Here is a 56678-nt window from a genome sequence, read left to right on the forward strand (position 1 = left end):
CTGGCGCGCGAAGGGGCTCGCCACAAGCCCCTTCGCGCGCCAGCGCGCTTCCCACAATTGTTTCCGCGAATGAACATTGGTTCATTCCGCTCGCGCTGAATGCACGTTCGGCAGGTCTTCGAAACGCGAAGCCCATCGCAAAAAAACCCCACGATTCAATCACCTCCCACCTGTTCCTCAGAAACGGCTGGAAATGGTGACGAAGGTGTCCTTTCTCCTTGATTCACAAGAAAAATTTCCTTGACAGTCTCAGGGGGCGAGACTATCGTGGGCCCCAGTGAGAAATCGTGGGATTTGGTGGGGCGGCCAGCAAACATGTTCCAAGGCGAGACAGCCATCACGGTCGACGACAAAGGTCGTCTGACGATCCCGACTTCGTATCGGGAGACGGTGGCCGACGCCTGCAAGAACCGTTTGGTCGTCACCTACAACCCCTTCGATACGGGCTGCCTCTGGATCTTTCCTTACGCGGAATGGGAACAGGTGCGCGACCAGGTCAATGCGCTGCCCAGCGTGAAGGCCGTCCACCGTGCGTTGCAGATGAAGCTGGTGGGTGCCGCGGCCATCGTCGAACCGGACGGCGCCGCCCGCATCCTCCTGCCGTCCAGTCAACGCGCGGCCGCCGGGATAGAGAAAAAAGCCGTCCTGCTGGGCATGGGCAACAAGTTCGAGCTTTGGAGCGAACAGGCCCACCTCGCGAAGATCCGCCAGACGATCGGCGAGGACGAGATAAGCGACGACATGGCGGACCTGCGGTTGTGACGACGAACTAATTCGAGGTTTTTAGTGGAACGGGAGCGGGATGTGGCGACGGCGGGGCGCGATGCGCACATCCCTGTGATGCTCGACGAAGTACTGGAGGGCCTCGCCTTGCGCGAGAACGGGCGTTACCTGGATGGGACTTTCGGCCGCGGCGGACATGCGCGGGCGATCCTTGCCCGTCTCTCGGCCGACGGCCGCCTGTTCCTCATGGACCGCGATCCCGCCGCCATCGCCGTCGCCGAGGCCGGCCTCGCCACCGATCCCCGTGTCTCGCTGCGCCACGACAACTTCGCCAGCATGGGTGAATGGGCCGCTCTCGAAGGCGGTCTCGACGGGATACTGCTCGACCTCGGCGTGTCCTCGCCGCAGCTGGACGACGCCAGCCGCGGCTTCAGCTTCATGGCCGACGCGCCGCTGGACATGCGCATGGACACCACGCGCGGCATCAGCGCCGCGGATTTCCTCGCCGACGCGGACGAGGCCGACATCGCCGATGTCCTGTGGACCTTCGGCGAGGAGCGCTTCAGCCGCCGCATCGCCAAGGCCATCGTCGAGCGCCGCGCCACCGCGCCGATCGTCCGCACGAGCGAGCTCGCCGAACTCGTCGCCCGCTGCGTCGGTCGTCGCGAGCCCGGCAAGAATCCCGCGACCCGCACCTTTCAGGCGCTGCGCATCCGCGTGAACGCCGAACTGGAGTCGGTCGAGCGTGGACTCGATGCCGCCCTTTCGTTACTCAAAGTCGGCGGCCGCCTGGCCGTCATCAGCTTCCACTCTCTGGAAGACCGCACGGTGAAGCAGTTCATCCGCGGGCACGAAGGCCGCGTGCAAGGCAGCCGCCGCGCACCGCCGGCCGAAGCGAAGGTCGCCCGCCTGAAGCCGGTCGGCAAAGCCATCTTCCCGTCCGATGCCGAAGTGGCGCGGAACCCGCGCTCGCGCTCGGCCGTGCTGCGCATCGCGGAGAAACTCGGATGAAGGCCTTCGGCGCGGTCTGCCTCACGATCCTGCTGCTGGCGGTCATCGCCAGCGCGATCGGCGTGGTGTGGACGCGCCACGAGAGTCGCGTGCTCTTCGTCGAGCTCTCGCGCCTGCAGACGCAGAAGGATGACCTCGGGGTGGAATACGGCCGCCTCGAACTGGAGCAGGCCACGTACGCCGAGCCGGCCCGCATCGACGCGGAAGCTCGCGGCAAGCTTGGCATGTTCACGCCGAAGCCGCAGGACATCCAGTTGGTGCGCCGATGAAGGCCCGTTACGGCAAGCCCGTCGTGCCCAGCCGCCGCCGCGGCCAGGGGCCGAGCCCGCGCAAGCGCATGACGGTCGTCGTCGCGCTGCTCTGCGTCGCGGCATCCGGCCTCGTCGTCCGCGCGTTCGACCTGCAGGTGGTGCGCAAGCAGTTCTACCAGGACCAGGGCGACGCACGCTTCCTGCGCGAAATGCCGATCGCCGTCTCGCGCGGCACGATTTTCGACCGAAACGGCGAACCCCTCGCGGTGTCGACACCCGTCGTGTCGATCTGGGCGAACCCACCCGAAGTACTCGAGAACGAGGATCGCATCCCGGAACTCGCCAAGGCGTTGCACGTCGATGCCGACGACCTCAAGCAGAAGATCGTGCAGCGCTCCGACAAGGAGTTCATGTACATCGCGCGCCAGATGCGGCCGGAAGACGCGCAGGCGATCATCGACCTGAAGATCCCCGGTATCGCCTCGCAGCGCGAATATCGCCGCTACTACCCGTCGGGCGCGGTGAACAGCCACATCCTCGGCTTCACCAATATCGACGATCACGGCCAGGAAGGCCTCGAGTTGTCCTTCGATTCGTGGCTGGCTGGCAAGCCGGGCGCGAAGCGCGTCATCCGCGATCGCATGGGGCATGTCGTCGAGGACGTGGAACTGGTTCGCGAGCCGCAGCCCGGCCGCGACATCACGTTGTCCATCGACCGCCGCATCCAGTACCTCGCGTATAGCGCGCTGAAGGACTCCCTGGAGAAGAACAAGGCCGACTCCGGCTCGATCGTGGTGATGGACGTCCACAGCGGCGAAGTGCTCGCCATGGCGAACCTGCCTTCCTTCAATCCGAACGCGGTGCGCGGCAGCACGCCGTCCGAGCGCCGCAATCGCGCGGTGACGGACGTGGTCGAGCCTGGCTCCACGATGAAGGCATTCACCATGGCCGCGGCACTGACCAGCGGGAAGTACACGCCCACGGCACCGCTGATCGAGACGGCGCCGGGCACCTGGATGATCGGCGGCCATCCTGTCCACGACACGCATAACTGGGGCACGCTTACGCCCACGGGCGTCATCACGAAGTCGTCCAACGTCGGCGCGGCGAAGATCGCGATGACGCTCGACACCGATTTCCTGTACGGCGTCTACAAGTCCTTCGGTCTCGGCAACAGCACGGGCAGCGGCTTTCCTGGCGAAGCGGCCGGCTACCTGCCGGTGGGCCGCACCTGGAAGCCGATCGAGAAATCGCGACTCGCGTACGGCTACAACCTCAACGTGACCCCGTTGCAGCTGGCCACCGCGTACTCGGCCATCGCCAACGGCGGCGCCTTCCGCGCGCCGAGCTTCATCAAGGGCGCGGACAACCCGCCGAACCAGATCGTCACGCCGGAAGTGGCCCACTCGCTCGTGGCGATGCTCGAGACGGTGCTGGCGCCGGGCGGCACGGGTTACGGTTTTGCTTCCGTCGCCAACTACAGCGTCGCCGGGAAGACCGGTACGTCGAAGAAGAACTCGGTGGGCGGCTATACCGCCCGCAACTACATCTCGCTGTTTGTCGGCATGATCCCCGCGAGCGCGCCGCGTCTCGTCACTGTCGTGGTGATCAACGACCCGAAGGGCGGCCACTACTACGGCGGTTCCGTCGCCGGTCCCGCCTTCGCCCAGGTCATGGAAGGTGCCGTGCGCCTCCTCGACATCGCCCCCGATAACGTGGGCCGCTGGTATGCGGGCGGCCCGAGCCAGGGCGGCCTGATCGGCACCAGCAATGCCCCGCCGCCCCAAGCGGACGAGAGCGCGGCGGAAGAGGTGGTCCCGTGACCATGCGCCTCGCCGACCTGCTCGACGGATTCGCCGATGCCTCCGGGGCCGGCGATCTCGTCGTTTCGGGACTGTCGCTCGACTCGCGGGAGGTCGCGAAGGGCGACGCCTTCGCCGCGTTGCAAGGCACGAAGGGTCACGGCATCGCATTCGCCGCCAAGGCGGTCGCGCAGGGTGCCGTCGCGATCCTCGCCGAACCCCCCTTCGACGCCGTCGACGTGGGCGTTCCCGTCGTCGCCGTGGAAGGCCTCCGCGAAAAGACCGGCCCGATCGCGGCACGCTACTACGGCGATCCGTCCGCGGCGCTCGATATCGTCGGCGTGACCGGCACGAACGGCAAGACCTCGACCGTGCAACTTATCGCACAGGCGCTGGCGTTCCTCGGCCGGAAGCCGGCCACGGTCGGCACGCTTGGCGCGGGCCTGCATGGCGCGATCGCGGAAGGCGAGCGGACCACGCCGGATGCCATCAGCATGCAGGCGCTGCTGGCGGAATTCCGCGATGCGGGCGCCACGCATGTCGCGATGGAAGTGTCCTCACACGCCCTCGAGCAAGGCCGGGTCAACGCCATCGCCTTCGACGTGGCGGTGTTCACCAACCTCACCCGCGACCACCTCGATTACCACGGGACGATGGAAGCGTACGGCGCGGCCAAGGCAAAGCTGTTCGCCTTCGATGGCCTGAATGCCGCCGTGGTCAACATCGACGACCCGTTCGGCGTGAAGCTGGCGAAGGGGCTTCCTGAAGGCGTGACGAAGCTGCGCACGTCGATGGCGGGCGATAGCACCGAGAAGGACGCCGAGGTTCGCGCGGACATCATCGTGACGTCGGCGAAGGGCCTGTCCTTCAACCTGATCACGCCGTGGGGCATGCGCACCGTGCGCAGCGGACTCCTCGGCCGCTTCAACGTGGCCAACCTGCTGGCGGTCGCGGCGACGCTCGGCGCGCTGGGCGAGCCATTCGATCGCATCCATGCGGCGCTCGAATCGCTGCAGCCGGTGAACGGGCGCATGAGCCGGCTCGGTGGCGATGGCCGCAAGCCGCTCGTGGTCGTCGATTATTCGCACACGCCGGATTCGTTGAAGCAGGCGCTGCTCGCGCTGCGCTCGCACACCAAGGGCCGCTTGATGTGCGTGTTCGGCGCCGGCGGCGACCGCGACCAGGGCAAGCGTCCGATCATGGCGGGTATCGCGGAGCGCCTCGCCGATGTCGTCATCGTCACCGACGACAACCCGCGCACGGAGGACGGTGACGCGATCGTCGCTCAGATCGTGGCGGGTTTCAGTCATCCCGAAACGGTGATGGTGGAGCGCGACCGCGCGCACGCCATCGCACTGGCGCTTGCCGACGCGAAGGCCGACGATGTCGTCCTCATCGCCGGCAAGGGTCATGAAACCTACCAGGAAGGTCCGGAGGGCAAGCGTCCCTTCGACGACCTCGCCGTCGCCCGCGAAGCGATGGAATCGAGCAAGAAAGGAGTCCGCGCATGATGCGCCTGTCCGCCGTCGCCCTCTGGACCCGCGGCCGCCTGCAAGGCGCCGACGCCGAGGTGACCGGCTTTTCCATCGATACCCGCACGCTGAAGCCCGGCGACCTGTTTGTCGCGCTGCCGGGTGAACGCGTGGACGCGCACGACTTTGTCGCGGCCGCCGCCGAGCGTGGCGCCGTGGCGGCGCTCGTGACGCGCCCCGTCGACGCACCGATTCCGCAGGTGATCGTCGACGACACGCAGTTGGCCCTCGGCGATCTCGCCAGCGCGGTGCGCGCGCAGCGCGACGTGCGCGTCATCGGCATCACCGGCTCCAACGGGAAGACCACGGTGAAGACGCTTACCGCGTCGATCCTTTCCCGGCACGGCCGCACCCACGTGAACGCCGGTAATTTCAACAACGAGATCGGCATGCCGCTGACCCTCCTGGCCATGCCGGAAGACACGCGCTATGCCGTGCTCGAGATGGGCGCCGGCAAGCCCGGTGACATCGATTACCTGGCCGCCATCGCGCGGCCCGATATCGGCCTCGTCAACTCCATCGCGCCCGCGCACCTTGAGCGCATGGGCACGATCGAAGGCGTCGCCGAAACCAAAGGCGCGCTCTACCGGTCCCTGCCGGCGGACGGCGTCGCCATCGTCAATGCCGACGACGAGCGCTTCGCCGGCTTCTTCGCGAACCTTGCCGGTTCGCGGCGGATCCTTCGCTACGCGCTGGACCATCGCGCGGACATCGGCGCCGACATCGTCGAGGAGCGCATCGACGGCACGCATTTCGTGCTGTCGACGCCGCACGGCGACGGCGACGTGCGCCTTCCGCTGCCCGGCCGTCACAACGTCGCGAACGCCTTGGCGGCCGCGGCGATCGCGACGGCGCTGGACGTGCCCGTCGACGTCATCGTCGACGGACTGGAGCAGGTCCCGCACGTGTCGGGCCGGCTCGACCTCGAGCCGATGCCGGGCGGCTGGATCCTGATCGACGACAGCTACAACGCGAATCCCGGTTCGGCCGCCGCGGCGATCGATACGCTCGCGCTGGCGCGCGGCGAGCGCTGGCTCGTGCTGGGCGACATGGCCGAGCTTGGTCCCGACGCGCTGAAGCTGCACGCCGGCATCGGGCGCCTGGCGCACCAGCGCGGCATCGAGCGCCTGCTCGCCACCGGCACGAAGAGTGCGGCGGCGGTGGAGGCTTTCGGGCCGGGAGCACAGCATTTCGCCACGCAGGAAGAGCTCATCGAAGCCGCCTGCGCGCAGGTCCACGAGGGGGTCACCTGCCTCGTGAAGGGGTCGCGTTCGTCCGGCATGGACCGGGTCGTGACCGCATTGAAGACGTACGCTGAAGGAGCATCCGATGCTGCTTGAACTGGCGGAATGGATGGCTCGGCACTTCACGTCGCTGCATCTGTTCCAGTACATCACCTTCCGCGCGATCATGGCCGCGCTCACCGCGCTGGCCGTGTCGCTGCTGCTCGGCCCCGTGCTGATCCGCAAGCTGGCCGCGCTGAAGGCTGGCCAGGTCGTGCGCAGCGATGGTCCGCAGACCCATCTCTCGAAGGCGGGCACGCCGACGATGGGCGGCCTGCTGATCCTCTTCGCCGTCGCCATCGCGACGCTGCTCTGGGCGGACCTCGGTAGCCGTTACGTCTGGGTCGTGCTGCTGGTCACGATGTTGTTCGGCGTCATCGGCTTCTACGACGACTATCGCAAGCTGGTGTTGAAGGACAGCCGCGGACTCGCCAGTCGCTGGAAATACTTCTGGCAATCGGTGTTCGGCCTGGGTGCGGCGGTGTTCCTCTACAAGACCCACCAGCTGCCGGCGGAAATCGCCCTGTATGTGCCGCTGTTCAAGCAGGTGGCGATCCCGCTGGGCCTGTTCTTCGTCGTGGTGGGCTATTTCATCATCGTCGGTTTTTCGAACGCGGTGAACCTTACCGACGGGCTGGACGGCCTCGCGATCATGCCGAGCGTGCTCGTCTCCGGCGCGCTGGGCATCTTCGCCTACCTCGCCGGCAACAAGGTGTTCTCGGAGTACCTCGGCATCCCCTCGATTCCCGGCGCGGGCGAACTGGCGATTTTCTGCAGCGCCCTTGCCGGCGCCGGGCTCGGCTTCCTCTGGTTCAACACCTATCCGGCGCAGGTCTTCATGGGCGACGTGGGTGCGCTGGCCATCGGCGCGGCACTCGGCTGCGTCGCGCTGATCGTGCGCCAGGAGATCGTGTTGCTGGTGATGGGCGGCGTGTTCGTGCTGGAGACGGCGTCGGTGATGCTCCAGGTCGGCAGCTTCAAGCTGCGCGGCAAGCGCATCTTCCGCATGGCGCCCATCCACCACCATTTTGAATTGAAGGGCTGGCCCGAGCCCCGCGTCATCGTGCGTTTCTGGATCATCAGCGTCGTGCTGGTGCTTATCGGTCTGGCTACCTTGAAGGTGCGCTGAGGAACATGTTCGGCATCGGCAACAAGCAAGCGAAACGCCGCCAGGGCCCGCGGGGGAGCTTCGACCTCCCGCTGCTCGTGGCCGCGCTCGCGCTCGCGGCGCTGGGCGTGGTGATGGTCACCTCCAGCTCGATCGCCGTGGCCGACGGTTCGCACCAGGGCGCGTTCTATTACCTGAAGCGACACCTCGTCTTCCTCGCGCTCGGCGCCTGCCTCGCGGGCGCGGCGATGCGTACGGAGCTGAAGACGCTGGAAAAGCACAGCTTCCTCCTGCTGCTCCTCGGCATCATCATGTTGCTCATGGTGTTCCTGCCGGTGTTCGGCATGCGTATCAACGGCGCGCGCCGCTGGGTGAACCTGCTGGTGACGAGCTTCCAGCCCGTGGAGGCCGTGAAGCTGATCCTCGTCGCCTACCTCTCGAGCTACCTCGTGCGCCATCGCGAGGGCGTGGAGTACGAACTCTTCGGCGTGGTGAAGCCGGTCGGCGTGGCGGGCCTCATCGTCCTTCTGCTGCTCGCCCAGCCGGACTTCGGTTCGGCGGCGCTGGTCGTGGCCACGACGGTCGGCATGGTCTGGCTGGCCGGCGCGCGTATGCGCAACCTGCTGCTGCTCGGTACGCCGCTGGTGCCCGCGCTGATCTACGCGGCCACCGCCGAGGACTACCGCATCAAGCGCCTCACTTCCTTCCTCGACCCATGGAAGGACCCGTTCAACGACGGCTTCCAGCTCACCCAGGCGCTCATCGCGGTGGGCCGGGGCGAGTGGACCGGCGTGGGCCTCGGCTCCAGTGTGCAGAAGCTGTTCTACCTGCCCGAAGCGCACACCGACTTCATCCTGGCGGTGCTGGCCGAGGAACTCGGCCTGGCGGGGATCGCGCTGGTGATCTTCCTCTACATCGTGCTGGTGGGCCGCGGCCTGTACATCGGTCTCAAGGGCGTGGAACTCGGTCATCGCTTCTCCGGTTACGTGGCCTACGGCATCTCCCTGATGATCGGCTTCCAGGCCATGGTGTCGATCGGCGTGAACCTGGGCGTGCTGCCCACGAAGGGCCTGACCTTGCCGCTGATCAGCTCCGGCGGTTCGTCGGTGCTGATGACCTGCGCGATGGTTGGCGTGCTCCTGCGCGCCACGTTCGAGATCAATCGCGCGGAAGACGCGCGGCAGACGGCGGTGCGACTGCCGGCGAACGCCGTGCCCGATTCCGCCGCGCCGGCCGGAGGCATGGCATGAGCGCGCCGGTGCTGATCATGGCTGGCGGCACGGGCGGCCACATCTTCCCCGGCCTCGCGGTGGCCGACGAGCTCCGCTCGCGCGGCGTGCCCGTCGCATGGCTCGGCGCGGAAGGCGGCATGGAGACGCGCGTCGTGCCGGCGCATGGCCTGGACCTGCACACGGTGGCCGTCGGTGGCCTCCGCGGCAAGGGCGTGAAGACGCGCCTGCTGGCCCCGTGGATGCTGGCCAGCGCACTGTTCGCTTCGCTCAAGCTGCTGCGCCGCTTGCGCCCGCGCTGCGTGCTCTCGATGGGTGGCTACGTCGCCGGGCCGGCCGGCGTGGCCGCGCGGCTTGCGGGCATTCCGCTGGTGGTGCATGAGCAGAACGCCGTCGCCGGCTTCACGAACCGCAAGCTTGCCTCGTTCGCGAAGAAGGTGCTCACCGGTTTTCCCAATGTGCTGCCCCAGGCGGAATGGGTGGGCAATCCGGTCCGTGCGCGCATCGCCGCGCTGCCCGCGCCGGCGGAGCGCTTCGCCGGCCGCGAAGGCCGCGCTCGCCTGCTCGTGCTCGGCGGTAGTCTCGGCGCGCGCACGCTCAACCTCGCCGTGCCCCGCGCGCTGTCGCGCATGGCCGCGTCCGGCGCGCTCCTGCCGGAAGTGGTGCACCAGACCGGCGAGCGCGGGCTGCAGGAGGCGCTCGATGCCTATACCGAAGCCGCCGTGGCGGCGAGCGTCGTTCCCTTCATCGAGGACATGGCCGGTGCCTACGAATGGGCCGACGTGGTCGTCTGCCGTGCCGGTGCGCTGACAGTGGCGGAACTCTGCGCCGCCGGGCTCGAGGCCCTGCTGGTGCCGTTCCCGCACGCGGTCGACGACCACCAGACGGCGAACGCCCGCGCGATGGTCGATGTCGGCGGTGCGCGCATCGTCGCCGACGCCCTGCTCGCAAAAAACGATTCCCCGGAACTGCTCGCGAAGATGCTCGACGACCTGTTGGGCGACCGCGCGCGGATCCTGTCCGCGGCCAATGCGTCCCGCACGCTGGCCAAGCCCGACGCCGCAGCAACGATTGCACGTCATTGCATGGAGGTTTCCGCATGACGCCCGGTCGTTTGCGTGCCCACGAAGATTTCATGACCTCGTTCCGCCGTGTCCATTTCATCGGCGTGGGCGGCGTCGGCATGAGCGGCATCGCCGAAGTGCTCTGCAACCTCGGATACAGCGTGTCGGGTTCCGACCGCGCCCCGTCGCCGACCACCGAGCGCCTGGCGAAGCTGGGCGTGGACGTCCACATCGGACACGAGGCGTCCAACGTCGACGGTGCCGACGTCATCGTTACCTCCAGCGCCATCCGTGCGGACAACCCCGAACTCGTGGCGGCACGCGCTGCGCGCATCCCGGTGGTGCCGCGCGCGGAAATGCTCGGCGAGCTGATGCGCTTCCGGCGCGGTATCGCCATCGCCGGGACGCATGGCAAGACCACGACGACCAGCCTCGTCGCCAGCGTGCTCGCGGAAGCCGATTACGACCCGACCTTCGTGATCGGTGGCCAGCTCACCGCCGCCGGTGCGAACGCGCGCCTCGGTACCGGCCAGTACCTGGTCGCGGAAGCGGACGAGTCCGACGGGTCCTTCCTGATGCTCTCGCCCGTGATCGCGGTGGTGACGAACATCGACGCGGACCACCTCGAGAATTACCACGGCGATTTCGCCCTGGTGAAGAAGGCCTTCGGCGACTTCCTGCACCGCCTGCCGTTCTACGGCCTGGCCGTGCTCTGCATCGACGACGAGGAAACGGCAAAGCTGGCGCAGGACACCTCGCGCCGCTTGCTCACCTACGGCATCGACCATCCCTCCGCCGACGTGACGGCGACAAACGTGCGCCAGGTCGGCTTCGAGATGCACTTCGACCTTCGCCTGCCCGGCATGGCCGAGGCGCTCCCAGTGACGCTCAATCTTCCGGGGCGGCACAACGTGCAGAACGCACTGGCCGCCGCCGCGGTGGGCTGGCAGCTGGGCGTGGATGCCGATGCCATCGCCCACGCGCTGGCGCGTTTCGAAGGCGTCGGTCGTCGCTTCCATCGTCGCGGCGAGATCGCCCTCGACAGCGGAAGCGTGCTGCTCGTCGACGATTACGGCCACCATCCGCGCGAACTGGCCGCGGTGTTCGCCGCCGCGCGCGGTGGCTGGCCGGAGCGCCGCCTCGTGGTCGCGTTCCAGCCGCACCGTTACAGCCGCACGCGCGACCTGCTCGACGACTTCGCCAACGTGCTCGCCGAGGTGGACGTGCTGGTGCTTACCGAGGTCTACCCGGCGGGCGAAGCGCCCATCGCTGGTGCCGACGGCAGGGCGCTGGCACGCGCCATTCGCGCACGCGGCAAGACCGATCCGGTGCTGGTCGACCATCCGCGCGACCTGCGCGACACGCTGTCCGCGCTGGCGCGCGACGGCGACCTGATCCTGCTGCTTGGCGCCGGAGACATCGGCGCCGCGGCGATCGAGCTGGCCAATGCCGGCAACCTGAGGACCCATAGGCAATGAGCCGTACCCGTTTCCCCCGCCTCGTGACGGACGCCGCCGACTTCGGCCGCGTCGCCGTCGTCATGGGCGGCCAGTCGACCGAGCGCGACGTGTCGCTCAACTCCGGTCGTGGCGTGCTCGAGGCACTGCGCGCCAGCGGCGTCGACGCGCATCCGATCGACGGCATTCCCGCGCTGCTCGACGCGGTGCGCGCGGGGCACTTCGCGCGCGTGTTCAACATCCTGCACGGCGCCGGTGGCGAGAATGGCGAGTTGCAGGGGGCGCTGCAGGCGCTGGGTGTGCCTTACACGGGATCGGGTGTGCTGGGTTCCGCGTTGTCCCTGGACAAGGTACGCGCCAAACAGGTGTGGCTCGCCCTCGGCCTCCCGACGCCGAAGTTCAAGGCGCTGCCGCGTGGCGCGGACGTGCACGCCGCGGCGCGCGAGATCGGTTTCCCCCTGATCGTGAAGCCGGCATGGGAAGGCTCCAGCGTGGGTATCACGCGCGTGTTCGACGAAGCTGGCCTCGACGCCGCCGTCGAGCTGGCGCGCCGCTATCCCGGTGACCTGCTCATGGAAACGCTGATCGAAGGCGACGGGAACGAGGGTGGCGAATTCACCGTCGGCGTCCTCGGCCGTGAACTGCTGCCCACGATCAAGATCGTGCCGAACGCCGCCTATTACGACTACAACGCGAAATACATCGCCGAGGACACGCAGTACATCGTCCCGGGCCTGGCGGGCGCCGCGGAAGACGACATGCGCGCGCTGGCGTTGCAGGCCTTCGATGCCGTGGACTGCTTCGGCTGGGGACGTGTCGACATCATGCGCGACCGCCACGGCAAGAACTGGCTGCTGGAAGTGAATACCGCGCCAGGCATGACCTCCCATTCGCTCGTGCCGAAAGCCGCCGCCGCGGCAGGGCTGGATTATCCCGCCCTGTGCTGGCGGATCCTCGAAACGTCGCTGCAGCGGGAGGGCGCGCAGGCATGAAGGGAGCCGCCGCCACGCGGATCGTCGCCTGGGGTATCGCCATCACCTTGGTGGTGCTGCCCGTGGTCGGCGTGATGCAGGGCTGGTTCGCCGCGGGCCGCTGGCCCGTGACGCAACTCAAGGTCGAGGCGGAGTTCGCGCACGTCAGTGCCGAGCAGATCCGCAGCGCCGTCCTGCCGCGTCTCGGTAAAGGCTTCTTCGCGACGGACCTCGAGGACGTGCGCCAGGCGATCGGTGCACTGCCCTGGGTGGAATCGGTGGAGGTGCGCAAGCGCTGGCCCGACACGCTGCTGCTGCGCATCTACGAGCGCCAGCCGTTCGCGCGCTGGAACGAAAACCGCCTGATCAGCCGCCAGGGCCTCGTGTTCGACGCGCCGGGTGCCGACCAGATGGGCGACCTGCCGCGCCTGAGCGGCCCGGATTCCCGGCTTGCCGAGGTCGTCAGTTTCTACGCGCAGGCGCGCAAGGCGTTCGAGGGCAGGGCGCAGCTGTCGATCGTCGGCGTCTCCCTGAGCGAGCGCGGCAGCTGGAGCGTCACCACGGACAGCGGCGCCGAGATCGTGATTGGCGACCGCGACCAGGCGGACCGCCGCCTCGCGCGCTTCCTCGACGTTTACCCGCAACTCGTTGCCGGTCGGCACGGCGGTTTCGCCTATGCCGACCTTCGTTACACCAACGGATTCGCCATCCGGTGGCCGGAACCGGAAACCACGGCCACACCCAAGGTCGGAAGCTGAGCTAACCATGAGAAACAAGAACGACAAACAGCTCGTCGTCGGCCTCGACATCGGCACCTCCAAGGTGGTCGCGATCGTCGGCGAGTACGAGCCCGGCGAACCGATCGAGGTCATCGGTATCGGCACCCACGTGTCCCGCGGCATGAAGCGCGGATCGGTCGTCGACATCGAGTCCACCGTGCATTCCATCCAGCGTGCGGTGGAAGAGGCCGAGCTGATGGCGGGCTGCGATATCCGTTCGGTGTACGCCTCGATCTCGGGGAGCCACCTGGAAACGCGCAACTCGCACGGTACCGCGGCGATCCGCGACCGCGAGGTCATGGCCGCCGACCTGGAGCAGGTGCTGGAAGCGGCGAGCGCGGTAGCGATCCCCGCCGACCGCAAGGTGCTCTACAAGGAGTCGCAGGAATACCGCATCGACGGCCAGGACGGCATACGCCATCCGGTCGGCATGAGCGGCGTGCGCCTGGAGGCCAGCGTGCACCTGGTGACGGGTGCGGCGAGTTCGGTGCAGAACATCTCCAAGTGCATCCAGCGCTGCGGCCTGTCGGTCGACGAGCTGGTGCCGGCGGCGGTCGCCAGCGCGAAGGCGGTGCTGACCGAGGACGAACTCGAGCTCGGCGTCTGCCTCGTCGACATCGGCGCAGGCACGACGGACATCGCCATCTACACGCAGGGCGCGATCCGCTACACCAAGTCGCTTCCGGTCGGCGGCGACCAGGTCACCAACGACATCGCCTACGGCGTGCATACGCCCACGGCGCATGCCGAGGAAATCAAGATCAAGTACGCCTGCGCCCTGGCCCAGCTCGCACACGCGGAAGAAACGATCCAGGTGCCTAGCGTCGGCGACCGTCCGCCGCGCCGCCTCGCCCGGCAGGCGCTCGCGCAGTCGGTGCAGGCGCGGTACGAGGAAATCTTCGAGATGGTGCAGGACGAACTGCGCCGCTCGGGTTACGAGAGCCTGGTCGCCGCGGGAATCGTGCTCACCGGCGGTGCGTCGCGTATGGAAGGCGCGCTGGAGCTGGCCGAGGAGATCTTCCACAAGATGGTCCGCATCGGCGTGCCGCAGCACGTGTCCGGCCTGGGCGACGTCGTTTCCAGCGAGTTGCATTCAACCGGCGTGGGCCTGCTCCTGCATGGCTCGCGGTCGAGCGGCAGCGCGCGCCATACCAGCTCCGCTGTCGGAAACGTCGGCAGCGTCGTGGAGAAGTTCCGAAGCTGGTTCACCAAGAATTTCTGATTCACCGGATAGCCGGTGCCCGAGGGAATGGGGGCGCCGGGGCAAGAGGAAGGCCCGCAACCCGCGACCGACAGGAGTCGGTCACGGGACATAAACCAATAAAACAAAAGTTCTGCGGAGGACGGGAAATGTTCGAACTGATCGAAAAACTGGCACCGAATGCGGTCATCAAGGTCATCGGCGTGGGCGGTGGCGGCGGCAACGCCGTGGCCCACATGGTGAATTCCAACATCGAGGGCGTCGAGTTCGTCGTCGCCAATACCGACGCACAGGCCATGAAGAGCTGCGCGTCGCGCACGCACCTCCAGCTCGGCGGCAACGTCACCAAGGGCTTGGGCGCGGGCGCGAATCCGGAAGTCGGCCGCCAGGCCGCGCTGGAAGACCGCGAGCGCATCGAGGAAATGCTCGAGGGTGCGGACATGGTCTTCATTACCGCCGGCATGGGCGGTGGCACCGGTACCGGCGCCGCGCCGGTCGTGGCGCAGCTGGCCAAGGAGAAGGGCATCCTCACGGTGGCGGTGGTGACCAAGCCGTTCCCGTTCGAGGGCCGTCGCCGCATGCAGGTGGCGCTCAAGGGCATCGAGGACCTGTCCCAGCACGTGGACTCGCTGATCACGGTGCCGAACGAGAAGCTGCTGTCGGTGCTCGGTCGCGAAGTCACGCTGCTGAACGCGTTCAAGGCGGCCAATGACGTGCTCCAGGGCGCCGTCCAGGGTATCGCCGACCTGATCACGGCCCCGGGCCTGATCAACGTCGACTTTGCCGACGTCCGCACCGTCATGAGCGAGATGGGCATGGCGATGATGGGCTCGGGCACGGCCCGCGGCGATGACCGCGCCCAGGCCGCCGCCGAGGCGGCGATCAACAACCCGCTGCTGGAGGACGTGAACCTCTCCGGTGCCTGCGGCATCCTGGTGAACGTCACCGCCGGTCCCAACCTGACCATGCGCGAGTTCGACGAGATCGGCCGCGTCATCCATGACTTCGCTTCGGAAGACGCGACCGTGGTGATCGGTACCTCGCTCGATCCGGACATGCAGGACGATGTCCGCGTGACCGTGGTGGCCACCGGCCTGAACCGCGGCGTGACCGCGAAGCAGCCGATCCGCCAGCCGGTCCAGCAGCATGTGGAGATGCGCCAGCGTCCGCGTCCGGTGGTGCTCCGCACGGGCACGGGTAACGAAGTCGTGGATTACGCGGCGGACGTCGCGCCGTCCGTGCGCTCCGAAGTGGCACAGCCGTCGCAGAAGAACGCCGAACCGGCGATCGACTACCTGGATATTCCGGCGTTCCTGCGCCGCCAGGCCGACTGACCGGCACTCACGCAAGGCACGTTAAGGAAAACGTGAGGACGTCCCGGCACGAGGCCGGGTCTGTCCGGAGTACCCGCCGCCGTCCCGTCCGGGCGGCGGGGCTCTTCGTCGTCTTCGGTGGAAAAAGCTGCAAGCGATATCAATTACTTGCAAGTGCTTGAACGGGCGAGGAATCAGTCGCAGGCCAAATGAGAATGGGTCGCGGCTGATGCTGAAGGAACAGTGAAGCCAATGCTGGACTGTACCGTTCGGTTTGTTTATTCCGAGGTTAAGACTGTGTTAGCATGTCCAACACTCAAGGCTGCTGCCACAAGGTTCTGCCCAACATGATCAAGCAGCGCACGCTCAAGAACATCATTCGCGCCACGGGCGTCGGTCTCCATACCGGCGACAAGGTGTACATGACGCTTCGTCCCGCGGCGCCGAATACGGGCATCGTATTCCGCCGTACCGATCTCAATCCGCCGGTCGAGCTTCGCTCGCGTCCGGAGAACGTCGGTGACACGCGTTTGTCCACCACGCTCATGAATGGCGATGTCCGCGTTTCGACGGTCGAGCACCTGCTCTCGGCGATGGCGGGCCTCGGTATCGACAATGCGTACGTCGACCTGTCGGCACCGGAAGTGCCGATCATGGACGGTAGCGCAGGCCCGTTCGTGTTCCTGATCCAGTCCGCTGGTATCGAGGAACAGGAAGCGGCAAAGCGCTTCATCCGCATCAAGAAGCCGGTCATCGTCCAGGACGGCGACAAGTGGGCCAAGCTCGAGCCGTTTGACGGCTTCAAGGTGGGCTTTTCGGTCGAGTTCGACCACCCCCTGTTCAACAAGCGCAATTCGCAGGCCGAGATGGATTTCTCGACGACGTCGTTCGTCAAGGAAGTCAGCCGCGCCCGCACCTTCGGCTTCATGCGTGACATCGAGATGCTGCGCGAGCGCAACCTCACGCTCGGCGGTTCGATGGACAACGCCGTCGTGCTCGACGACTACCGCGTGCTGAACGAGGACGGCCTCCGTTACGACAACGAGTTCGTCAAGCACAAGATCCTCGACGCCATCGGCGACATCTATATGCTGGGCCACAGCCTGATCGGCGCGTACTCGGCGCACAAGTCGGGTCACGAGCTCAACAACAAGCTGCTTCGCAGCCTCATGGCCGATGTCACGGCGTGGGAAGAGGTCAGCTTCAAGGACCCTGCGAAGGCTCCCATCTCGTACGCGCATCCGGCCCAAGCCGTCTAAGCGCCAGAGCCAGTATCAACAAAAAAGGCCGCGATCTTCGCGGCCTTTTTTGTTGTGGGAAGCGCCACAGACGCGCCCGTGAACCGGGTCACGTTCAGTGAATTTTATGTGCATTTTCGGTGTCTACGCGCTTCATGCGTGCTATAAAGTTCGCCACCTTCGTGGTCCGTGGGTGCTTACGGACCGTGACGGACGAGTGTAACGCTAGGATTATTCTGAATTTTCGGCCTGGGACGCCAGGTAAAGGAACAGATCCCGCAACGTGGGGTCGGAGAGTGACGTGGCGGCGGCTCGCAAGTGGCGAGCGGCCGAGGCGGAAAGCGGTTTGTGCCGGTCGGGGATGATTTCCTCGGGTGGCAGGGGGGCCACTTTCACGGCAACCGAATGGGCCTTTGCGCCGATGGCGCGGGCGGCCTCGAGGATCTGCGCCTGGTAAAGGCGCACCCGCGAGGCCCAGGCCGATGAGGGCGCAAGGAAGACGAGCCTGCCGTCGCGCAGGTCCGCGAAGCGGATCTGGTCACGCAACGGCGATGGCAGCGTCGCGCGCAGCTGGCGGTCCAGGCGGTCGAGTTCGCGGGCCCGTTGGGCCAGTGACGCGACGGGCCCGAACTCCCCGACGGACTTCAGTCCGTTGGTGGAACGGCGGGACGGGCTGGGCGGCGGTGGCATGGGCCGGCTTTAACTATTCGATGTGGAACGTATGCAGATCATACTCGTGTCTCGCGGCCAGAAAGGGCCGAAAACGCTCGACCTGACCTGTCGGCGCCTGCGCTGCAAGGCCTTGGCGATCGGTCTGGCCGGCATTGTCGGCATCGCTGGCCTCGGTGCCGGTGTCGCCCTGGCCGTGGCCGGCCCGAAAGCGAGCGCCCTCGGCGACATCGGGCATCTCAAGCAGCAGGTCGGCGACCAGGATGCCCGCGTGGCGGAGATCAAGCGGGACGCCCAGCGCGACCTCGACGCGCTGGCCGTCAAGCTCGGCCAGCTCCAGGCCCAGTCCGTGCGTCTCAATGCCCTCGGAGAACGGTTGACCCAGGTCGGCAAGCTCGACGACGGCGAATTCGACTTCGACGAGGAGCCTGGCCAGGGCGGGCCGGAACTCACCACCTCCGATGCGCCCACACCGGCCTACACGTTGCCCGCCTCCCTGGGCGAGAGCATCGAGCGACTGTCCGGCCAGTTCGACACCCAGCAGGCCCAGCTCGAGGCCTTGCGCGACATGCTGATGGATCGCAGCATCGAATCGAGCCTCCGGCCCACGGGCATGCCCGTGAACGGCTATATCTCCTCCTATTTCGGCGGCCGGCCCGACCCATTCAGCGGGCACGCCGCCCGTCATACCGGCATCGATATCGCCGCCCCGAAGGGCACGCCGGTCACGGCCGTGGCCGAGGGCATGGTCACCTTCGCGGGCCAACGATCGGGCTATGGCGATGTCGTGGAGATCGACCACGGCAACGGATACATGACCCGCTACGCCCATAACAGCGCCATCATCGCGCGCCCGGGGCAACGGGTCCGGGTGGGCGACGTCATCGCCAAGGCAGGGTCCACCGGGCGCTCGACGGGCTCCCACGTCCACTTCGAGGTCTGGTACCACAATCGCGTGGTGAATCCGCTGGCATTCGTCCGCAGCCACCGCTGACAGCGGTTCCCTTGAATCCGGCCCGGGCCGCCGCCACCCCGAGGAAAGCCGGGGACGCCCGTAGTATGATCGTCCCTTCGTGCCGACCGGCCATGCGCCGTGCGGCTTAGTCTTCGTTTCAGATCCGGATGATCGATGTTCAATCGTGCACTGACGAGTATTTTCGGCAGCCGTAACGAGCGTGTGCTGCGCGACCTTTCCAAGACGGTCAAGCGCATCAACGCCCTCGAGCCGGAATTCGAGAACCTTTCCGACGACGCCCTCCGTGGCAAGACCGACGAGTTCCGCCAGCGCCTCGCCGCGGGCGAAGCACTCGACAAGCTGTTGCCCGAGGCCTTCGCGATCGTTCGCGAGGCGGCCAAGCGCGTCCTCGGCATGCGTCACTACGACGTCCAGTTGATCGGCGGCATGGTGCTGCATTCCGGCCGCATCGCGGAAATGCGCACGGGTGAGGGCAAGACTCTCGTCGGCACGCTTCCGGTGTACCTCAATGCCCTGGAAGGCAAGGGCGTCCACGTCGTCACGGTGAACGACTACCTGGCCCGCCGCGACTCGGCGCAGATGGGCAAGTTGTACAACTTCCTCGGCCTGACGGTCGGCGTCGTGTACCCGGGCATGGACCACGCCGACAAGCGCAGCGCCTACCAGGCGGACATCACCTACGGTACGAATAACGAATTCGGTTTCGACTACCTGCGCGACAACATGGCGCTCAGCAAGGAGCAGCGCAACCAGCGCGGCCTCCACTACGCCATCGTGGACGAGGTCGACTCGATCCTGATCGACGAGGCGCGCACGCCGCTGATCATCTCCGGCCCCGCCGAGGATTCCCCGCAGCTCTACATCGCGGTGAACAAGGTCGTGCCGCACCTCACCCGCCAGGAAAAGGAAGACGGCCCGGGCGACTACTTCGTCGACGAAAAGCAGAAGCAGGTGCACATGTCCGAAGAGGGCATGGAGCACGCGGAGCAATTGCTGCGCGACGCGGGCGTCATCGAGCCCGATAGCGGCCTGTACGATTCCAAGAACCTCGCCGTCGTCCATCACATGAACGCGGCGCTGCGCGCCAACGCGATCTACCAGCGCGATGTCGACTACATCGTGCGCGACGGCGAAGTCATCATCGTCGACGAGTTCACCGGCCGTACGCTCGCCGGCCGTCGCTGGTCCGATGGCCTGCACCAGGCCGTCGAGGCGAAGGAAGGCGTGCCCATCCAGCGCGAGAACCAGACGCTCGCGACGGTCACGTTCCAGAACCTGTTCCGCATGTACAAGAAGCTGGCCGGCATGACCGGTACGGCCGACACGGAAGCGTACGAATTCCAGACCGTCTACGGCCTGGAAGTGGTCGTGATCCCGACGCACAAGCCGATGATCCGCGTGGACAACCCGGATTCGGTGTTCCTCGGCCCCGAGGCCAAGTACAAGGCCGTGATCGAGGACATCAAGGCCTGTCACGAGCGCGGGCAGCCGGTGCTGGTGGGTACCGCCTCGATCGACGTGTCGGAGCTCGTTTCCGGCCTGCTCAAGAAGGAGCGCATCCCGCACGAGGTGCTGAACGCGAAGCAGCACGAGCGCGAAGCGCACATCGTCGCCCAGGCCGGTGCGCCGGGCGCCGTGACGATCGCGACGAACATGGCCGGCCGCGGCACGGATATCGTGCTGGGTGGCAGCCTCGACGCCGCCCTGGCCGCATTGCCGGACGACGCGTCCGAGGCCCAGCGCCAGAAGGTGCGCGAGGAGTGGAAGCAGCGCCACGAGCAGGTACTTGCCGCGGGCGGCCTGCACATCATCGGTACCGAGCGCCACGAGTCCCGCCGCATCGACAACCAGCTGCGTGGCCGTTCGGGCCGCCAGGGCGACCCGGGTTCCTCGCGCTTCTACCTGTCGCTGCAAGACAACCTCATGCGCATCTTCGGCGGCGAGCGCATCGGCCGCTGGATGCAGATGTTCGGCATGAAGGAAGACGAGGCGCTGGAAGATCGCCTCATCACGCGCCAGATCGCAAAGGTGCAGCGCAAGGTCGAGCAGCACAACTTCGACATCCGCAAGAATCTGCTCGAGTTCGACGACGTCGCCAACGACCAGCGCAAGGTGATCTACGCGCAGCGCGACGAGTTGCTCGAGGCCGAAGACATCTCCGACATGATCGGCGACATCCGCCAGGACGTCGTGGAGGCACTGGTACGGAAGTTCGTTCCGGCCGACAGCATCGACGACCAGTGGGACATCGCCGGTCTCGATCGCGAACTGGCGAGCGAGCTGAACCTTCGACTCGACGTCGCGCATTGGCTGGAAGGCCAGCAGGACGCCGACTCCGAGAAGATCCTCGATCACGTGCGCGAGGCCGTCGATGCGCTGTTCGCGGAGAAGGAAGCCCAGATCGGGGCCGAGACGATGCGTTCGCTCGAGAAGCACGTGATGCTCTCGGTCGTGGACAACGCGTGGAAGGAACACCTCGCCAGCATGGATTACCTGCGCCAGGGCATCTACCTGCGCGGCTATGCGCAGAAGCAGCCGAAGCAGGAGTTCAAGCGCGAGTCGTTCGAACTGTTCGCCGAGATGCTCGACCGGATCAAGGGTGAGGTGGTGCAGATGCTCGCCCGCATCCGTATCCGCAGCGAGGACGAAGTCGCGGCGATGGAAGCGGAGCAGCAGCGCGTGGCCGAAGGGCAGCGCCTGCAGTTCCAGCATGCCGACGCCCAGGCGGCCAGCCAGGGCGAGGCTGGCGTCGAAACGGCGCAGGCCATGGCGCCGGTGTTCAACGAGGGGCCGAAGGTCGGACGCAACGACCCTTGCCCCTGCGGCTCGGGCAAGAAGTACAAGCACTGCCACGGCCAGTTGAGCTGATACGAGAAACCCGCCGAAAGGCGGGTTTCTTTCAGGAGGAGCCGGCGCCGGCGAACCCTCAGTCGCCGCCACCCTTCGGCTTCTGCCGATAAGGTTCCGCCTCGACCGTGATGTATGCCGGCTCGGGCACGTCCAGGCGTAGCGCCGTCAATTGGCCGCCCCAGACACAGCCGGTATCGATCGCGAAGACGCCGAGGCCGGCGAAGCGGCCCAGGGCCGACCAGTGGCCACAGACGATCTTCGTTTCGCGCCGGCGCATGCCGGGCACCTCGAACCAGGGATAGAGGCCGGGCTTCTGCGTGCCCGGAACGCCCTTTCCTTCGAAGTCGATGCGGCCGTTGACGTCGCAGTAGCGCATGCGCGTCAGTGTATTGATGGTCGCCCGGTGGCGCTCGACGCCCTGCAGGCGATTCGTCCAGCCCGGCGGGCGATTGCCGAAGAGGTTCTTGAGCAGCCGCTGGTGGCGCGGACCACCGAGTTCACGCTCCACTTCCAGCGCGGCGCGCTGCGCCTGGCGCAAGGTCCAGATGGGCGCGAGGCCGGCATGGACCATCGTCCACCCCAGCTCTTCGTCGTGGTGCAGGAGCTTCTGCATGCGCAGCCATTCGAGCAGCACGGGCGCGTCGTCGGCGAACAGCACCTCGCGAAGTTCCGGGTTCACCCTTGCCTGTGCGTCTTCGCGTCGCTGGCCGATCGCCAGCAGCGAGAGATCGTGGTTGCCTAGCGTGATGATCGTGTTGTCGCGCAGCGAATGGATGAGCCGCAGCGTGGCGAGGGACTCGCCGCCACGGTTAACCAGGTCACCGCAGAACCAGAGCTTGTCGGCGGCAGGATCGAAACGGAGCTTTTCCAGCAATCGCTGGAGTTCGGGATAGCAACCCTGGACGTCGCCGATCGCGTAGACGGCCATCAGTCCCGTTGCTCCAGAAGTGTTCCCTTTTGGCCGTTCCCGGCGTGCGCGCAGTCCATGGTTCCGATCCTAGTGGAGCGTGCGTGGTATCGAAAGCACGAAAGTGGGAATGGGCGCGTCGAAATGCGTGCCGTCGTCGGCCACCATGCGGTAGCTGCCTTCCATCGTGCCGACCGCCGTCTCGAGCACCGCGCCGGAGGTGTACTCGAACGAATCGCCCGGACGCATCCACGGCTGTTCGCCGACGACACCGTCGCCACGCACTTCCTCGACCTTGCCGTTCGCATCCGTGATGACCCAATGCCGCGTGAGCAACTGTGCGCCAGTCTGGCCGGCGTTGCGCAGCGTGATCGTGTAGGCGAACACGTAACGGTTATCCGTGGGATGCGATTGGTCGGGAACGAAGCGGGTTTCGACCTCCACGTCGATCGTGTAGGGGGATTTGGAGTTCATGCAGGGATTGTCGGGGACGGGGAGGGGGTGGGCAAGTATGGACCCGCCCAGGGCTCACATCGCATTCGCGATTTTCACGAAGTCCATCGGGGCAAGGGTTTCGGCGCGGGCGCGCGGGTCGATGCCCAACTCGCGTATGGCGGCTTCGTCGATCATGCCCTTCAGGGTGTTCGACAGGGTCTTGCGCCGCATGGCGAAGGCGGCCTTCACGACGGCGTGAATTTTTGCGGGATCGCCCTGCGGTAGCTGATCCAGTGGCAGCGGGACCAGCCGTACCACCGCGGAATCCACCTTCGGCGGCGGACGGAAGGCGCCGGGAGGCACCGTGAACAGCGGCGTCACCCGGCAGGCCAGCTGCAGCATGACGCTGAGGCGGCCGTAGACCTTGCTGCCAGGCTCGGCGGCCATCCGGTCCACGACTTCCTTCTGCAGCATGAAGTGCATGTCCTGGATGGCGGCCGCATGCGCCACGCAGTGGAACAGGATCGGACTGGAGATGTAGTAGGGCAGGTTGCCCGCAATGCGCAGTCGTTCAGCCCCGAGCTCCCTCGCCAGCGCGCTGAAATCCACCTTGAGCACGTCCGAATGAACGATGCGCAGGTCGCCGATCGGCGCGGCGCGTTCCTGCAGGCCGGGGATGAGATCGGTATCCAGCTCGATCGCGGTCATGGTCTTCGCGACGGCGAGGAGCGGCATCGTCATGGCGCCTTCTCCCGGACCGATCTCGACGACGGTGTCACCGTCCTTGGGAGCGATGGAGGAAACGATGCGCTCGATGTAGCGCTTCTCATGGAGGAAGTGCTGGCCGAAGCTTTTCTTGGGGCGTGCGTTCATGGCTGGGCGCGGTGCCGGACGAGGTCGATGGCCAGGCGCGTGGCCGCGAACAGGCTGGCGGGATCCGCCGTGCCGGCGCCAGCGCGGTCCAGCGCGGTGCCATGGTCCACCGAGGTGCGAATGAAGGGCAGGCCGAGGGTTACGTTTACCGTGCTGTCGAACGCTTCGCTCTTCAGCACCGGCAGGGCCTGGTCGTGGTACATCGCCAGAACGGCGTCGTAGTGAGCACGCATTGCCGGCACGAAGGCGGTATCGGCCGGCAACGGTCCGAGAAGGTTCATGCCCTCCCCGCGGAGTCGTTCCAGCAGCGGGACGATGGTGTCGATCTCCTCACGCCCCATATGTCCGCCTTCACCCGCGTGCGGGTTGAGTCCCAGCACCGCGATGCGGGGGTGGGAAATGGCGAAGAGCGACGTGAGGGCGGTTCCGACGATGCGCAGCGTGCGCTCGAGCAGCTCGGGCGTGATCGCCGCCGGCACGGCCGAGAGCGGAAGGTGCGTAGTGGCCAGCGTCACCCGCAGGCTGGCGCTGGCCAGCATCATCACGACCTCGGCGGAAGCGCGATCCGCGAAGAACTCGGTATGACCGCGGAAGGCGAAGCCGGCATCGTTGATGGTGGATTTCTGGACGGGCCCGGTGACCACGGCGTCGAATTCGCCGGCGAGGCAGCCGTCGGCCGCGATCGCGAGCATGTCGAGCACGTGGCGTGCGTTGCGTGGGTCGGGCGTGCCCGGTGTTTCGAGGGCGGCGAGCGGTACGTGGCGAACCCGGATGCGGCCGGCGGCGCGCGAAGCGACCCTCGTGCCATCGTCCTCGACGATATCCAGTTCCAGCCCGCAGGCAGACGCCGCACGATGCAGCAGATCGCGGTCGGTGACGGCGACGAGATCGACGGCGAAGTCGCTGGCAGCGAGGCGGGCGACCAGCTCGGGCCCTACCCCGGCAGGCTCACCGGCGGTGACGGCGAGCCGTGGCAGGGAGGTCGCGTTCATCGATTACGGCGTGGCCGAAGCCTGCTTGTCGTCCGGATCCTTCAGCTCCGGCACACGGATATCGACGAACGAGGTCGAGCGCAGCTCGCGCAGGTAATTCTCGTAGGCTTCGTCCGCCTTGCGGTTGCCGATGGCCTGACGGGCCTGGTCACGCTGCAACTGGTCGGTGAGGTCGCTCTGGCGCGAACCGAGGCGCTGCAGCACGATCCAGCCGGCGTCAGTCTGGATGGGATGCGAGACCTCGTTGTCCTTCAGCTGGTCGATCTGGGCGCCGATGGCCTGGCCCCAGGCGTCCTTCGCGAACCAGCCCATGTCGCCGCCGTTGTTCGCCGTGGTCGTGTCCTTGGACTCATCCTTGGCGAGCTTGGCGAAGTCTTCCTTCTTGTCGACGACGCGGGTGTAGAGGTCCTGCGCCTTCTTTTCGGCCTGCTCCGGGGTGACGATCTCGGACGGTTTGATGAGGATCTGGCGAGCGTGGTACTCGGTAACGATCTGCCGCCCAGGCTGACGGGTCTCCACCAGCTTCAGGATATGGAAACCGGTGGGGCCGCGCAGGGCAGGGGTCGTCTGGCCGGCCTTGAGCGTCGATACCGCGTCGGCGAAGGCCGGCGGCACTTCGTCGAGGCGGCGCCAGCCGAGATCGCCGCCATCCAGCGCGTCGGGCGCGTCGGAGAAGCGAATGGCCGCGGCGTTGAAGTCCATGCCGCCCTGGATCGCCTTGATGGCTTCCTCGGCCTTGGCCTGGGCCTGCGCGATGTCGCTGGCGCCACCGCCGGCAGGGGTGCTGATCTGGATGTGCGCGAGGTGGACTTCGCCGGCCTTGTAGGTGGGGCTGGCGAGCAGGTTGTTCACTTCGGCGTCCGTCACCGTCACCTGGTCGCGGACGATGCTCTCGTGCAGCTTCTGGGCGATGATCTGGTCGCCGAGCTGCTGGCGGAAGGCGGCGTAGCTGAAGCCGTCCTGCTCCACCGCCGCGCGCAGCTGGTCGAGGCTCATCTTGTTCTGCTGGGCCACGTTGCCCGCGGCCTGGTCGATGTCCTGGTCGGAGACGCGGATGCCCTGGTCGTTGGCACGCTGGACCTGCAGGCGCATAAGCACGAGACGGTCGAGCACCTGGCGGGCCAGGACGTCCTTCGGCGGAAGCTGGCCCGGATTCGATGCGTACTGGCGGACGATGGTGTTGATCGCCTCATCCAGTTCGCTCTGCAGGATGACGTCCTCTTCCACGACCGCCACGATGCGATCGAGCGAGCCATTGCCGACGCTCATGCCCTGGGCTGAGGGCTGGGCGGAGGGCATCAGCTGCGCGTGGGCGGGAGGCACGGCCACCAGGATGGAGGCGGCGAGCAGGGAGTAGGCGAGGATCTGCTTCATCGAGTACGGAACCCGGGGCGAACGCCCCACTATTGATAGCCAAGGATAGCACGGCGCAAGTAGGCGCCCGATTGCGGGTTGAGCGAGCCCAAGCCCTTGAATTCAACCTCGAACATGATCGCGTTGTCGGTCTTGCGCAGGTAGTCGTGCACGTAGTGCCGGCCCAGCACGCGGAAGGCGACGCAGCAGCTTTCGTACTCGACGCCCGCGGCAGCCTCCAGCGTCCGGTGCGAGAACGTGAACGTGCTGAAGGTGGAGCCGTTGTACGTGACCGGCAGGACGTCGCGCCGGGCGAAGACCCACCGCGCCAGGGCGCGCCAGCGCTCCGAGAGAGGAAAGACCACGGACGTGTCGAATTGTTCCATCACGTTCCGGCGATACCGGTACGAGAAGTTGAAGATGCCGTCGCCCTTGATCCGGCGCTGGATCTGGACCGTGGCGAGGTCCGTGTCCCGCCCCTGCTCGACCAGTTCGCCCTGGTCGTTCAGGTACGGACTCGGTTGCTTGTTCGGGTTCCACTGGTAGGAGCTGTTCAGGCGCCACCTGTCGTTGAGCTGGATGCCCAACTGGGCCACGTAATCCGAACGGCCGAAGTCGGTCGGGGCCACACCGGGCATCTGTACCTTCTGGTCGCTGAAGTACTTGATCTGGCCGATGCTCGCCGAGAGCCGCTCCACGCCACTGTCGTCCAGCAGCCGGGTCGTGAGCGCGGCCGTCAGGTTGTTGGCGTCCATCTGCCGGTCGGCGCCCGAGAAACGGTTGGTCGTGAACAGCTGCCAGAAATCGAACGACATCAGGTTGGTGTCGAAGGTCGGCAGGTTGTTCTGGTTCCGGTACGGGACGTACAGGTAATACAGGCGCGGCTCGAGCGTCTGCGTATAGCTGGTGCCGAAGAGGTTGGTCTGTCGATCGAAAATCAGGCCGGCGTCCAGGCTGCTGATCGGGACCGACCGCGACGGGCTCTGCTGGGTGTAATTGAAGTGCTGGTAGTCCGAATCGAGTCGGTAGTCCGTGTAGCGATATTCCACGCGTGGGCGGACGAACCATGACGCGCCGGAGAAGTCGGCTGCCAGGTAAGGAGCGAGATCAAGGCGGTTGCCGTCGACCTGGCCGGGAAAGGTACCGGAAACCGGTGCCCGGTCGACCTTGCGAAACGCAACCGCCTCGGTGTCCACGCCGACGTCGAGCCAATCGTTCAGCGGCGCCTCGAGGTTGAACAGGGCGCGCGGCCAGCGGCGATACGGCACGACGTAATTGGGGAGGCCAGCGTCCACGTTCTGGTAGTCGTCGGCACCGAGCGCGGCGCTCCAGTACTTGCCCGACTTCGTGACATAGGCGCTCGAAGAAAGGATGCCGATCGCCGACTGGTACAGGTCGTTGCTGAAATCGCGGAAGTACTGGTTATCCGATGCGCGATTGATGTTGGCGGCGAAATTGAAGCCGTCGCCCAGGTTCGTCGCGTTCGTGACATGGACGAAATAGCGCTGCTTCGAACCGTCCCGATCGCTGGTGCCGCTTTCGTCGTCGTCGGGACCCTTGTCGTTCGCCATGTACTGCACCTCGAAGGTTCCGTTCGAGCGCGGTAGCAGGTAGCGGAACTCGGCACCGAGCATGAAGCCGCGATCGCTGTAATACCCAGGCGTGATCGTCGCGTCGTAGTTTGGCGCGAGGTTCAGGTAATACGGCAGGTTGAGGTACATGCCCGAGCGGCTGTTGGAGCCGAAGGTCGGGTAGAGGAATCCACTCTTGCGCCTGTCGTCGAGCGGGAAGGTGAAGTAGGGCAGGTACATGAACGGCACGCCCTTGAAGCGCATGGTCGCGCTGCGTGCTTCGCCGACGCCGGTTTCCTTGTTGAGGTTCATCGTCTTCGCGCGGAACTCCCACATGCGGCTGCCGACATCGCAGGTGGAGTAGGTGGCGAGGGTGAAGCGGCCGTGCTGCGGGTCCATGACTTTCGCGTGGTCGGCGACGCCGTTGCCGCGCGATTGCAGGAGCTGGTAGCGAACGTTGTAAGCGTCGCCCTGGTTCGGTGTCGTCGTGCCGGTCATGCGATCGGCGGACACGAGCATGCCGGCTTCCTGGTACTTGACGTTGCCCTTCGCGTCGTAGGCCGTGGAATCGGAGTTATAGGTGACGTCCTGGGCCCTCAGGACCTGGTCGGCTCGCTCCATGCGCACACCGCCGGTCATGTGATAGACGTTCGGCTCGGGACTCTCCACCTTCACGCCGCCGACGTCGCCATCGTCGATGCCGGAATGGATGTCGGTCACCGCGGTCTCGCGCAGCGTGCTGTCCTTCGTGATCGATGGCTCGTAGAAATCGAGCATCGCGTTCGGACGGCAAAGCGCATAGCTCACCGGCCGCGGCGGGCAGATGAACGAACCAAGAGGGCAGGTCTCGGCGGCGACCGGGGCGGTGGGGGCGACGGCGCGGGTTTCGCCCTGGGTCGGCGCACTTTGCGCTTGTACCTCGAGGGCATAGCCCGACACGATGAAGGCGACCGCGGTCGCCAGCAGGCGGCGTTTAGGCAGGATGCTGATGCGTGACGTCACGGGCTCGGTCTTGTCCGGTCGAAAGGCCGCCAACTTAGCAGAATCGCCAACCCCATCGCACGATGGCACGTCGCCCATGAGCATGATCCCTTGGAGGGCGCGGCGTATATCGCCGCACCGGCCCGGCGAGCTTACACCGGAGGACGCGCGTTAATCCCTAGCCCCGTGGCCGGCGCTCGTGCTGCCAGAGCACCTCGCCGTGGCCGCTGCGGAGGGCCAGTACGCGGGCGATCACGAAGAGCAAATCTGAAAGCCGGTTCAGGTAGCGCTGGGTTTCCGGGCGTATCTCTTCGACCCGGCCGAGGGCGACGACCTCGCGCTCGGCGCGGCGGCAGATCGTGCGGGCGAGGTGGCAGGTCGCTGCCGCCATGCCGCCGCCGGGCAGGATGAAGTCTTTCAAGGCGGGAAGGTCGGCATTGAAGCCGTCCAGCACGCCTTCCAGGCGGTCGACATCCTTCGCCTGGATCATCGCCATGCCGGGGATGCAGAGCTCTCCACCCAGGTCGAACAGTTCGTGCTGGATCTGGACGAGCGCCTCGCGGATGTCCGGGTCCAGCCCGTCGGCCGCGATAACCATGCCGATGGTGCTGTTGAGTTCGTCCACGGTGCCGTAGGCCGCCACCCGCAGGGAGTCCTTGCCGGTGCGGGTGCCGTCGCCCAGGCCCGTGCTGCCGTCGTCGCCGGTGCGGGTATAGATCTTGGAGAGTCGATTTCCCATGCCATGGATTGTAGGGGCAGAGGGGTATGATTCGCGCATGAGCCAGAGCGAACCCATCCTCATCGTCGGCGGTGGCCTCGTCGGCGCCAGCCTCGCCATCGCACTCGACGCCGCTGGCCTGCCGGCCGTGCTTATCGAGGCGGCCGCACCCCGTGTCGACGAACAACCCAGTTACGACGAGCGCAACCTCGCCCTCGCCCGGGCAACGGTGAACGGGCTCGATGCCATCGGCGTCTGGGACTTTGCCAGGCACCGCGCCACGCCGATCCGCCATATCCACACCAGCCGTGCCGGCGATTTCGGCAGCGTCCGCATGGACGCCGCCGCGGAAGGGGTCGATGCCCTGGGTTGGACGCTACCGGCGCGCGAGCTGGGCGCGGCCCTGTTGCGACGGCTGGACAGTTGCCGGCAGTTGGTCCGGATGGCACCCGCACGCGTCGAGGGTATCGAACCGGCCGGGAACGGCTGGGCGGTGACCGTGGCGACCGGGACCGAGCGGCGGCGCCTGACGACACCGTTGCTGGTCGCCGCCGACGGAACGACGTCGGGCGTGCGTGCGCAGCTTGGCATTGGAGTACGTGAGCACGATTACGAACAAGCGCTCTTCGTCACCACGATGGTGCCGGAGCGCGATCCGCGCGGACGCGCCTGCGAGCGCTTCACCGACGAAGGTCCCGTGGCCGTCCTGCCGCTCGCGGAGCGCCGCGTCGGCGTCATCCTGACGGTGGCTGCAGAGCGGGCCGACGAGGTGGCGGCGATGGACGACGCAACCTATATCGCCCACGTCCAGCAGCGCTTTGGCTGGCGTCTGGGCCGCCTCAGCCGGCCCGGCAAGCGGGTGCCCTATCCGATCCGCCGGGTCGCCGCCGACGCGTTGACGGCCTCTCGCGCGGTGCTCGTCGGCAATGCCGCGCAGACCGTGCATCCGATTGGCGCCCAGGGATTCAACCTCGGGCTGCGCGATGCGCTCACCCTCGCGGAACTGGCCACGGCGGCGGCCGATCCCGGCGATCCGGCGATGCTGGCGGAGTACGTCCGCCGCCGCACCCCGGATCGCGAAGGGACGATGGCCATGAGCCACGGGCTCGTGCGCCTGGCGTGCCTGGACCAGCCCTTCATCGGGCCGCTCCGCTCGCTCGTCATGCTCGCGCTGGACCGCGTGCCTCCCCTGCGGCATGCCCTGAGCCGGCGTGGCATGGGCTTCCGTCCCCATGCACCGCTGGCTGTGCGGGAGAAGACGCCATGAACGAATCCTGGAACGACACTTCGCCTCGCCGTCGCGGCCATCTGCTCGATGTCGCCGTGGTCGGCGGCGGCATGGTCGGCGCGGCGGCCGCCCTGGCCCTCGGACGGGCCGGTTTTTCCGTCGCCCTGGTCGATGCGCGGGAGCCCGCGCCCTGGGCAGCGGCCGACGAGGTGGACCTGCGCGTGGTCGGACTCGCGCCGTCTTCCATCGCGCTGCTCGACCAGTTGGGTGCTTGGGAGGCCATCCGTTCCGCCCGCGCTTCCGGCTACGACAGGATCGTGGTGTGGGATGCGGAAAGCGGCGCGACGATTCGTTTCGACGCGGCCGACGAAGGTCGCGACGTGCTCGGCTACATCGTCGAGAATGCGCTCGTACAAGCCTCGCTGTGGCATGCGCTCGACGACGCGGGTGTGCGGCGCATCGTCCCCGCCGAAGTGACGTCGCTGTCACAGAGGGAGGACCGGGCCCAGCTCGAACTGGCGGACGGCCAGTCCGTCTCGGCCCGGCTCATCGTCGCCGCGGACGGCGCGGAATCGCCCCTGCGTGCCATGGTCGGCATCGGCACGCATGGTCGCGACTACGCACAGCGTGCCGTGGTCGCCCATGTCGAAACCGACCGACCGCACGAGCGCACGGCCTGGCAGCGATTCCTCCCGACCGGTCCGCTGGCGATGCTTCCCCTGGCCGATGGACGGAGTTCGGTCGTCTGGTCGCTGCCCGAGGCGGAAGCGCAGCGCGTCCTCGGGCTGGACGACGACGGTTTTCGCGAAGCGCTAGGTGTCGCCAGCGATTTTCGCCTCGGCCCGATCGGTGCCGTGACCCGGAGGGCCGCGTTTCCGTTGCGTCTGAAACTGGCCGACCGGTACGAAGCCGATCGCCTGGCCCTCCTCGGGGACGCCGCGCACGCGGTGCATCCCCTGGCGGGCCAGGGCGTCAACCTCGGGCTGCGCGATGTCGTGGAACTGCGCGATACGCTGGTGGACGCGCGCCATGCCGGCCGCGACATCGCCGCGACCCACGTGTTGCGCCGCTATGCCCGCCGCCGCCGAAGCGCGGACGGCCTCGATGCCTGGTCGTTCGACGCGCTGGCACGTATCTATGCGTGGCAGGCCCCGCCGCTCGTCGCGGCCCGTGGCGTCGGTGTCCGCGTGCTGGATGCGCTAGGTCCCCTGAAGCGAAAGATCGCGCGCCACGCCGCCGGTTTGTAATGCTCGTGTAGGAGCCGCTACAGCGGCGAGCCAAGTCCCCGTCCGCGTCATTGCTGCGCCGGCTTCTCACCGCTATAGCGGCTCCTACACGCAGTGCCTATGCTTGGCTCACTTTGCCCAGGAGCCACGCCCATGCGCCGTTCGCTGCTCGTCCTGTCCTTGCTCGTCCTCGGTCACGTAGGTGCCGCCTCGGCCGCGATGGTCGCGAAGCCGGTGCAGTGGACCGATAAGGGCGTTACGTACAAGAGCTTCCTCGTTTATGACGATGCCGTCACCGCGAAGCGGCCTGGCGTGCTGATGGTGCCGAACTGGTTCGGCGTGAACGACATGGCCGTGGCCAAGGCGAAGGAGATCGCCGGCAAGGACTACGTCATCCTGCTTACCGACATGTACGGCGGCGACAAGCGCCCGGCGAACGAGGGCGAGGCGGGTGCCGCGGTGAAGCCGCTCTACGCGGATCGCAAGGTCATGCGGGAGCGCGTCTCGCGCGCTTTCGCCGAGCTCAAGGCTCAGGCGAAGAACGCGCCAATCGATACCACGAAGCTTGCGGCCATCGGTTTTTGTTTCGGCGGGTCGGCCGTGCTCGATCTCGCGCGCGACGGCGCGAACCTTGCCGCGGTGGTGACGTTCCACGGTTTGCTCGCCACCGATGCAAAGCTCCCGTCGACCATCCACGCCAGCGTGCTCGCGCTGAACGGTGCCGACGACGAGAACGTGCCGCCGGAGCAGCGCGCGGCGTTCGAGGCGGAAATGCGCGGTGCGAAGGTGGATTGGGCGCTGGCGGATTTCGGCGGCGCGGTGCACTGCTTCACCGAGAAGGAAGCGACCGCGGCGTCTGGCAATTGCCGTTACGACGCGAAGGTCGCCCATCGCGCTTATGCCGCGATGCACGCGTGGCTCGCTGAAGCTTTCGCGAAATAACGGGCGTCAGAAGCGGCGTTCGACCGAGTAGTCGGCGAGCGCCGTGAGGGCATCGCGGAAGGGCGACGGCGCAACGTTCGCGAGGGCCTCGCGTGCCGCGGACGCGTGCGCAACGGCCTTCGCGTGCGTGCGCTCGAGCGCACCGGAGTCGCGGATGGCGGCGACGATGCGATCCAGCGAATCCAGCCCGCCATGTTCGATGGCGTGGCGCAGGGACTTCAGCTGTTCCGCATCCGCCGTCTGCATGGCGTAGATCAGCGGCAGGGTGGGCTTGCCTTCGGCGAGATCGTCGCCGATGTTCTTGCCAAGCGTTTCCGCGTCCGACACGTAGTCGAGCAGGTCGTCGGCGATCTGGAAGGCGTAGCCGAGTTCCATGCCGTAGCGGCGAAGCGCCACGATGTGGTCCTCAGGCAGTCCGCCGAGCACGCCACCCAGTTCGGTCGCGGCCGCGAACAGCACGGCGGTCTTGCGCTCGATCACGGCCAGGTAGGCCTGTTCGTCGACATCGGCATTGCCGATGTTGAGCAGTTGCAGCACCTCGCCCTCGGCGATCGTATTGGTCGTGTCGGCGAGGATGCGCATGATGCGCATGTCGTCCAGTTCCACCATCAGCTGGAACGAACGCGAATACAGGAAATCGCCCACCAGCACGCTGGCAGCGTTGCCCCAGAGGGCATTCGCCGTCTTGCGCCCGCGACGCATGTCGGACTCGTCCACCACGTCGTCGTGCAGGAGCGTCGAGGTGTGGATGAACTCGATGATCGCGGCGAGCTTGGCGTGCTCCTTGCCCTCGTAGCCCGCGGCGCGAGCGGCGAGCACATGGAGCATCGGCCTCAGCCGCTTCCCACCGCCGGCAATGATGTGGTCGGCGATGCGGTTGATGAGGACCACGTCCGACGAGAGGCGATGCCGGATGAGCGCATCGACATCTTTCATGTCGTCTGCCGCCAGTGCGCGAACGCCGGCGAAATCGAGGGGGGAGGGGCGGGCAGCGATGGAGGGCATGGACCAGGTCGTGTGCGACGTATCAGCGAACATTATACGGGCTGGACCTGGCGATGCAGTGTGTAGGTCGGATCCTGGGTCCCGTTCGGGGTTTCCCTGTACCGACGGCGCGGCGGTGCCCGTGAAGTATCTGTACACGCTCGTTTTTTCAGATTTTACGTATCGATCCATAAGGCGATGCGTGGCAAGACGGGTGTGCACGCCGCCGACCGGCGTGCTTTCAGTCCACCAAGGAAAGGCCATGCACAAGCTAATCATCGCGGCGACCGTTGCCGTTTCGGCCCTCGCCGCCGGTTCGTCCGCCTCCGCGGCCAATGACGGCATGATCGACATCACCGGCCGGATCACGTCCACGACGTGCCAGGTCGAAGGCCAGCAGCCCGGCGCCGGGACGGTCAGGAAGAACGTACCGCTGGACGCCATCAGCGCCGGCGCACTTGGCGCCGTGGGAGCCACGTATGGCGACCGAGGCTTCTCGATACGGATCGGCGGCAACCCTGAATGCGCCAACGACACGACGGTGAAAGTCCGCTTCGATCCCGCCAGCCCGGCCCTCGATCGCCTCAGCGGTCGGCTCAACCTCGACGCCGGTGCCGACGCGGCGAGCGGCGTGCAGATACAGATCGCCAACGACGACGGCACGCCGATCCAGCTCTATACCGAAGATTCCAAGAGCGTCGTCGTCGCGGACAACAAGGCGCAGATCGACCTCATCGCGCGTTATTACCGTTCGGCCGACGTGACGCCCGGAGCGGCGAATTCGCGCGTCGGCTTCCAGGTCGTCTACGAGTAAAGGCACGGCAAGACGCGCCGGTCGGCCATGGAGCCCGGCCGACCAGGGAAGACCCAGACAAAGGAATCGTCATGTTACGACTGCTATCGGCGATGCTCGCCCTCGTCCTGTTTGCGCAGGCTTTCGACACACAGGCCGCCGTCGTCATCGGAGGCACGCGGGTGGTATTTCCGGCCCAGTCGCGCGACGTGTCGTTGAAAGTGGAGAACAAAGGAGCCGAGCCGGCATTGGTCCAGGCATGGATCGACGACGGCGACGACACGTCCTCGCCGTCGACCGCGCGAGCTCCCTTCGCTATCACGCCGCCGGTTTTCCGGATCGATCCCGGCCACGCCCACACGCTGCGCATCGTGCACGTGGGCAACGAGGCGCCGAGGGATCGCGAGTCGCTTTACTGGCTGAACGTGCTCGAGATTCCTCCGAAGCCGGCAGACGCGGAAGGGAAGAACACCCTGCAGTTCGCGTTCCGTCATCGCCTCAAGCTCTTCCATCGTCCCAAAAATCTTCCTTCTCCTCCGGAACGCGCCCCCTCGGGCTTGCGCTGGTCCATGCAGCGCGCTGGCGGAGCGCTGCGGCTGCGCGTCGAGAACCCATCGCCTTATCACGTGTCCTTCAACGCCGTGGGGCTGTCGTCGGAGGGGAAGGAGCCTACGTCCCTTTCGCTCGGCGGAGGCATGGTCGGGCCGGGCGTGTCGCTTCATTTCCCCGTGCCGGTTGTGGGCGGAGGGGACGGCTGGAAAGTCCACTTCGTGACCATCAACGATTACGGCGCCGCGATTCCGGGCACCGCGGCGCTCGAACCGTGATCGGGGCGGGCACATGCCAACCGCAGGCACCGTATCCCGTCTCGCATGCCGCGCGCTCGGTGGCTGGCTCGTGATGGCCGGGCGCGTCCATGGGCAGGATGCCCCGGCGGTCGACTTCGATCCCGCCTTCTTCATGCCGGGCGACGCGGCGACGCTCGACATGTCGCGCTTTGCGCGGGGCAATCCGGTGTTGCCGGGCCATTACGACGTCGACGTATGGGTGAACGGCGAATGGCAGGCACGCAAGGCGGTGCGTTTCGCGGCATGGAAAGACCGCGGCGAGGCGATCCCGTGCATCGCCATGGACGAGCTCGTTGCCTACGGACTCGACCCGTCAGCTGCATCGGCCGTCAACGACGCGCCGTGCGAGCCCCTCGGCGGCCGCATCGCTTCGGCGACGACCCGCTTCGACGTGAGTGAGCAGCGTCTCGATATCGAGGTACCGCAAGCGGTCATGGCGAGGCGTCGTCCCGGCATCGTTCCACCGACCGACTGGGAGCACGGGGTGACGGCGGGTCTGCTTGGATGGCGCGTGGCCGCGCGTCATGCCGCTACGGCGCGGCAGCGTGACACCGCGTTCGTCGCCGGCGCCGACGCGGGAATCAATGCCGGTGCATGGCGGCTTCGACATGGCGGAACCTGGGCCGGCCAACGTTATAGCCGTCGTCATACGTACCTCGAGCGCCCCCTGGGCGCGTGGCGTTCGCGGCTTCGCATGGGTGAGTTTCCGCTCGCGGACGACATGTTCCCGCCTGTCCGCTTGCGTGGAGCGTCGATCGCGAGCGATGCGCGGATGGCGGCGGACGCGTTGGGTGGTTATGCGCCACGCGTGAGAGGCGTCGCTGCCAGCCATGCGACGGTGCGGATCACGCAGAACGGAATCCTGCTGCGCGAACTCGTCGTACCCCCCGGTCCGTTCGAGGTCGACGATCTGTATGCCGCCGGTCGCGGCGGCGACATCGATGTCGACGTCGAGGAACACGGACGCCACCGCACGTTCCGGATCCCCTTCTTCCCCGTGCCCGAACTGCTGCGCGAAGGGCGTACCGCCTACGCGGCGAGCGTCGGGCGCGGTGTCGTTGCGCGAGGCCTGGCCCCGGGCGTGGTACACGCCAGTTGGCGACATGGCTTTCCAGGCGATACGACCGGTTACGCAGGTGCACGGCTTTCGCAGGGGACGTCTTCCATCGTCGTTGGCGGTGCCGTGGCGACACCGGCGGGGGCGTTCGCCATGGATGCCTTCCATTCCATGACGTCCGGAGGGCGTTCCACGCTTTGGCGCGTGCGGCATGGCAAGCAGTGGGCCGACGGCACGCTCGTATCGCTACGCGCGGCGCAAGGCCGCGACATGGCCTCGCTCGCGCCACGAAGCCGCGTGGTACGTGTCGGGGGGATCCGGCGTTTCGACGTACTGGTACAGAAGGATCTGGGTGGGCGGGGCAGCCTGGGTGTCAACGTGTCCCAGGCCACTCGTGGGCACGGCGGCGGGACTATCCGTGAGCTGGCGGCGTCCTGGGCTCGAGCCTGGGATCGCCTGAGCATGGATGTCACGATTCGACGCGCCACCGACACCTCGGGGCAACTGAGCGTATCCATGCCGCTGGGCGTGCCCCTGTCCACCGCGACGCTCTACGCCTCGGCCCTGGGTGGCCCGCGCGCCGGAGGTCTACGCATGGGTATATACGGAAGCGCCGACGAGGCAGGCACCACCCAATACGGCGCCGCCATGACACGCGAGCACGGGCGACGTCCCCGCTTCGATGGTTCCGTCTCGCGGCGTCTGCGCGCTGGCGAGATTGTCGCGAGCGTCGACCGTTCAAGCACAAGGCAGGCCGCCTCGTTGTCGGCGTCGGGCGGATTGGTTTTCCACCACGGCGGTGTCACGCCCGCCTTGCGGCTCGGCGATGCGATGGCCCTCGTGCGGGCCCGCGGCGCGCAGGGCGCAAGCGTGTCGGGAAGCACGGACACGCGCATCGGTCGGCGAGGTTACGCGGTTGTTCCTCACCTCGCGCCGTATCGCTGGAACGCTATCGACCTCGATCCAACCGGCACCTCCCTGGACGTCGGATTCGTCTCAACGCACCGCCGTGCCGCGCCTACGGCAGGCGCGGTCGTCCTGGTGCCCTTCGAAACCGACGTGTCGAAGACGCTGCTGGTGACTGCCCGGCTTCACGACGGCAGGCCGCTGCCTTTCGGTGCCGAGGTGCTGGATGCCGGATCCCGTTCCGTGGGACTGGTCGGTCAGGGCGGCAGGATATTCCTGCGCACGGAGAACTCGGCGGGGCGCTGGCGCGTGCGCTGGTCGGACGGCACGGACGGTCAGTGCGTGCTGCGGTTGCTGGGCGATGTAACGACCGCGGCCGGTATGCCGCGGAGCACAGGAGTATGTGAATGAACAGGACCACGTCCGTTCGACCCGTTTGGCCCGTCCGACGCCAGTGGGGCGTCGTGATGGCGTTGCTGCTGTTGTGTCCGACATGCGTGGCCGACGACCGCCTGGAGTTCCAGGTCCAGGGGGCCATCACCCCGTCCTGTGGCCTGGTGGCTGATCGCGTCCGCATCGACCTCGGTACGGTGGCAGCCGGCGAGCTGGGCGGGGTGGGCTCCACCAGCCCATGGCGGCGGGCGGTGTTCACGGGCAGGGATTGCGTCGGCGCCACGCGGGCGTCGGTCACCCTTCGCGCCACGCCCTACGCCGCGGACCCTCGCTACATCTCCCCCGTGGGCGAGGCGCGGGGCGTGGCCATCGAAATGCAGGCGGCCGGCGGTCAGTCCCTGCCGCCCGACGACACGACCGCGGTGGTCTTCACCTGGGAGGGCGGCCAGCCCGAACTGGGCTTCGAAGCTCGCTATGTCCGGGTAGGCGCCTTGCAAGCGGGAAGCGCGGGCGCCACGGCCCAGGTCCAGATCGTATGGGAGTGACGCTCCTGGCCTACATGGCGCGTCGGGCGGCCCTCCCGGGCCACGGTTTGCCAGCCGCGCGGCCATCGACGAAACTACCCGGTCTGACCCGCCCGCGTATGGGCGGGTACACGCACACGAGGTAAATCCATGGCACGCGGCATCAACAAGGTCATTATCGTCGGGAACCTCGGCGCGGATCCGGAAACCCGCTATACCGGCAGCGGCACCGCGATCACCTCCTTGCGCATCGCCACGTCCGAGGCCTGGACCGACAAGCAGAGCGGCGAGAAGCAGGAGCGCACCGAGTGGCACCGCGTGAAGCTCTTCGGCAAGCTGGCCGAGATCGCCGGCGAATACCTGAAGAAGGGTCGCCAGGTCTACATCGAGGGCTCGCTCCGCACGGACAAGTACACCGACAAGGACGGCGTCGAGCGCTACTCCACCGACATCATCGCCAACGAGATGCAGATGCTCGGCGGCCAGGGTGGCGGTGAAGGCGGCGGCTTCGCCGGCGGCCAGGGCGGCGGTCGCCCGCAGCAGGCACGCGGCGCCCAGGGTGGCGGTGGTGGCGGTGGCGGCAACTGGAGCAGCGGTGGCGGTCAGCAGCGCAGCGGCTTCGCAGGCGGCGGCTCGCGCGGCGACGACTACGGCCAGCCACGCGGTGGCAACGCGCCGCAGCGTTCGGCGCCCCCGGCGAACGAAGGCTTCGACGACGACGATATTCCGTTCTAGCGAACGCGTGTTCGGAAGTGTTTATAAAGATTTCGGAAGCCCCGCACGCGCGGGGCTTTTCTTTGGTGACTGAAATCTGGATCTGGGAGGGCCGTAACCCGGGTGCGACGGCCCTGTGATATCGGTCGCTCAGGCCTATCTTGCGGAGGTCGCCAAAGCTTCCCAGTGCAATGCCCAGATGGCGCTGCGTTCGCCCGCCAATGGCACGGTGCAGCAGCTGGCGGCCAGGACGAGAAGCCCGGCCTGGTCTACCAGGGGCGCGTGGCGCTGGCGAAGAACCCGCTGTTGGTGGACGGGACGAAGGTGAAGGTGACGCCGGGCATGTCGTTGTCGGTGGAGATCAAGACCGACCAGCGGCGGGTGATCGATTACCTGCTGTCGCCGTTGCAGCAGGAAACACAGGAGGCGATGCGCGAGCGTTGATTGAAGATGAAGACACGCATTCGTATAAACATGATGTTCCTGGTCCTGGCGCTCGTCATCGAGAATGTCATCGTCGCGGTATTCGGTTCCTCGCTGGTCATGTCGAATATCGCGTTCGTCGCGGCGCTCGTGTTCTTCAATATATCGTTGTCTCCTGAATCCTCGCTTGGCTTCGCTTTGACACTCGGGGACTGGGGAGGTGTCTGGCGGCGGGAGATGGGCGGCGACTACGACCCCGACGGGCCGGAATTCGCCAGGGCAGCGGTGCGGTCGCTGACCATCTTGAGCGCTGTCGTCCTGTTTGGCTTCTGCATGGAATTCCTCCGCCGCAGCGAGAATTCGTTCGCCACCACCGTATCGGTAATGACCGGCATCGAAGCAGGCTTCGTTGCCGGCTACCTCGTTGCCTCCCGCAATCGTCCTCCCGCTTCCTGAAATCCAACCCAATCGAAGGGAATCTGTGCGTGGATACTTCGAGTAAGAAACGTCTTGCGGCCGCCACCGCCGAGTTGACGAAGGGTTTTCTCAACAATTATTTCCGTGCGCTTAACGTTGTTCGACCCTCGGTGGCTGCGTTGGAGAAAGAAACCGTGAAGCCAGAACAAGATCGCATACACGAGCTGCATGCCCTGCTGTCTGAGTTGATGAGGAAAGATATCTCGACCAAAGAGGGATTGCGTGACTGGTACGTCAAAGCCCGCCGGGTCCAGGACACGTTGACCTCGGTGGGCGGACTTGGTCCATTCGTCCCTGAACTGATCTGGCACTACCTGGCGGACGCGGACATAAGGGCGAAGGATTCGGCGTATCGGGAGCAGCAGGATGCTTTCGTCCGTGCCTTCGTGACACTTCTGGAGAAGGGGGAGGTTCCAAGTGAGGAGAGTGTCCGCGCATATGCCACCGATGCGTAGCGCCTTTCTATGTTGGGAAAGGCATCGGCGACCGCGCCTGGACGCAAGAACACCTACATCCGCGAGCACCCGAAACGGACAAATATGATTAAACGGTCTGTGGAGGTAGTCGCGGGCAAACTATCGACGAGTTCATTCAATGTCTCCCATTTCGGACAAGCTTCGGGTGAACGCATAGTCCGTCAAGGTTCGCAAAGTCGGACAAACTATGGCGGATCGCGCAATCCTCCTGAAGAAATCGAGATGGTGGGCTCACTAGGACTCGAACAGAAGGAGCGTTTTTTGTGGCGTTTCGTGCAGGATTCGCGCCAGATATCGACAATTCTGTCGCTCGGTGTCGAGTTTGGACCGTCTAAGTAATTGTTTGAATTGCAGTACGTTCAGATAGTACGTAGCTCAGGTGTGCACAACCGTTCTGAGTCACGCGTGGCGTGAAGCGCTGACTGGATCAAGAAAGCCCTCGTTCTCGCGAGGGCTTTTTCATGGCCGCTAGTTCGGCATCGACAGATTCTTGAATGCGCTCCCCAGCGTATGCAGCGCTTTCCGCGATCGCTGGTCATGCAACGCGGAGTACAACACCACCTCGTGTGTCGGCAGCGGCGGCAAGGAGAACGCTTGGCCGATATCGATGGTGCCCGACGGCGCGGCGCGTTTCGGCAGCACGGCGACAGCCAAGCCGATCGCGGCCGCGGCGCCTACCACGGCGGCACCCTTGCCGATGAAGACCTCTGTCCACGCGATGCCGGCACCATCGAGCGCGCGGACAGCTGCCGCGCGGATGCTGCAGGTGTCCCCCTGGGTCGATAGCGGCAAGGGCTGCCCCGCGCGCGGCTGCCAGTCGGGTGCGGCGATCCATGCGAACGATTCCGCGAAAAGCGCCTCGCCGTTGCGACGGCGGTCTTCCGGCTGAAGTACCAGTGCGGCATCCAGCAAGCCGTCGTCGTACGCCTCGATCACGTCATTCGAGCCGGCGACCCGCAACTCCATCACCAGCGCCGGATCGTGCTCGTTCATCCAACGCAGCAAGGAAGGCAGCTCGCCGCCTACCAGTTGGTGGCTGATCCCGATGACGAGTCGCCGCTGCGTCACCTCGAACGACGCCATGGCGCGTTCGTGCGCGCCGACCAGTTCGCGTGCCGCGTCCATGAAGGCGGCCCCGTCGGCGGAAAGCCTCACCTGGCGCGGCGTTCTTTCCAGGAGTCGGCGGCCCAGCTGGTCCTCCAGCCGGCGCAGCCTGAGGCTGACGGCGGATTGGGTACTGCCCAGCGCGTCAGCAGCGCGAGTGAAGCTCTGCAAATCGGCCGTCAGGACGAAGGCCCGGACGGCGTCCAGATCGAGGGATTTCATGGCCCGTCCATGTCATTCGCAAATGACTGAAAGTTGGAATCATGCGTTTTCGCAATGATGGTAGCGCACTACACTGCGCCGCACATCGCCGTCCAGGCGGTCGCATCCCATCCGCAGCGCCGTGAGGTGAGCCAGGTCATGACATCAGAAAAATCTCTCTCGTTCGCCTTGACGGTCTTGCTCTCTCTGATTGCCGTGCTCCCGATCCGAGCCACCCCCGCATCGGAGCCTGAGGCCATGCCGCCCGGGGTCGCCGCGATCGAGGGCACCTGGACTCTCGCCTTCGCCGACGTCAAGCATCCGGACGGCACGCGCGGGCACGACTATGGCGATGCGCCGAAGGGCAGGTTGCAGATCGATCGCGAGGGCCACTATTCCCTTTTTATCTTCGACTCCTCCCGTCCGCGCTTCGCCGCCAACGACAAGAAGGCCGGGACGCCGAATGAATTCCGGGCGGCCACCCTGGGAACGAGCTCGCATTTCGGCAACGTCGTCCTCGACGGAAGCAATAAGACGCTGACCTTCCACATCGAAGGAGCGACGTATCCCAATTGGGAGGGAACGACGCAGGTCCGCCAGTTCGTACTGCGCGATAGCGTACTGAGTTATGACGTGCCGCCGCGACCGAATGGCGACATTCCGACGACGGGGTGGAAGAGAACGGCGCACTAGCGACATCCGAACGAGAGAAGCCCCACGACAGCAGGGCTTCTCAAGGTGCGGCTGTCCGTGCTCGCGTCGACCTAGAGCGCCATCACCACATGAGCGGACAGCATCTGCGCCTGGTCCCGCTGACCCTTCTGGTAGTCGTAGCCGAACTTCAGCGAGGTGCGCTCCGAAAGCGTCGCATCGAGGCCGACGTTCAGCACGCCGCTGTAGCGCGACAGGCCGATGCCGTCCAATGGCTGCCATTGCCTTAGGCCGACGAACGTGGCTTCGAACACATCGCCGCGCGAAGCGATGGTGCGACGAAACTGGGCGCCCGCCTTGGCGTCGATGGCGCGGCCGCCACCGAGGTTCCAGTGGTGGACCGCGCGGAGGCCAAGGCCTGTCTGCCAGCGACTCACCGTCTGCGCACCGCTGCGCAAGCCGAAGCCGCCTGCCCCCTGCTCGGCGAAGCCGCCGCGGTCGATGCTCGCGTATTCGACATTGAGGAAAGGCACGACGCGGGTTCCGGCCCAGTCCATACGCAGGCCACTCTCGCCGTAGGCAACGGTGTAGTTGCCGCCGAAGTTCGTGGCAACACCTTGCACGCTTGTGCCAAGTAGCAACTGGCGATCGACGTTCTGTTCGAAGTGGCCGAACCCAACGCGACCCCGCATATACCAATCGCCATTGAGCCAACCCGCGTACACCATGGCTTCGCTGTTGCGGCTGCGGTTGTGGTCGTAACTCCGGTCCAACTGCTGCCGGCCCTGGCTCTGGCCGAAAGCGAAACCAGCCACGCCTGAGGTGCCTACCTGCCGATCGCTGCCGACCAGCCAGCCGTTCAGCTGAAATCCGACACCGTCGTAACCGGCGCGGCCCATGTCGCCACCCACGCTGAGGTTCTGCGTCCACATGCCGACATCGGTATTCCTCCCGAGCAGGTCATCGAAACGATCCGCCATGGCGCGGTTGGATGCATCGATCGTCTCGAATGTCATCGCCGCGCTGGCCGCGTGCAATTGTCCGGACAGGCTCCGCAGCGAGGCCTGGGCCGCCTGCAGCGACGGTGCCTGCTGGAACTCGCCTGCCGTACGCACGAACTCGTTCGGCACACCCGAGAGATCGCCGGCCGCGACTTTGTCGTCCAACTGGGTGAATGCTCCCTGCACGCGCTGCGCACTACGGGACGAGACCGGCGTGTAGACCACGCCATTACCCGCGGCCGCGGTCGTGACGTCCAGACCAGTGGTATCCAGCCACGCGTTGTCGGCGTCGTAATTGATCGTGGTCGCGGTGAACACTACACCAGTGCCCTTGACCAGCCGATCGAATGTGCCGGTGAGGCCGCCAGTTGCTGTAAGGACGTTCGTGTGCGTGTTGCTGACGTAGCCCGCATCGGCGCCGGTAATTTCGAGGGTGCCGCCGTCGATGGCAGCCGTGCCGTCGACGGCGAGTCTGCTTCCGAGGCTTATGGCCAGTATTCCGGTGGACGACTGCTGGTAGTTGCCGCCGACATGCAGGTCGCCGTCGTGAATGGAGACTTTTCCCGCGTTAGAGAGACTGCCGGTGACACCGGGTAGCCCGATTGCGCCGCCCAGGTTGCCGGCCAGGTTCACGGTAACGTCTCCAGGCAAGGGAAACCGCGACATCATCGACCCCGAATTGACGGTGGCGCCACCGGAGTACGTTGCCTGCGCATCGAGGATCAGCGAAGCCGAACCATCCTGTATGAGCGATCCGATGCCGGAAATCGCTCCCTCGGCCAGGATGCTCCGGGAGCTATCGAAGACGAGTACACCATCGTTCTTGATGTCCGCTTGGAGGGGATAGGTTTCACTGGCGCCGGGAAGCGAGCCGGTGTTGTCAATCCGTAAGGTGCCGCGATCGATCCGGATATGGCTGGGATCAATGTTGTAGCCGTAACCGTGGTCTCCCACCACGAGCGTCAGGCTTCCCGTCCCTGCTTGGACCAGCGCGTCATCGTATGGCGCCATCGACAGGTGGGTAATGTTCCCAGCGAAGACCACGTCATCGCTGCGGTTGAACACCAGGTTTCCCGAGTTCAGGAAGAACCTGCTGTCCGGGGCGAGTGAGCCTTTGGTGCCCCCGTTGCCGATTTGCAGCGTCGTCCCATCGACATTCACGTTGTACGGTTTGAGATCATCAGTATCGATGATCCATGTGCCGCCGCCTTGGATCATCAAGTTGCCGATGAACGTGCTTCTTCCAGTCACCGCATCGGAATACAGCCGTTGCGTTTCGGCGTCGGCAAGGAGGGTCATGCGGGAGTAGAAACTCGGGCCGAAGTCGAGGTTCCCATGAATGGAACCGCTCGGCGTAAGCGTCACGGAGCCGCCCGACGTCGGGATCATCTGTACGTCGCCGATGATGGTGCCGGCATTGTAAAGCGTCAGTTGGTCGGCCCCCGGAAGCATCGGCGCGCCTGGAGCCACGACTATGGCGCAATGGCCCGCACCTGCGCAGTCCCCACCGGGTGTTCCCGTCGCTTCGATCGTGGAACCCGGGCCATTGGATATGGATCCACCATTCAGGTAAATCGCCGTCGAGCCGGAGATTGTGGCTCCCCCGTTATTCGCGATCAGGGCCTGGCCTCCTGTCGCACGAATGGCAATACCAGCAGCGGAGCTGATCGAGCTGCCGGCATCGCTGTTATTGATCCTTCCTCCTCCTTGGAGGTCGATGGCGGCGATGTGTCCCGTGATGGATGCGCCATCGCCATTGAACACGGTGCCGCCGTCCAGCATCTGCACGCCGATGCCGTAGGTCGAACGGATAATGCTGCCCAACCCGCCATTGTCGACCTCGCCTCCGGTATAAAACGCGACGCCCAGGTCTCCACCCTCGATGACGCCTCCGCGGCGGTTCGTGACAGTACCCAACGGGCTCGCGTTCACTACGACGCCGGCGTGGCTTCCGCGGATGCTGCCACCGTCGTGGTTGGACACTGCAACGTAAAGGGACTGCTCGTCGCTCGTGACGACATCGGTACCAGCGAGCGCGCCTGCATTGTTAAGGACAGCACCGCCCCTCAACAGGATGTGGTTGGCCAACGATGCTCCGGCATTTACTTGCAACGTGGTCCAGCCGGTGCCGACCGTGCCCTGCGTCACCACGATATCTCCGCTGCCCGCCAGCGCATCCTGGGCAAGTTCCAGCGTGCCCGCGGTCACCAGCGTGCCGCCCGAATAGGTATTGGCGCCGGTGAGGAGCAGTCGGCCGAACCCGGCCTTCTGCACTTGCCCCGTACCGCTGATGATGCCGCTGAAAGAGATGTCGTCACTGCGATCGAACGCCAAGATAGCGTTGTTCAGGACATCGCCCGCGATGGACCCTTTCGTGCCCCCGTTGCCAATCTGCAAAATTCCCTGGTCGACGATGGTGCCGCCGCTGTACGTGTTGCTGCCGGTCAGGATGAGGGTCCCCAGGCCTCCTTTGATCAGGTCGATCGATCCGCCGAAGCCATCCGCGAGTTCGGTCACCTGGCCGGCTGCGACATCGATCTCGCCGCCCGCGAAACCGCCGCTGCCGGAGGGGGGAGGATTGTCCGGCGGCGGGTTCTCCTGCGGCGGTTTGTCGACGGCGGGAGGCGCCGCCGGGTCGGTCGGAGGTGCCGTGGGCCTGACATTGCCCGCGGCTCCGCCGCCCCCGCCGCCGCCTCCACACCCTGTGAGTCCTAACGCCAACGCGATGGCCATGGCCATCGAGTGCGTGCCGAGTCGGATACCCACAACCTTACGACCGGGCGCGCGAGCACCTCGTAATGCGTCCATGTCTCTCCCCCTGTGGAAGGGGGGATCTTGCCGTAAGATCCTGCGGTTGCCAATGAGCTATTTCGCCCAAGGCCTCCCGGTTACTTTCCAACGGGTCGATGTCGATCAGCTGCCGTGCAGCGCGTGCTTCAGGTCACGCATCTGGTCATGGCCATTCTTGACCGACACATAGGCTTCGTTGATCGCCGAGCGCGTGCCCGCGGACACGTCGTTGTCCTTCAGCGCATCCTCGTACTTGTGCTTGATGTGGTCTTCGCCGCGTTCGACCTCATCGACGATCGCCGTATCGTCCTTCGAGCTCATCTTGGCCCGCAGTTCGACAAACATGCGGTGCGCCTTCGCAAGCACGGTGCCGTCGTCTTCCGGGTTGCCACCCAGCGAGCGGACCTGCTGCTGGAGGCGCTGCGCCACCTGGCGGCGTTCGGCGGCGCGTGCCTGGAACGTGGCGGCATAGCGGGTATTTTCGGCATCCTTCGCCGCTTCACCGTAGCCCTCGGCGCTATCGATCGTCGTTTCGATCAGGGTGTTAAGGACCTTGATGTCGTGGTCGGTGCTCGTGGTCATCGTCGTGGGCTCCTTGTGACTCGATGAGAGTCGTATGGGGGAGTGCCAGCTTCGCGGTCGGACCGTGCACGGAACCGTGAAGACGGTGTCTCGACGGCGACTACAACACCTGTTCGTTCATTCATACGACGACCGGGCATACTGCTGGCTCACGCTACCGCCACGGAGTGCATCCATGCCATCCAACCGCCGCGCGCTGGTAACCGGCGCATCCGCCGGCATCGGCGAAGCCTTCGCCCGCGAACTCGCCCGACGCGGTCACGACCTTGTCCTCACCGCGCGTCGCGCCGATCGCCTCGAAGCCCTCGCACAGGAACTGCGCGAGCGGCACGCCGTCGAAGCGATCGTGGCGCCCCTCGACCTGGCGCGAACCGACGGGCCGGAAGCACTCGTGGCGGCACTCGATGCGCAAGGTCTTTCGATCGATGTGCTGGTGAACAACGCGGGCTACGGCGTGCCCGGTTATTTCGAGGACCAGCCGTGGTCCACCCACGCGGCATTCATCCAGGTCCTCATGACGGCACCCACCGAACTCGCGTATCGGCTGCTGCCGGCGATGAAGGCGCGCGGCTACGGAAGGATCCTGAATATCGCGTCCCTGGCCGGCCACGTGCCCGGGTCCGCGGGGCACACCTTGTACGCCGCATCCAAGGCCTACCTGATCAAATTCTCGCAATCCCTTGCGCTGGAATGCGCCGGCACCGGCGTGAACGCGACCGCCGTCTGTCCGGGATTCACGCGCTCCGAATTCCACGACGTGACAGGGTCGCGCGAACTCGTTTCGAAAATGCCCGGGTTCATGTGGATGGAGGCGCCGGCCGTGGCCCGGCAGGGGCTGGATGCCGCGGACGCGGGCAAGGCGGTGTACGTGACGGGCCGGGTGAACCGGGTCATCAAGACGGCCTTCAAGCTCCTCCCCGACGCCCTGGCCCTGAAGATGGTGCAGCGGCAGGGCAGCCGCTTTCGCACGGGACCGCGGCGCGGATAACTTCGAGCGTGACCTTTGGCATACGCCTCGCCGGGCGCCGGGGGGCTAGCCTCGTTCGGTTTGCGGTGCCTCCCGCGCCGCCCTGCCGTCACGGGGACCATCGATGTCGACCAAATCCAAAGCGGCGCTTTCCGGCGCCGTCCTCCTCGCCCTGATCGGGGCGTCCGCCGCCTCGGCCCAAGGCGTCACCACGTCCGATTACCGCCGCGCGGATTCGTTCCTCGCCAACAACACCATGCCGCTGGTCGACCATGCGGTCCAGCGCGTCACCTGGATCGACGACGGTCATTTCTGGTATCGCGACCACGACAAGGACGGTGACCAGTTCCTGAAGGTGGATGCCGCCACCGGCGAAGCCACTCGCGCGTTCGACCGGGACAAGGTCGCTGCCGCGTTGTCCGCCGCCACCGGCAAGAAGGTGGACGCGGGCAAGCTGCCCGTGACCGATTTCGTCGTTCGTCCGGACGACGGCCTGGACATCACCTCGGGCGGCAAGCATTACGTGTGCGACAAGGCCGTCGGCAAATGCGAAATCGCCGCCGTGAAGAAGGATGCCAGCGGCAAGGAGGCCGGCAGCGAGCCCGGCCTGAAGTCGCCCGATGGCACGTCCGAAGCCTTCATCCGCGACTGGAACCTGTGGGTGCGCGATATCGCCACCGGCGCGGAAACGCAGCTCACCACCGATGGCGTCAAGGACTACGGTTACGCCACCGACAATGCCGGTTGGAAGCACACCGACGAAGCCATCCTCGTCTGGTCGCCGGATTCGAAGAAGATCGCCACGTTCCAGCAGGACCAGCGCAAGACCGGCGAGATGACGCTCGTGAGCGTCAACGTCGGCCATCCCAAGGTCGATACGTGGAAGTACCCGCTGCCGGGCGACAAGGACGTGACCATGATCGAGCGCGTCGTGATCGACGTGCCGACGAAGAAGGTCGTCCGCTTCAAGATGCCGCCCGATCAGCACCGCTCGACTATCTGCGACGACGTCTCCTGCAGCCCCGGCGTATGGGACGACGTGCGCTGGGCCGACGACGGCAAGAGCATCGCCTTCGTTTCCACCGCGCGCGACCACACGCACGAGTGGTTCCGAGTGGCGGATCCGGAAACCGGCGCCGTGCGCACGGTCTTCGATGAAAAGGCGAAGACGTATTTCGAAGGTGGCAACGACAAGGCCAACTGGCAGTACGTGCCCGAGACGGACGAAGTGATCTGGTTCTCCGAGCGGAGCAACTGGGGCCATCTCTACATGTACAGCTTGAAGACCGGCAAGCTGGAGCACCAGATCACCAAGGGCGACTGGAACGTCACCCAGGTGCTGCATGTCGATCCGAAGACGAAGACGATCTGGTTCCGTGGCGTCGGCCGCGAGAAGGGTGTCGATCCCTACTACCAGCAGTTCTACAAGGTGGGCTTCGACGGCAAGGGCCTGACCTTGCTGACACCGGAGAATGCCGATCACAGCGTGTCCATGTCGAAGGACGGCACGTACTTCTTCGATTCGTATTCGACGATCGACACGCCGCCCGTGGCGGTGGTGCGCCGCTCCGACACCGGTGCCACGGTGAAGGAAGTCGCCCGTGCCGACATCTCCCGCCTCAAGGCGAAGGGCTGGGTGCCGCCGACCGCGTTCACGGTGAAGGCGCGCGACGGCAAGACCGATTTGTACGGCCAGATGTTCAAGCCGACGAACTTCGACGCGTCGAAGAAGTACCCGCTGGTGGTGTACATCTACCCGGGTCCGCAGACCGGCTCGGTGCGCACGCGCAGCTTCGTGCCGTCCCATGGTGACAACCAGGCGCTGGCCGAACTGGGTTTCGTCGTGATCGCGGTGGATGGCATGGGCACGCCGTGGCGCTCGAAGGCGTTCCATGACGCGTACTTCCAGAACATCGGCGACAACACGCTGCCCGACCAGGTGGCGGCGGTGAAGCAGCTGGTGAAGAAGTACACCTGGCTCGACGGCGACCGCGTCGGCATCTGGGGCCATTCCGGCGGCGGCAACGCCACGGCCACGGCGATGTTCCGCTACGCCGACGTGTTCAAGGTGGGCATCTCGGAATCGGGCAACCACGACAACCGCAACTACGAAGACGACTGGGCCGAGAAGTGGCAGGGTCTGCTCGTGACGGACAAGGACGGCAAGTCGAACTACGACGACCAGGCGAACCAGAAGTGGGCGTCGGGCCTGAAGGGGCACCTCATGCTCGCCCACGGCACGTCCGACGATAACGTGCCGCCGTACGAGACCCTGCTCGTGGTGGACGCGTTGATCAAGGCGAACAAGGACTTCGACCTCGTGATGATCCCGAACGCCCACCACGGCTACGGCGCCGCCACGCAGTACATGACGCGCCGTCGCTGGGATTACTTCGTGCGCTACCTCAAGGGCGAGACGCCGCCGAAGGAATTCGAGCTGACGCCGCTGACCCCGCCGGGCCACTAAGAGCCGACCCAGTGTAGGAGCCGCTATAGCAGCGAGACATCTTGCGACACGCCAGCAAGTGGCCTCTCACCGCTGTAACGGCTCCTACCATCGTTTAAACCGGCACGAAACGCATCGCCGCCGCGTTCATGCAGTAGCGCAACCCCGTCGGATCGGGGCCATCGTCGAAGACGTGGCCGAGGTGCGCGTCGCAGCGCGCGCAGTTCACCGCCGTCCGCTCCTCGATGAGGCTTCGGTCCGTCTTCTGCGCGATGTTGCGCTTCGAGATCGGCTGCCAGAAGCTCGGCCAGCCCGTGCCCGAATCGAACTTGGTCGCCGAGTCGTAGAGCGCTGTATCGCAGCCGATGCAGCGATAGATGCCGTTGTCGTGGCGATCCCAGCCGTCGCCCGTGTAGGCGGGCTCGGTGCCCTCGTGCCGCGTGACGTAATAGGACTTGCTGCTCAGCCGGGCCTTCCACTGATCGTCGGTGAGCACGACGCGCGGTTCCACGCAGCTGCCCAGCGGCTTCTTGTCCTTACCGAAGCAGTCGAGGGTGACGTTGCCGCCCTTCGGCATGGGTGCGTCCGCGGCCATCGCCGGACGGGTGGCGCGGAAGATGAACGGCAGGGACGCGGATGCCGCGACGGTGGCGGCCAGTACGCCGAGGAAACGCCGGCGATCGGGATCGGTGCGCATGTTGCCTCCGGAAGCGGGAAAGGCGTCCACAGGGACGCCCTTCCTCTAAGACCGGGGTTTCGGGGTCGGGATTACGCCCGGCCCGGGCTCAGTCGTTCACCCAGTGGCAGCGGCGTTCCGTGCCGTAGCTGGCGTTCTTGTCCTGGTGGTTCTTCTGGATGCGGTTGCCCGCGTAGCCGCCACCCACGGCGCCCGCCACGGTGGCGAGGGTCTTGCCCTTGCCGCCGCCGACCTGGTTGCCGATCAGGCCGCCCGCGACGGCGCCCACGCCCGTGCCGATCAGGCGATGGTCGTCCTTGGAGTTGATCTGCTTGGTTTCGACGTCCTCGCAGACCTGGTGCTGCGTGCGCCGGGACTGTGCCTGGGCAGGCGGTGTGCTGATGGCGGCCGTGCTGGCGAGTGCGATCGCGGCGACGGCGAGCAGTTGGCTCTTCATGTCGGGTCCTCCTTCTCGTTGGCCTTCAGGGATACCTCCGGCCTCGTGACGGACGGGTCAATCCGGGGCTCCACGGCGGGGCGTGTCGACATCGCGTACGGCCGCGGTTTAATCGGCGTTCCCCGGGCCTCCGCCACCGCTTCGGTGAGTTCGGCGCCCAGCAAGAGGATCAGCGCGGAGTAGTAGACCCAGACGAGCAGCACCACCACGCCCCCCGCGGGCCCATACGGGCCGCCCACATTGCTGCGGTCGAGGTAGACGGCGATCGCGAACTTGCCGACCGCGAAGAGCAGGGCGGTGAGCGTGGCGCCGATCATCGCGTCCCGCCATTCGATGATGGCATCGGGCAAGACCTTGTAGATGGCCCCGAAGATCAGGACGAACACGCACAGGGAGATAGCGATCTCGAGGACCTGCCACCCCGTGGTGCCACCGCGCACGAACACGGCGATCAGCGCGCTGGCGGAGAAGGAAATGACCAGGAGGAAAGCGAGGGAGAGCAGCAGTCCGAGGGCGTGCATGCGGGCCCGTAGCCAGCCGAGGATCGCGCCCTTGGTCGACCCGGGGCGCGGTTGCAGGCTCCAGACCCGGTTCAGCGCGCCCTGTAGCTGGGCGAAGACGGCCGAGGCGCCGATGAGGGTGACGCCGAGGCCGATCACGCCGGCCATGCTGCCTACGCTAGGGCGCTGCCTGGCGTTCTCGATGACCAGGCGCACGGCGTCCGAGGCGCGAGGTCCGACGAGGCCGTTGAGGCTGTCCACCAGCTGGGCCTGCCATTCCGCGCGCAGGGAGGCCACTACCCAGAGCAGGAGCACCAGCAAGGGCGCGAAGGAAAGCGCCGAGTAGAAGGCGAGCGCCGCGGCCCGCGTCATCAGCTCGTCGTCGCTGAAGCCTTTCGCCGTGGTCTTCACCACGCGCCAGGCCATGGCCAACCTTGAATGCACGACGGCGTCTCCAGGATGCGTACCGTGCCAGCTTCGCGGGCACCATGCGAAAGAAACGTCGACTCAGGCCGCGTGCATCCGCGCGATCGCCGCCGGCACGCCCTCCGCGCCGGCCACTTCGACCACGCGGTCGCCCATCGCGAAGTCGCTGACGAGTTCGTGTGCCCAGGTGCTGTGGTAGGGCATGTACACGCCCCATCCGCCCAACTCCACCACGGGTGCGATATCCGACTTCAGCGAATTGCCGACCATGGCGAAGCGGTCCGGAGTGACCTCGAACTCGGCGAACAGCCGCGCGTAAGCGGCCGGATCCTTCTCCGAGACGATCTCGATGCGATGGAAGACGTCGGCGAGCCCACTGCGGGCAACTTTGTATTCCTGGTGGAACAGATCGCCCTTGGTGATCAGCACGACACGGTGGTTCGCCGCCACGGCTGTCACCGCCTCACGGATACCCGGCAGGAGTTCCACGGGGTGCGCGAGGACGTCCTTGCCGAGGCGAACGATGCGATGGATGTCGCGTGCCTCGATCCGGCCGTCTGTCAGTTCGATAGCCGATTCGATCATCGAGAGCGCCATGCCCTTCGCGCCATAGCCGAAGAGGGCGATGTTGCCGCGCTCGGTCGCGAGCAGGGCCTGTCGCAGGCCCTCGGCACCAAGGTCCACGTAACGGGCGAGGATGGCTTCGAACGCCTCCTGGGCCTGGTCGTAGAACTCCTGGCTGCGCCAGAGCGTGTCGTCGCCGTCGAAGCCGACAAGGTCGATCATGAGGGGTGTCCGGTATCCGCAGCGGGATAGGATACCAGTGCCTGGTGGCGGACCTCGGTGGGAGCCGACCCTGTCGGCGATGGTGCTCGCCGCGATCTGGCTATCGCCGCTGGAGCGGCTCCCACACGAAGCCGACGGTCAGAACGCGATGCTGGTCTTCAGGCCAAGCACGAACGCGTCGTCGTTCTGCTTGCTGCCGCCCGGGTCCTTGATGTACTGCAGGTTCGGACGGATCGCGATCGATGGAATGGGCGACCAGCTGTAGAACACCTCGGCCACTTTTTCATAGCCATCGTTCACGATGCCTTCCTGGCCCGGGTGCGTGGCGTTGAACAGTCGCTGGTTCTTCGCCGCATAACCGCTAGCGTGCGTGCCGGCGATCGCCGCGCCCACGAAGTCGTTCGGACGGTCGAAGATGCCCTTGTATTCCATGCCCAGCGCGATCTGGTTGTTCGTCGCCGAGGTCTCGTGATCGGCTGACGTAATGTTCAGGAACACCGTGGCGCCCTTGCCGCCGGCTTCGCCCGTCACCTGCTGCTGAAACGTGATCCACGCGCCCTTGCGCGAACTGCGTTGCAAGGGCTCGCCACCCGCCGTCGCCAGCGGCTGGCGATCCTGGTTGAGGTAGAGATCGTCACCCTTGGACGTGTTGTACCAGACGCCCGCGCGATACGACCCGGGAAGGCCGTTGAGCGTCGGCTTCCAACCAAACTCCAGCGGAATGAGCGCGCCGGTCGTGCCGCTCGGGAAGTCCGGCTCGAGACCGTGATGGCGTGCATAGGAATCGTCGACGTACTTCGGGTTCACCTGGTACGCGGCGATCTGCACGAACGTGTCCTTCGTCGTGTTGAACTTCACCACGGTGGCCCACATGCTGGTGGGCCAGTTGACCCAATAGTCGCCGACGATGTTGCCAGGCTGGGCTCCACAGAAGCTCAGGTTCATGAAGTCGCATGAGAACGTGCCGCTGTCTTCGCCGACGGGAAGGCGGCCGAGCTTCCAGGTGAGCCGGTCGTCGAAGAACTTCTGTTCCAGCGCGAACATCGTCAGGTGCCAGGTCTGCCCGCGACCATAGACTTCCTGGATGAGCTGGTTGTTGCCGATGTGCGCATCGGCGCCGATGTCGCGGCCGTTTCTATCGGTGACGATGAGTTTGAAGGTGGCTCCCCGCCATCCCCATAACTTGTCGAGATCGAAGGCGGTTCCGAGCTTCCATTGATCGGTGTAGCGCGTGATGCGGCGATCGCCGCCCGAATAATTATGTGCCGCTTCGAAGCCGTAGCCGAAGTCGAAGGTGATGCCCTCGTCGGCGAGCCGCGTGCGTGTGCCGTTCCAGTCGCCGAACAGGTATTTGCTGCCTGCGGCGTCGTCCGCGTGTGCCACGCTTGCACCGAGGGCAAGGAATGCGAAGACGGCTCCTGCTAGCGGGCGCTTGTTGACTTGTTTGCGCATGAATCTTCTCCCTGAAGACGGTGTTTATGTTTTTTAGTAATGCGTTTTTGATTCCATCAGTTGCGACGCAGCAAGTTTTCGGTGCGCACAACCGCAGCATCATAGTGACTATTTGTTGGACTAATACAGGCGAAATGCGGCCGCATCGACTTTGCTTTTCGTCGATGTTCAGGCGGCGCGGCGTATGCGATTCGGCGTCTCATGAGAAAGCTCGCACTTCACGTGCGAACGTGTTCAACGCGCGTGAAAAGCAGGACAACTTTGCCGAACTTGCGTCGGCGTTGATTGAAAGCGCTTGTCGCGACTATCGTCGCTGCACATCGCTCCAGGACTAGCCCATCAGTCGTCGCGTGGGATACCTGCTCCCAGAGCGCCCGTCACACGGGCATAATGCGCATCCGGCCCTTACGAGTTTTCGCATGCCATACGATCGCAGTTGGATGGGCTACGGCATCGTGGGCGCCCTGGAGACGGGGGCCATCGCGCTGGTCGTGGGTATCCTCGCTTACGCGCTGCTGCGCGCCTTCGGCAAGGGCAATGGCTGGAGCCACGGCAAGGAGCTCGCGCTGGCTTATGTTTTCGCCGTGGTGCTCTCGGCCGGCCAGGACCTGTGGGACCTCTTCTACTTCAACATGGCGCCCTTGCAGTCGCTGACCCTGCTGAAGCTGAAACTCGCGGCCGTGCACGACCCGGACGCGATCGGCCTCCGGGTGTTCTTCGAGTTCGTGGGCGCGCTGGCCGGCGTGTGCATCGGCTGGGCGATGTTTTCGGGCGGCTTGAAGAAGCTCTTCGCCGGCTTGCGCAATCCGTAGCACCGCCAGCGGTTTCCAAGTACCTCTTAAGGGGTAGGAGCGCGCGCTACCCCCGGGATAGGAGGGCTGCGCTCAGCGCTTGTGGCTGAACATCCAGGCCCACAGGTCAGGCGTTGCATACGCCTTTTCCCAGGATCCGTGGCCGACGCCCGGAAACTCGGTGTACTTCACCTCCTTTCCCCGCTTGACCAGTTCGGCGTTCATCCGGCGCGATTGCTCGGTCGGAACGACGTTGTCGTCGCCGCCGTGGAAGATCCAGACCGGCAGGGCCACCTTGTCCGCCACCCGGGCAAACGGGTCATCGCCCTTGGGCACGCCATGGACATACAGCCTGTTGCGATCGTCGTCGTCGGACACCACGCCTCCGCAGATAATCGCCGCTGCAGCGAACGTCTTGGGGTGGTCCACCGCCAGCTGCCAGGAGCCGTAGCCGCCCATCGACAGGCCGGTGAGGTAGAGGTGGCGGCGGTCGCCATGGAATTCCTTCACGCTCTTTTCGAGCGCGGCCATGGCCATGGCCGCATCGGCGGGATCCGTCCACTCCGTGTCGTCGGGAGCCTGGGGAATCACCACGACGGCAGGGAAATCCATGTGCTGCTTCAGCCAGGGCGGCAGGCCCTGCGTCATCTGCTTTTGGTTGTCGCTACCGCGTTCGCCGCTGCCGTGCAGGAACAACACCACGGCGGGATGTTCGACCGTCTTCGCCGGCACGAACACCTGGTAACGATACGTCTTGCCCTGGACGTCGACACTGCGCTCGACGAAGCGCGCGGGATCGGCGGACGCAGCGCCGGCAACGACGATGGTGAGCATGGCAAGGGCACGGAGCATCGCGGGTTTCCTCACAGGATGGGATCGAAAAGCCGGGCGACGTGCAACGCCACGCGACGGAAGTAGGGCAGGCGGCGATAGTCGTTCGGGTTCACTTCGTCACCGTTGGCGAAGTCTGTTTCCAGCATGGCTTCCACGGATGCGGCGAAGCCTTCATCGACGTTCAGCGCGGCAATCTCGAAGTTGAGTCGGAAGCTGCGGTTGTCGAGATTCATGCTGCCGACGACCGCGGTGTCGTCATCGATCAGCATGACCTTCTGGTGCAGGAATCCATGCCGGTAGCGGAAGATCCGGATGCCGGCGAGCGTGGCTTCGTGCGCGTAGAGCGTGGACGCCATGAAGACGGTGCGATGGTCCGGACGACACGGGATGAGGATGCGCACGTCGACGCCCCGGAACACCGCGAGCCGTAACGCGCCGAAGACGGCCTGGTCGGGAACGAAGTAGGGCGTGGTGATCCATACGCGTTTCGTCGCCGCCTGGATCGCCTGGGTAAAGAAAAGCGAGCAGCTTTCCTGGCGATCCGCCGGCCCGGTGGCGACGATCATCGTGGCCGCGCGGCCGCATCGTTCGGGCGGTGGCGACGACGGCGGGCGGTCGCCGGTGACCCAATACCAGTCTTCCGCGAACACGCGTTGCAAGTCCGCGACAGCGGGCCCTTCGATCTGCATGTGCGTATCGCGCCAAGGCGCCAGCGGGGGCATCTTGCCGAGGTATT

52 protein-coding genes (1 of these 52 running past the window's edge) are annotated in these 56678 nt (G+C 65.9%); 33 read left to right on the forward strand and 19 right to left on the reverse strand.

The genetic code is table 11. The features are described 5' to 3' along the window. The 16 genes from ACQKIE_RS17620 to lpxC form a co-directional block, all read left to right on the forward strand. Positions 1–200 (forward strand): hypothetical protein (locus tag ACQKIE_RS17620; RefSeq protein WP_427461552.1); only part of this gene is annotated, 200 nt, incomplete at its 5' end. Positions 201–315: 115 nt separating this feature from the next. Next, on the forward strand, positions 316–762 hold the full coding sequence (gene mraZ / locus ACQKIE_RS17625) for a division/cell wall cluster transcriptional repressor MraZ (protein ID WP_427461554.1): 447 nt from the start codon (positions 316–318) through the stop codon (positions 760–762). Between the two features lie 42 nt (positions 763–804). Continuing rightward, positions 805–1734: a 16S rRNA (cytosine(1402)-N(4))-methyltransferase RsmH gene (rsmH, locus tag ACQKIE_RS17630; RefSeq protein ID WP_427461556.1), complete on the forward strand. Its 930-nt coding sequence runs from the start codon at positions 805–807 to the stop codon at positions 1732–1734. After that, positions 1731–2003, forward strand: a complete 273-nt coding sequence (gene ftsL / locus ACQKIE_RS17635; RefSeq protein WP_427461558.1) for a cell division protein FtsL — start codon at positions 1731–1733, stop codon at positions 2001–2003. The genes rsmH and ftsL overlap by 4 nt, the downstream gene beginning before the upstream one ends. Then, positions 2000–3808 carry a peptidoglycan D,D-transpeptidase FtsI family protein gene (locus tag ACQKIE_RS17640; RefSeq protein ID WP_427461560.1) on the forward strand — a complete coding sequence of 603 codons (1809 nt, stop codon included), beginning with the start codon at positions 2000–2002 and terminating at the stop codon, positions 3806–3808. The genes ftsL and ACQKIE_RS17640 overlap by 4 nt, the downstream gene beginning before the upstream one ends. 2 nt (positions 3809–3810) lie before the next feature. After that, on the forward strand, positions 3811–5298 hold the full coding sequence (locus ACQKIE_RS17645; RefSeq protein ID WP_427461710.1) for a UDP-N-acetylmuramoyl-L-alanyl-D-glutamate--2,6-diaminopimelate ligase: 1488 nt from the start codon (positions 3811–3813) through the stop codon (positions 5296–5298). Next, complete coding sequence (locus ACQKIE_RS17650) at positions 5295–6659, forward strand: UDP-N-acetylmuramoyl-tripeptide--D-alanyl-D-alanine ligase (RefSeq protein WP_427461562.1); 1365 nt, start codon at positions 5295–5297, stop codon at positions 6657–6659. Before ACQKIE_RS17645 ends, ACQKIE_RS17650 begins: the two co-directional genes overlap by 4 nt. Then, positions 6649–7731, forward strand: a complete 1083-nt coding sequence (gene mraY, locus ACQKIE_RS17655; protein ID WP_427461564.1) for a phospho-N-acetylmuramoyl-pentapeptide-transferase — start codon at positions 6649–6651, stop codon at positions 7729–7731. The genes ACQKIE_RS17650 and mraY overlap by 11 nt, the downstream gene beginning before the upstream one ends. Before the next feature lie 5 nt (positions 7732–7736). Then, positions 7737–8960, forward strand: coding sequence for a putative lipid II flippase FtsW (gene ftsW, locus ACQKIE_RS17660; protein ID WP_427461566.1), 1224 nt, complete (start codon positions 7737–7739; stop codon positions 8958–8960). Next, positions 8957–10042, forward strand: a complete 1086-nt coding sequence (murG, locus tag ACQKIE_RS17665; RefSeq protein WP_427461568.1) for an undecaprenyldiphospho-muramoylpentapeptide beta-N-acetylglucosaminyltransferase — start codon at positions 8957–8959, stop codon at positions 10040–10042. The genes ftsW and murG overlap by 4 nt, the downstream gene beginning before the upstream one ends. Next, a complete protein-coding gene (murC, locus tag ACQKIE_RS17670) occupies positions 10039–11481 on the forward strand; it encodes a UDP-N-acetylmuramate--L-alanine ligase (protein WP_427461570.1) in 1443 nt (480 codons plus the stop codon). Before murG ends, murC begins: the two co-directional genes overlap by 4 nt. Continuing rightward, positions 11478–12452 (forward strand): D-alanine--D-alanine ligase, encoded by a 975-nt coding sequence (locus tag ACQKIE_RS17675; protein WP_427461572.1) that lies wholly within the window; start codon positions 11478–11480, stop codon positions 12450–12452. The genes murC and ACQKIE_RS17675 overlap by 4 nt, the downstream gene beginning before the upstream one ends. Beyond that, positions 12449–13189: a cell division protein FtsQ/DivIB gene (locus tag ACQKIE_RS17680; protein ID WP_427461574.1), complete on the forward strand. Its 741-nt coding sequence runs from the start codon at positions 12449–12451 to the stop codon at positions 13187–13189. Before ACQKIE_RS17675 ends, ACQKIE_RS17680 begins: the two co-directional genes overlap by 4 nt. Positions 13190–13196: 7 nt before the next feature. Further along, positions 13197–14432: a cell division protein FtsA gene (gene ftsA, locus ACQKIE_RS17685; protein ID WP_427461576.1), complete on the forward strand. Its 1236-nt coding sequence runs from the start codon at positions 13197–13199 to the stop codon at positions 14430–14432. Between the two features lie 128 nt (positions 14433–14560). Further along, positions 14561–15745, forward strand: a complete 1185-nt coding sequence (gene ftsZ, locus ACQKIE_RS17690) for a cell division protein FtsZ (RefSeq protein WP_427461578.1) — start codon at positions 14561–14563, stop codon at positions 15743–15745. A gap of 326 nt (positions 15746–16071) precedes the next feature. Next, entirely contained in the window at positions 16072–16983 is a 912-nt protein-coding gene (lpxC, locus tag ACQKIE_RS17695) for a UDP-3-O-acyl-N-acetylglucosamine deacetylase (protein ID WP_427461580.1), read from the forward strand. Between the two features lie 210 nt (positions 16984–17193). Here lpxC and ACQKIE_RS17700 read toward each other — a convergent pair whose 3' ends face one another. Further along, entirely contained in the window at positions 17194–17652 is a 459-nt protein-coding gene (locus ACQKIE_RS17700; protein ID WP_427461582.1) for a DciA family protein, read from the reverse strand. A 31-nt stretch (positions 17653–17683) separates the two neighbouring features. On the opposite strand from ACQKIE_RS17700, the gene ACQKIE_RS17705 reads away from it, so the two are divergent. After that, the gene (locus ACQKIE_RS17705) at positions 17684–18625 is read left to right on the forward strand and encodes a M23 family metallopeptidase (protein ID WP_427461584.1); all 942 of its coding nucleotides are present in this window, start codon (positions 17684–17686) and stop codon (positions 18623–18625) included. A gap of 135 nt (positions 18626–18760) precedes the next feature. Further along, the gene (gene secA / locus ACQKIE_RS17710) at positions 18761–21475 is read left to right on the forward strand and encodes a preprotein translocase subunit SecA (protein ID WP_427461586.1); all 2715 of its coding nucleotides are present in this window, start codon (positions 18761–18763) and stop codon (positions 21473–21475) included. 58 nt (positions 21476–21533) lie between these two features. Here secA and ACQKIE_RS17715 read toward each other — a convergent pair whose 3' ends face one another. From ACQKIE_RS17715 to ACQKIE_RS17745, 7 genes are all read right to left on the reverse strand, one after another. Then, a complete protein-coding gene (locus tag ACQKIE_RS17715; RefSeq protein ID WP_427461588.1) occupies positions 21534–22385 on the reverse strand; it encodes a symmetrical bis(5'-nucleosyl)-tetraphosphatase in 852 nt (283 codons plus the stop codon). Positions 22386–22454: 69 nt separating this feature from the next. Beyond that, on the reverse strand, positions 22455–22838 hold the full coding sequence (apaG, locus tag ACQKIE_RS17720) for a Co2+/Mg2+ efflux protein ApaG (protein ID WP_427461590.1): 384 nt from the start codon (positions 22836–22838) through the stop codon (positions 22455–22457). Positions 22839–22892: 54 nt separating this feature from the next. Further along, positions 22893–23672: a 16S rRNA (adenine(1518)-N(6)/adenine(1519)-N(6))-dimethyltransferase RsmA gene (gene rsmA / locus ACQKIE_RS17725; protein ID WP_427461592.1), complete on the reverse strand. Its 780-nt coding sequence runs from the start codon at positions 23670–23672 to the stop codon at positions 22893–22895. Continuing rightward, a complete protein-coding gene (gene pdxA / locus ACQKIE_RS17730) occupies positions 23669–24664 on the reverse strand; it encodes a 4-hydroxythreonine-4-phosphate dehydrogenase PdxA (protein WP_427461594.1) in 996 nt (331 codons plus the stop codon). The genes rsmA and pdxA overlap by 4 nt, the downstream gene beginning before the upstream one ends. A 3-nt stretch (positions 24665–24667) precedes the next feature. Further along, entirely contained in the window at positions 24668–26038 is a 1371-nt protein-coding gene (locus ACQKIE_RS17735) for a peptidylprolyl isomerase (RefSeq protein ID WP_427461596.1), read from the reverse strand. Between the two features lie 29 nt (positions 26039–26067). After that, complete coding sequence (locus ACQKIE_RS17740) at positions 26068–28590, reverse strand: LPS-assembly protein LptD (RefSeq protein WP_427461598.1); 2523 nt, start codon at positions 28588–28590, stop codon at positions 26068–26070. Positions 28591–28747: 157 nt separating this feature from the next. Beyond that, positions 28748–29308 carry a cob(I)yrinic acid a,c-diamide adenosyltransferase gene (locus ACQKIE_RS17745; protein WP_427461600.1) on the reverse strand — a complete coding sequence of 187 codons (561 nt, stop codon included), beginning with the start codon at positions 29306–29308 and terminating at the stop codon, positions 28748–28750. A 37-nt stretch (positions 29309–29345) separates the two neighbouring features. On the opposite strand from ACQKIE_RS17745, the gene ubiH reads away from it, so the two are divergent. The 3 genes from ubiH to ACQKIE_RS17760 all read left to right on the forward strand — a co-directional run bounded on the left by ubiH (position 29346) and on the right by ACQKIE_RS17760 (position 32683). After that, a complete protein-coding gene (ubiH, locus tag ACQKIE_RS17750) occupies positions 29346–30554 on the forward strand; it encodes a 2-octaprenyl-6-methoxyphenyl hydroxylase (protein WP_427461602.1) in 1209 nt (402 codons plus the stop codon). Further along, positions 30551–31762: a UbiH/UbiF/VisC/COQ6 family ubiquinone biosynthesis hydroxylase gene (locus ACQKIE_RS17755; protein ID WP_427461604.1), complete on the forward strand. Its 1212-nt coding sequence runs from the start codon at positions 30551–30553 to the stop codon at positions 31760–31762. Before ubiH ends, ACQKIE_RS17755 begins: the two co-directional genes overlap by 4 nt. A 132-nt stretch (positions 31763–31894) precedes the next feature. Beyond that, positions 31895–32683, forward strand: coding sequence for a dienelactone hydrolase family protein (locus ACQKIE_RS17760; RefSeq protein WP_427461606.1), 789 nt, complete (start codon positions 31895–31897; stop codon positions 32681–32683). Positions 32684–32689: 6 nt separating this feature from the next. Here ACQKIE_RS17760 and ACQKIE_RS17765 read toward each other — a convergent pair whose 3' ends face one another. After that, entirely contained in the window at positions 32690–33688 is a 999-nt protein-coding gene (locus ACQKIE_RS17765; RefSeq protein WP_427461608.1) for a polyprenyl synthetase family protein, read from the reverse strand. A 241-nt stretch (positions 33689–33929) separates the two neighbouring features. On the opposite strand from ACQKIE_RS17765, the gene ACQKIE_RS17770 reads away from it, so the two are divergent. The 8 genes from ACQKIE_RS17770 (at position 33930) to ACQKIE_RS17805 (ending at position 40257) form a co-directional block, all read left to right on the forward strand. Beyond that, positions 33930–34481: a fimbrial protein gene (locus ACQKIE_RS17770; protein WP_427461610.1), complete on the forward strand. Its 552-nt coding sequence runs from the start codon at positions 33930–33932 to the stop codon at positions 34479–34481. A 71-nt stretch (positions 34482–34552) separates the two neighbouring features. After that, positions 34553–35287, forward strand: a complete 735-nt coding sequence (locus ACQKIE_RS17775) for a fimbrial biogenesis chaperone (RefSeq protein WP_427461612.1) — start codon at positions 34553–34555, stop codon at positions 35285–35287. Positions 35288–35300: 13 nt separating this feature from the next. After that, positions 35301–37682, forward strand: a complete 2382-nt coding sequence (locus tag ACQKIE_RS17780; protein WP_427461614.1) for a fimbria/pilus outer membrane usher protein — start codon at positions 35301–35303, stop codon at positions 37680–37682. Further along, positions 37679–38209, forward strand: coding sequence for a fimbrial protein (locus ACQKIE_RS17785; RefSeq protein ID WP_427461616.1), 531 nt, complete (start codon positions 37679–37681; stop codon positions 38207–38209). The genes ACQKIE_RS17780 and ACQKIE_RS17785 overlap by 4 nt, the downstream gene beginning before the upstream one ends. Positions 38210–38338: 129 nt before the next feature. Next, positions 38339–38923, forward strand: a complete 585-nt coding sequence (gene ssb, locus ACQKIE_RS17790) for a single-stranded DNA-binding protein (RefSeq protein ID WP_427461618.1) — start codon at positions 38339–38341, stop codon at positions 38921–38923. Positions 38924–39088: 165 nt separating this feature from the next. Beyond that, positions 39089–39346, forward strand: coding sequence for a hypothetical protein (locus ACQKIE_RS17795; RefSeq protein WP_427461620.1), 258 nt, complete (start codon positions 39089–39091; stop codon positions 39344–39346). 6 nt (positions 39347–39352) lie between these two features. Further along, entirely contained in the window at positions 39353–39781 is a 429-nt protein-coding gene (locus tag ACQKIE_RS17800; protein ID WP_427461622.1) for a hypothetical protein, read from the forward strand. Between the two features lie 29 nt (positions 39782–39810). After that, a complete protein-coding gene (locus tag ACQKIE_RS17805; RefSeq protein ID WP_427461624.1) occupies positions 39811–40257 on the forward strand; it encodes a hypothetical protein in 447 nt (148 codons plus the stop codon). A gap of 489 nt (positions 40258–40746) precedes the next feature. Here the strand turns inward: ACQKIE_RS17805 and ACQKIE_RS17810 are convergent, their stop codons facing one another. After that, entirely contained in the window at positions 40747–41604 is an 858-nt protein-coding gene (locus tag ACQKIE_RS17810; RefSeq protein ID WP_427461625.1) for a LysR family transcriptional regulator, read from the reverse strand. Between the two features lie 237 nt (positions 41605–41841). On the opposite strand from ACQKIE_RS17810, the gene ACQKIE_RS17815 reads away from it, so the two are divergent. Continuing rightward, positions 41842–42276, forward strand: a complete 435-nt coding sequence (locus tag ACQKIE_RS17815) for a lipocalin-like domain-containing protein (protein ID WP_427461628.1) — start codon at positions 41842–41844, stop codon at positions 42274–42276. A 71-nt stretch (positions 42277–42347) separates the two neighbouring features. Here ACQKIE_RS17815 and ACQKIE_RS17820 read toward each other — a convergent pair whose 3' ends face one another. Then, positions 42348–45968, reverse strand: a complete 3621-nt coding sequence (locus tag ACQKIE_RS17820) for an autotransporter domain-containing protein (RefSeq protein WP_427461630.1) — start codon at positions 45966–45968, stop codon at positions 42348–42350. Between the two features lie 180 nt (positions 45969–46148). Beyond that, positions 46149–46607: a PA2169 family four-helix-bundle protein gene (locus tag ACQKIE_RS17825; protein ID WP_427461632.1), complete on the reverse strand. Its 459-nt coding sequence runs from the start codon at positions 46605–46607 to the stop codon at positions 46149–46151. Between the two features lie 175 nt (positions 46608–46782). Here ACQKIE_RS17825 and ACQKIE_RS17830 point away from each other — a divergent pair, with 175 nt between their 5' ends. Together ACQKIE_RS17830 and ACQKIE_RS17835 are read left to right on the forward strand one after the other, a co-directional pair. Then, positions 46783–47595: an SDR family NAD(P)-dependent oxidoreductase gene (locus ACQKIE_RS17830; protein ID WP_427461634.1), complete on the forward strand. Its 813-nt coding sequence runs from the start codon at positions 46783–46785 to the stop codon at positions 47593–47595. A gap of 103 nt (positions 47596–47698) precedes the next feature. Continuing rightward, the gene (locus tag ACQKIE_RS17835) at positions 47699–50041 is read left to right on the forward strand and encodes a DPP IV N-terminal domain-containing protein (protein WP_427461636.1); all 2343 of its coding nucleotides are present in this window, start codon (positions 47699–47701) and stop codon (positions 50039–50041) included. Positions 50042–50135: 94 nt separating this feature from the next. Here ACQKIE_RS17835 and msrB read toward each other — a convergent pair whose 3' ends face one another. The 5 genes from msrB to ACQKIE_RS17860 form a co-directional block, all read right to left on the reverse strand. Next, positions 50136–50717 carry a peptide-methionine (R)-S-oxide reductase MsrB gene (gene msrB, locus ACQKIE_RS17840; protein WP_427461638.1) on the reverse strand — a complete coding sequence of 194 codons (582 nt, stop codon included), beginning with the start codon at positions 50715–50717 and terminating at the stop codon, positions 50136–50138. An 88-nt stretch (positions 50718–50805) separates the two neighbouring features. Continuing rightward, positions 50806–51153: a glycine zipper 2TM domain-containing protein gene (locus tag ACQKIE_RS17845; RefSeq protein ID WP_427461640.1), complete on the reverse strand. Its 348-nt coding sequence runs from the start codon at positions 51151–51153 to the stop codon at positions 50806–50808. Next, positions 51150–52079 (reverse strand): YihY/virulence factor BrkB family protein, encoded by a 930-nt coding sequence (locus ACQKIE_RS17850; protein WP_427461642.1) that lies wholly within the window; start codon positions 52077–52079, stop codon positions 51150–51152. The genes ACQKIE_RS17845 and ACQKIE_RS17850 overlap by 4 nt, the downstream gene beginning before the upstream one ends. 81 nt (positions 52080–52160) lie before the next feature. After that, positions 52161–52865 carry an HAD family hydrolase gene (locus tag ACQKIE_RS17855; protein ID WP_427461644.1) on the reverse strand — a complete coding sequence of 235 codons (705 nt, stop codon included), beginning with the start codon at positions 52863–52865 and terminating at the stop codon, positions 52161–52163. 138 nt (positions 52866–53003) lie between these two features. Beyond that, entirely contained in the window at positions 53004–54317 is a 1314-nt protein-coding gene (locus ACQKIE_RS17860) for a carbohydrate porin (RefSeq protein WP_427461646.1), read from the reverse strand. A gap of 419 nt (positions 54318–54736) precedes the next feature. Here ACQKIE_RS17860 and ACQKIE_RS17865 point away from each other — a divergent pair, with 419 nt between their 5' ends. Further along, positions 54737–55129, forward strand: a complete 393-nt coding sequence (locus ACQKIE_RS17865; RefSeq protein ID WP_427461648.1) for a hypothetical protein — start codon at positions 54737–54739, stop codon at positions 55127–55129. 72 nt (positions 55130–55201) lie between these two features. Here ACQKIE_RS17865 and ACQKIE_RS17870 read toward each other — a convergent pair whose 3' ends face one another. Further along, on the reverse strand, positions 55202–55960 hold the full coding sequence (locus ACQKIE_RS17870) for a prolyl oligopeptidase family serine peptidase (RefSeq protein ID WP_427461650.1): 759 nt from the start codon (positions 55958–55960) through the stop codon (positions 55202–55204). 11 nt (positions 55961–55971) lie between these two features. Then, a protein-coding gene (gene cls, locus ACQKIE_RS17875) for a cardiolipin synthase (protein ID WP_427461652.1) crosses the window boundary here: on the reverse strand, positions 55972–56678 show its end. It continues 715 nt past the right edge of the window; 707 of the gene's 1422 nt are visible here — the last part of the coding sequence; the start codon falls outside the window, past its right edge; the stop codon is at positions 55972–55974.

The sequence above is a fragment of the Luteibacter sp. NPDC031894 genome (assembly GCF_050273135.1).
In the GTDB taxonomy this organism is placed as follows: Bacteria; Pseudomonadota; Gammaproteobacteria; order Xanthomonadales; family Rhodanobacteraceae; genus Luteibacter.

Bases quoted from the DNA above. Each gene is read 5' to 3' on its own strand.
- mraZ (WP_427461554.1), top strand. From the start codon at position 316: ATGTTCCAAGGCGAGACAGCCATCACGGTCGACGACAAAGGTCGTCTG.
- ftsL (WP_427461558.1), top strand. From the start codon at position 1,731: ATGAAGGCCTTCGGCGCGGTCTGCCTCACGATCCTGCTGCTGGCGGTC.
- ACQKIE_RS17640 (WP_427461560.1), top strand. From the start codon at position 2,000: ATGAAGGCCCGTTACGGCAAGCCCGTCGTGCCCAGCCGCCGCCGCGGC.
- ACQKIE_RS17645 (WP_427461710.1), top strand. From the start codon at position 3,811: ATGCGCCTCGCCGACCTGCTCGACGGATTCGCCGATGCCTCCGGGGCC.
- ACQKIE_RS17650 (WP_427461562.1), top strand. From the start codon at position 5,295: ATGATGCGCCTGTCCGCCGTCGCCCTCTGGACCCGCGGCCGCCTGCAA.
- mraY (WP_427461564.1), top strand. From the start codon at position 6,649: ATGCTGCTTGAACTGGCGGAATGGATGGCTCGGCACTTCACGTCGCTG.
- ftsW (WP_427461566.1), top strand. From the start codon at position 7,737: ATGTTCGGCATCGGCAACAAGCAAGCGAAACGCCGCCAGGGCCCGCGG.
- murG (WP_427461568.1), top strand. From the start codon at position 8,957: ATGAGCGCGCCGGTGCTGATCATGGCTGGCGGCACGGGCGGCCACATC.
- murC (WP_427461570.1), top strand. From the start codon at position 10,039: ATGACGCCCGGTCGTTTGCGTGCCCACGAAGATTTCATGACCTCGTTC.
- ACQKIE_RS17675 (WP_427461572.1), top strand. From the start codon at position 11,478: ATGAGCCGTACCCGTTTCCCCCGCCTCGTGACGGACGCCGCCGACTTC.
- ACQKIE_RS17680 (WP_427461574.1), top strand. From the start codon at position 12,449: ATGAAGGGAGCCGCCGCCACGCGGATCGTCGCCTGGGGTATCGCCATC.
- ftsA (WP_427461576.1), top strand. From the start codon at position 13,197: ATGAGAAACAAGAACGACAAACAGCTCGTCGTCGGCCTCGACATCGGC.
- ftsZ (WP_427461578.1), top strand. From the start codon at position 14,561: ATGTTCGAACTGATCGAAAAACTGGCACCGAATGCGGTCATCAAGGTC.
- lpxC (WP_427461580.1), top strand. From the start codon at position 16,072: ATGATCAAGCAGCGCACGCTCAAGAACATCATTCGCGCCACGGGCGTC.
- ACQKIE_RS17700 (WP_427461582.1), bottom strand. From the start codon at position 17,652: ATGCCACCGCCGCCCAGCCCGTCCCGCCGTTCCACCAACGGACTGAAG.
- ACQKIE_RS17705 (WP_427461584.1), top strand. From the start codon at position 17,684: ATGCAGATCATACTCGTGTCTCGCGGCCAGAAAGGGCCGAAAACGCTC.
- secA (WP_427461586.1), top strand. From the start codon at position 18,761: ATGTTCAATCGTGCACTGACGAGTATTTTCGGCAGCCGTAACGAGCGT.
- ACQKIE_RS17715 (WP_427461588.1), bottom strand. From the start codon at position 22,385: ATGGCCGTCTACGCGATCGGCGACGTCCAGGGTTGCTATCCCGAACTC.
- apaG (WP_427461590.1), bottom strand. From the start codon at position 22,838: ATGAACTCCAAATCCCCCTACACGATCGACGTGGAGGTCGAAACCCGC.
- rsmA (WP_427461592.1), bottom strand. From the start codon at position 23,672: ATGAACGCACGCCCCAAGAAAAGCTTCGGCCAGCACTTCCTCCATGAG.
- pdxA (WP_427461594.1), bottom strand. From the start codon at position 24,664: ATGAACGCGACCTCCCTGCCACGGCTCGCCGTCACCGCCGGTGAGCCT.
- ACQKIE_RS17735 (WP_427461596.1), bottom strand. From the start codon at position 26,038: ATGAAGCAGATCCTCGCCTACTCCCTGCTCGCCGCCTCCATCCTGGTG.
- ACQKIE_RS17745 (WP_427461600.1), bottom strand. From the start codon at position 29,308: ATGGGAAATCGACTCTCCAAGATCTATACCCGCACCGGCGACGACGGC.
- ubiH (WP_427461602.1), top strand. From the start codon at position 29,346: ATGAGCCAGAGCGAACCCATCCTCATCGTCGGCGGTGGCCTCGTCGGC.
- ACQKIE_RS17755 (WP_427461604.1), top strand. From the start codon at position 30,551: ATGAACGAATCCTGGAACGACACTTCGCCTCGCCGTCGCGGCCATCTG.
- ACQKIE_RS17760 (WP_427461606.1), top strand. From the start codon at position 31,895: ATGCGCCGTTCGCTGCTCGTCCTGTCCTTGCTCGTCCTCGGTCACGTA.
- ACQKIE_RS17765 (WP_427461608.1), bottom strand. From the start codon at position 33,688: ATGCCCTCCATCGCTGCCCGCCCCTCCCCCCTCGATTTCGCCGGCGTT.
- ACQKIE_RS17770 (WP_427461610.1), top strand. From the start codon at position 33,930: ATGCACAAGCTAATCATCGCGGCGACCGTTGCCGTTTCGGCCCTCGCC.
- ACQKIE_RS17775 (WP_427461612.1), top strand. From the start codon at position 34,553: ATGTTACGACTGCTATCGGCGATGCTCGCCCTCGTCCTGTTTGCGCAG.
- ACQKIE_RS17780 (WP_427461614.1), top strand. From the start codon at position 35,301: ATGCCAACCGCAGGCACCGTATCCCGTCTCGCATGCCGCGCGCTCGGT.
- ACQKIE_RS17785 (WP_427461616.1), top strand. From the start codon at position 37,679: ATGAACAGGACCACGTCCGTTCGACCCGTTTGGCCCGTCCGACGCCAG.
- ssb (WP_427461618.1), top strand. From the start codon at position 38,339: ATGGCACGCGGCATCAACAAGGTCATTATCGTCGGGAACCTCGGCGCG.
- ACQKIE_RS17800 (WP_427461622.1), top strand. From the start codon at position 39,353: ATGAAGACACGCATTCGTATAAACATGATGTTCCTGGTCCTGGCGCTC.
- ACQKIE_RS17810 (WP_427461625.1), bottom strand. From the start codon at position 41,604: ATGAAATCCCTCGATCTGGACGCCGTCCGGGCCTTCGTCCTGACGGCC.
- ACQKIE_RS17815 (WP_427461628.1), top strand. From the start codon at position 41,842: ATGCCGCCCGGGGTCGCCGCGATCGAGGGCACCTGGACTCTCGCCTTC.
- ACQKIE_RS17820 (WP_427461630.1), bottom strand. From the start codon at position 45,968: ATGGCCATCGCGTTGGCGTTAGGACTCACAGGGTGTGGAGGCGGCGGC.
- ACQKIE_RS17825 (WP_427461632.1), bottom strand. From the start codon at position 46,607: ATGACCACGAGCACCGACCACGACATCAAGGTCCTTAACACCCTGATC.
- ACQKIE_RS17830 (WP_427461634.1), top strand. From the start codon at position 46,783: ATGCCATCCAACCGCCGCGCGCTGGTAACCGGCGCATCCGCCGGCATC.
- ACQKIE_RS17835 (WP_427461636.1), top strand. From the start codon at position 47,699: ATGTCGACCAAATCCAAAGCGGCGCTTTCCGGCGCCGTCCTCCTCGCC.
- msrB (WP_427461638.1), bottom strand. From the start codon at position 50,717: ATGCGCACCGATCCCGATCGCCGGCGTTTCCTCGGCGTACTGGCCGCC.
- ACQKIE_RS17845 (WP_427461640.1), bottom strand. From the start codon at position 51,153: ATGAAGAGCCAACTGCTCGCCGTCGCCGCGATCGCACTCGCCAGCACG.
- ACQKIE_RS17850 (WP_427461642.1), bottom strand. From the start codon at position 52,079: ATGGCCTGGCGCGTGGTGAAGACCACGGCGAAAGGCTTCAGCGACGAC.
- ACQKIE_RS17855 (WP_427461644.1), bottom strand. From the start codon at position 52,865: ATGATCGACCTTGTCGGCTTCGACGGCGACGACACGCTCTGGCGCAGC.
- ACQKIE_RS17860 (WP_427461646.1), bottom strand. From the start codon at position 54,317: ATGCGCAAACAAGTCAACAAGCGCCCGCTAGCAGGAGCCGTCTTCGCA.
- ACQKIE_RS17865 (WP_427461648.1), top strand. From the start codon at position 54,737: ATGCCATACGATCGCAGTTGGATGGGCTACGGCATCGTGGGCGCCCTG.
- ACQKIE_RS17870 (WP_427461650.1), bottom strand. From the start codon at position 55,960: ATGCTCCGTGCCCTTGCCATGCTCACCATCGTCGTTGCCGGCGCTGCG.